This window comes from Streptomyces sp. NPDC024017 (genome assembly GCF_040638895.1).
In the GTDB taxonomy this organism is placed as follows: Bacteria; Actinomycetota; Actinomycetes; order Streptomycetales; family Streptomycetaceae; genus Streptomyces.
Genome location: NZ_JBEZYZ010000013.1, coordinates 115344 through 170498, shown reverse-complemented (window position 1 = coordinate 170498; position 55155 = coordinate 115344). Strand labels below are relative to the sequence as shown.

The window sequence follows — 55155 nt, the reverse complement described above, 5'->3', positions numbered from 1 at the left end:
CGCGAGGAAGGTGATGCGCCGTTTGAGGATCGCGGGCATCAGGAAATGGTCCGAGAACGACAGGTGGTTGCCGGCGACGATGGCCGCGCCCTCCGAGGGAACGTGCTCCAGGCCCTCGATGCGAGGCCGGAAGACCAGTCGCAGCAGCGGGCCCAGCAGTACGTATTTCAGCAGGTAGTAGAACAAAGCGGGCGCTCCTCGACTCTCGCGGTGGACTCAACCGCCGCGTTCCAGCAGGTCAACCGGCATGTCGTGGGGTGCCAGTGTAGGTGCAGGCGTGGCTACCGGGCACCTCGTGCGAGCGGACCGCACAGATCCTTCGCCATTTGACTGATGGTCAGTCAGGCGGGCGTATCCGGGGGTGCTCATGCGGCTGGGGAGGACCGCGTGACCAGCGTGCTGCGCCGCCCGGGTGACGGGCAAGCCGAACGGGTGGCCTGGCGGGATAGCGGGGGTGCGTGGCGGGCCGGTGGCTCTTGCAGGCGGACGGCTGCTGTGGGCCGGTGGCCCCGGCCGCCCCGCCGAGTAACCTGCCAGACATGCGGATCTCTGTTTCCTCGGACATGGACGAACCCGTCGCCCGCTCCCTCGTGGCCGCCCTGCGCGAGCGGGGGCACGAGGTGCGCCCGCACGGCGCACTGCGCCCGGATGACGACCCGCAGTGGGCGGTGTGCTCCGAGGCCGCGGCCCGCGAGGTCGCCGACGGGACGGCCGACCAGGCGGTGGTGTGCTGCTGGACCGGCACGGGCGCATCGATCGCCGCGAACAAGGTGCCCGGCGTGCGGGCCGCCCTGTGCACGGACGCCTACACGGCCGACGGCGCGCGCCGCTGGAACGACGCCAACGTGCTCGCGCTCAGCCTGCGGCTGACGTCGGAGCCGCTGCTGACGGAGATCCTCGACGCGTGGTTCGCCGGTGAGCCGAGCGCGGACGCCGAGGACCGGCAGAACGTCGACCGCGTCCGGCTGCTCGACCACGGCAAGTCCCGTCTGTAGGCCGTCACAGGCGCACGATGATCAGCGCGGTGTCGTCGGTGGCGCCGCCCGGCGGCAGCAACTCCAGCAGCACGGTGTCGGCGAGGGTCTCGAGGTCCTGGTCCCGATGCTCGCGCAGGGAGTGGGCGAGCCGGTCCAGACCCGTGTCGATGTCCTCACGCCGCCGTTCGATCAGGCCGTCGGTGTACAGCACGAGCGTGGCGCCCGGCGAGAACGTGGTCTCGGCCTGGGGTCTGGGGATCGGGTCCGGGCGGGCGTCGAGCGGCGTGTCCGTGGCCTGATCGAGAAACTCCGTGCGGCCGTCGGCGTGCACGAGCACGGGCGGGGGATGGCCGGCGCTGCTGTACGTGAGGACCTGGCGGTCGCAGTCGATGAAGGTCGTTACGGCGGTCGCCGACTCGGCCCCGTCGATCACGTGGGCGTAGCGCCCCAGCACGTCCAGGGCCTGGGCCGGCCCCGCGGCGACCCGGGAGGCCGCGCTGAGCGCACTGCGCAGCTGGCCCATCACACCGGCGGCCGCCAGTCCGTGCCCGACGACGTCGCCCACGGCCACGCCGATGCGGTCGCCGTCCACCAGATCGACCAGGTCGTACCAGTCCCCGCACACGTTGAGCGCGCCCACGGCGGGCCGGTACCGGACGGCCACCCGGTGGTGGCCGACCTGCCGGGGTGCGGGCAGCATCGCCTCCTGCAACGCCAGCGCCACCTCCCGCTCCCGGGAGTGCGCCTGGCGCAGCCGCTCGTTGAGCTCCTGCAGCTCACGGGCGCGGGTGTACAGCTCGGCCTCCAGCACCCGGGCCCGGCCGCCCCGGTTCCCCGGAGAGCTGCCCCGGGCCCGGATCAGCTCCGTGACCTCCTCCACGCGGTGCAGGATCAGCACGACCTTGCCGTCCGAGCCCAGCAGCGGTGCGTTCACCGGGCTCCAGTAGCGCTCCTGCCACTCGCCGGGCAGCTCCGGGTCCTCGATGTCGTAGCGCTGCAGGGCCATGGTGTCGCGCTCCCCGGTGGCCAGGACGCGGTACAGCGAGGCCTCCAGGTTGCGCATGCCGGTCGCGGCCGAGTCGTTCGGGTTGTCCGGGAAGACGTCGAACAGGTACTTGCCGACCAGCTGCTCGCGCGAGCGGCCGGAGACGCGGACGAACTCCTCGTTGACGTCCGCGTACACGAGCTCGGGCGTCAGGAGCGCCACCATGCCCGGCAGGGCCTGGAACACCGCACCGTAGTCGATCGCCGTCTCCGCCATGGCTGCCGCCTCACCGCTGCCGGGATCACACCAGTTTCCCACGGTATGGGGGAACTCAACCGGCCTTCATGCCGGGAGGTCCGTCAGGGCCTGCTCGGCCCAGATGACCTTCCCCTCGGGGACGAACCGGGTGCCCCAGCGCTGCGTGAGCTGGGAGACCAGCAGCAGACCGCGCCCGCCTTCGTCCGTCGTCCGCGGATGACGCAGATGGGGCGCGGTCGCGCCGCCGTCGAGGACCTCGCAGACCAGGGCACGCTCCCGGATCAGCCGGAGCCGGATGGACCCGGTGGCGTACCGGATGGCGTTGGTGACCAGCTCGCTCACCACCAGCTCGGTGGTGAAGGCCAGCTCGTCCAGGCCCCAGTGCGCCAGCTGCCGGGTGGCCGTGCGGCGGGCGTCGGCGACCACGGCCGGGTCCGAGGGCAGTTCCCAGGCCGCGACCTGCCCGGTGCCGAGACGTTTCGTCCGGGCCATCAGCAGGGCCACGTCGTCGTACGGGCGGGCCGGGACCAGCGCGTCGACCACGGCCCTGCAATGCGACTCGAGCGGACCCACCCGCTCCAGCGCCCGGCGCAGCCGCTCCCGGCCCGCGTCGACGGCCCAGGTCTCGCCCCGGGCCAGCAGCCCGTCGGTGTGCAGCGCGAGTGTGCTGCCCTCCGCCAGGGGCAGCTCGACCGCCTCGAAGGGCGGGCCGCCCACGCCGAGCGGCGGCCCCTGCGGCAGCTCGACGAACAGGACGGAGCCGTCGGGCCGCACCACGGCCGGGGCGGGATGCCCCGCCGCGGCCATCGCACACCCGCCGTCGACCGGGTCGTAGACGACGTACAGACACCCGGAGCCCACGCACTGCGTGCCCGCGGAGCCCACCGTGCCGGGTTCCGCACCCTCCTCCCGCGCCGACCGCGCCACCAGGTCGTCGAGGTGCGCGAGCACCTCCTCGGGCGGCAGATCCAGAGCCGCCAGGGTCCGTACGGCGGTCCGCAGCTGCCCCATGGCCGCGGCGGCGTCGATGCCGTGCCCGGGCACCTCGCCCACCACCAGCGCGACACGCGCCCCGGACAGCGGGATGAGGTCGTACCAGTCGCCGCCGAGACCGGTCAGCTCATCGGCCGGCCGGTAGCACGCGGCCACCTCGACGGCGTCCTGCTCGGGCAGCCGGTGGGGGAGCAGACTGCGCTGCAGGACGAGCGCGGCGTCCCGCTCGCGCGTGTAACGGCGGGCGTTGTCCACGCAGACGGCCGCGCGGGCGACGAGGTCCTCGGCCAGCCGCAGGTCCTCCTCGTCGAAGGACTCCCGGTGGTGGCGCCGGTAGAACGTCGTGATGCCCAGGGTCGTGCCGCGCGCGCTGATCGGCACGGTCATCACGCTGTGCAGGCCCAGCTCCCGGAACGTGGCCCGGCGGCCGCTCGGGGTGTCCGTGGTCCAGTCCCGGGTCAGCGGGTCGAGCCGCTCCTCCAGCCAGGAGCGTCCCGTGGCCAGACAGCGGAAGGGCGGCGTTCCGGCCCGGAAGGACACCACCTCGCCGATCTCGATGACGGCCTCCGCGAGGTCGTCCTCCGCGGACCGGTAGCCGGCGCGGCGCAGTTCCACCGGCTCCTCCGAGTCCGCGAGCGGCCCGGGAGCCGGCTCGGCGCCCCGCAGCACCGACTCCAGCAGGTCCACGGTGACGAAGTCGGCCAGCCCCGGCACGGCCACGTCCGCCAGCTCCTGCGCGGTGCGCGTGAGGTCCAGGCTGCGGCCGATGCTCTCGCCGGCCCGGTCGAGCAGCGCCAGCCGCTGCCGCGCCCGATGCCGCTCGGTCATGTCCACGACCGTGTAGTACACGCCGATGGGGTGGCCCCGGTCGTCCTCGAGCCGGGTGAACGACAGCATGTGCGCCGTCTCGCGCAACGGGGCCGAGCGCACATGGCCCACGTGCTCGTAGCCGACCACCGCCTCGCCGGTCTCCAGCACGTGCCGCATCTGGGCCTCGACCGCCTGGGCGTCCATGCCCGGCTGGACGTCCGCGAAGCGCAGCCCGAGCCGTCGCGCCGCCGGACCGCCGCCGAACTGCTCCAGGGCGGCGTTCGACCAGACGAAGCGCAGGTCCGTGTCCACGATCGCGATACCGATCGGGGCGCCCGCCGCCATCTGCTCCAGGACCGTGCGGCTCATGTCCCAGCCGGGGGCGTCGGCCAGCTCCGACAGGAGCATCAGCCAGCGCGAGCCGCCCTGCGCCTCCTCGGTCGAGGCGATCCGGGCCACGACCTTCACCGGCTGCCCGTCCCTGCGGCGGGCCGTCAGCAGTCCCGTCCAGCCGCCGTTCCTGCGGCACCGCTCGACCAGGTCCGGCACGCGCTGCGCGTCCTCGGCCACCAGCAGGTCGGCCAGTTTCCTGCCGACCGCCTCGGAAGCGGGGTACGCCAGCAGCCGCCGGGCATCGCTGGTCCAGCCCGTCACCACGCCCTGTGGATCGAGCAACAGGGGGGCCGCGTCGGCCACATCGAACCGCTGCCGGGCAACGCCGTACACCTCTTCTGCGCCCACGGCCGACCTCTCTGTCGCTGAGAGTGGTCTACCACCTCTTGCCCCAATCTTCACCCTTCCGGCAACGGGGGGCGGCTTGTGCAGGGCCGGTCGGGGCGGTTGGGCTGGGTGGGGTGGGTGCTGATTTGGGTGTGGGGCAGCAGGGGGGCGGCCGGCCTGCGGCGAGCACGCTGCCCCGGTTCCGCTCGCGTGGGAGAGAGCCGGTCCCGGGGCACGGGTAAACCGCGAGCGCCGGGCAGGCCGCCGCCGTTCCGCTTGCGCAGGGGCGGCCGGTGGGTCCGGGGTGAGCAGGTGCCCGGGGTTGGTCGCGCGGAGCGAGGCGGCCCGGGGTAGGCCGGGCAGCCGCCGCCGTTTCGCTGCGCGAGAAGGGGCCCGCTCGGTCCAGGCCGGGCAGGCCCCCCTGTCGCCGGCACGCCGAGGGGGAGCGGTCGGCCCGTGCCGAGCCTCGGCTCCCGCTCCCGGTGAGCTCAGCCCAGTGCCTTCTCCAGCGCCGCGAGCGCCCCCATCAGCTCCTCGCCCGTGATGGTGAGCGGCGGTGCCAGGCGGATCGTGGAGCCGTGGGTGTCCTTCGCCAGGACTCCCTCCCGCATGAGGCGCTCGCTGATCTCGCGGCCGGTGCCCAGCGCGGGGTCGACGTCGACGCCCGCCCACAGGCCCCGCGACCGGAAGCCGACCACGCCCTTGCCGACCAGCCCCGTCAGACCGTCGCGCAGGATCACGCCCAGCTCGGCCGCCCGGCGCTGGAACTCGCCCGTCTCCAGCAGCTCCACCACCGCCGTACCGACCGCCGCCGCCAGCGGATTGCCGCCGAAGGTGGAGCCGTGCTCGCCCGGGTGCAGCACCCCGAGCACCTCCCGGCGCCCCACCACCGCCGACACCGGCACGATGCCGCCGCCCAGCGCCTTGCCCAGCAGCAGCACGTCCGGTACCACCGGCTCGTGCTCGACCGCCAGCGTGCGGCCCGTGCGGCCGAGCCCGGACTGGATCTCGTCGGCGATGAACAGACAGCCCTTGCGGCGGGTCAGCTCCCGCACGCCGGCCAGATATCCGTCGTCGGGAATGATCACCCCCGCCTCACCCTGGATCGGCTCGATCAGCACCGCCGCCGTCGTCTCGTCGACCGCCGCCTCCATCGCGGCCAGGTCGTTGTACGGCACCACCCGGAAACCCGGCGTGAAGGGCCCGAAGCCCGCCCGGGCCGTCTCGTCCGTGGAGAAGCTGACGATCGTCGTCGTACGCCCGTGGAAGTTGTCCGCCGCGACCACGATCGTCGCCCGGTCGGCCGGCACGCCCTTGACGTCGTAGGCCCACTTGCGGGCCACCTTCACCCCGCTCTCCACCGCCTCCGCGCCGGTGTTCATGGGCAGCACCATGTCCATGCCGGTCAGCGCGGCCAGCCGCTCCGCGAACTCGGCGAGCCGGTCGTTGTGGAAGGCACGCGAGGTGAGGGTCAGCCGGTCGAGCTGACGATGGGCCGCCTCGATCAGCGCCGGGTGCCGGTGGCCGAAGTTGAGGGCCGAGTAGCCGGCCAGCATGTCGAGGTAACGCCGCCCCTCCACGTCCTCCAACCACGTGCCCTCGGCGCGGGCGACGACCACCGGCAGGGGGTGGTAGTTGTGCGCGAGGACCGGCTCCTCCGCGCGGATCAGCTCCTGCGAGCCGCGGGGCGGCTGCGAGCCCCGCGCCCCCTGCGAGTCCTCGGTGCGGACGGGTGCGGTCATGAGCGGATCTCCCGGATCTCCTGGGTGCAGCACTTGATGCCGCCACCGGCCTTCTGGAACTCGGACAGGTCGACGGGGACGGGGACGTAGCCGCGGCCGGCCAGCTGTTCGGCCAGGCTCGTCGCCCCCGGTGAGATGAACACGTGGCGCCCGTCGGAGACGGAATTGAGCCCGAACGCCATCGCGTCCTCGCGGGTCGCGAGCACCGCGTCCGGGTACAGCCGGGCCAGCACCTCCCGGCTGCCCGGCGAGAACGCCTCGGGGTAGTAGACGATGTTCCCGTCGTGCCCCTCGTCGAGGACGAACAGCGCCGTGTCCAGGTGGTAGAAGTACGGATCCACCAGCGTCAGGCTGATCACCGGCCTCCCGAAGTACTCCTGCACCTCGCTGTGGGCCTCCCGGGTCGTACGGAAACCCGTCCCGGCCAGGATCCAGCGGCCGGCCGGCACCAGGTCGCCCTCGCCCTCGCACACCGACTCGGGGTGGTACACCTCGTAGCCCGCCGCCTTGAACCACGCCTCGAAGGGCACGGATTCGGGACGGCGCTCGGGCGCGTGGAAGAGCGAGCCGAAGACGCGGCCGTCGACGACGACCGCCGCGTTCGCGGCGAAAACCATGTCGGGCAGGCCGGGAACGGGTTTCACACTGTCCACGGTATGGCCGTGGGCCCGGTAGGTGTCGACCAGCGCCTGCCACTGGTCCAGGGCGCGGATGACGTCGACGGGTTCGTCGGGATGCATCCACGGATTGATCGCGTACTGCACGGCGAAATGTCTGGGTTCGCAGACGAGGTAGCGCCGCCGGCGCGGCACACGGGAGTCGGGCACAGAGGGGTCCCTCCGCTTCCTCACGGTGTGTGACTGATGATGGACACAACGGTAGGAACTGACGGAGGTGGACGACAAGAAACAAAGGCTGCGTGTTCGCGCAGGAACGCTGCGTCTTCCGGCTGCTCAGCGCTCGTCTGCTGCGCCGCCCGGAGCACCCTCCGGGGCCGGCTGGCTCGCGCCCGCCTCCGGGCTCTCCGGCAGCAGATGGGACAGCACCATCACGCTGATCGTCTTCCGGATGAACGGCTCCTGCCGGATCCGCTCCAGCACCTCCTCGAAGTGGTCCACGTCCCGCGCCCGCACGTGCAGCAGCGCGTCGGCGCCGCCGGTCACGGTCATCGCCGCGGCGATCTCCGGGTAGTCGCGCACGACCTCGGCCAGCCGCCGCGGCGGGGCCGCGCCCTCGCAGTACACCTCGACGTAGGCCTCCGTGCGCCAGCCCAGCGCCGACGGCTTCACGGTCGCGGAGAACCCGGTGATCACGCCCGTCTCGCGCAAGCGGTCGACCCGCCGCTTGACCGCCGTGGCCGACAGCCCGATCGCCGTGCCGATCTCGGCGAACGACGTCCTGGCGTTCGCCATCAACGCGGTGATGATCTTCCGGTCGAGTTCGTCGAACGGCGTGGACCTGCTGTTCATGCGGGCACTGTATCCACCGGCACCCCGGCCCGCGCCCGGCCCGGCGCGGGCACCGTGTCCAGCGCGGACGTCCGCCCCGGCACATGTCCAGACGTACGGAACACCCCTACACTCCACGTTCATGCTGCGTGCCCTGGCTGTCGACGACGAACGCCCCTCCCTGGAGGAGCTGCTCTACCTCCTGCACGCCGACCCCCGCATCGGCAGCGCGGAGGGCGCCGGCGACGCGACCGAGGCGCTGCGCCGCATGAACCGCGCCCTGGAGTCCGGCCCGGGCGGGCCGGAGGCCATCGACGTCGTCTTCCTCGACATCCAGATGCCCGGCCTCGACGGCCTCGACCTGGCCCGGCTGCTCACCGGGTTCGCCCGGCCGCCGCTCGTCGTGTTCGTCACCGCCCACGAGGACTTCGCCGTGCAGGCCTTCGACCTCAAGGCCGTCGACTACGTCCTCAAACCCGTGCGCAAGGAGCGCCTCGCCGAGGCCGTCCGCCGGGCCGCCGAACTGCGCGGTGCGACGCCCCGCATACCCGTGAGCGAGCCCGACCCCGACCACATACCCGTCGAGCTCGGCGGCGTGACCCGCTTCGTCGCCGTCGACGACATCACCCACGTCGAGGCCCAGGGCGACTACGCCCGCCTGCACACCGACAAGGGCAGCCACCTGGTGCGCATCCCGCTGTCCACCCTGGAGGAACGCTGGCGCACCCGCGGCTTCGTCCGCATCCACCGCCGCCACCTCGTCGCCCTGCGCCACATCGGCGAACTCCGCCTCGACGCGGGCACCGTCAGCGTCCTCGTCGGCTCCGAGGAACTCCAGGTCAGCCGGCGCCACACGCGCGAACTGCGCGACCTGCTCATGAGGAGGCCGTGACCAGTGCCCCAGGACCACACCGAACGCCGCGTCGTCGTCACCGGCCCGCCCCGGCAGCCCCTCCCACACGCTCGGCTCCGCTCGCGCGGGCGGTACCCCCAGGCCTCCTCCGGCTACTACCGCCCGCGCACCGAGATCGACGAGCAGACCACCCTCGGCCACACCTACGTCCGCTCCCTGATGCGCACCCAACTGCGCGCCGCCCTCACCGTGTTCGCGATCCTCGGCCTGCTCGTCGGCCCGCTCCCGCTGCTCTTCGCGGCGATGCCGGACGCCCGCCGTCTGGAATGGGCCGTCCTCGGCTTCGGCCTCTACGCCCCCCTGGTCCTGCTCGCCCGCTGGTACGTCCGCCGGGCCGAGCGCAACGAACGCGACTTCGTACGCCTCGTCGAAGACCGCTGAAGCCCCACCGATGAACTCCAGCTACGCCGTCCCCGCCGTCGCCCTCGTCGTCGTCGCGACGGTCCTCGTCGGCGCCTTCGGCCTGCGCATCTCTCGCACCACCTCCGACTTCTACGTCGCCTCCCGCACCGTCGGACCCCGCCTCAACGCCGCCGCCATCAGCGGCGAGTACCTCTCCGCCGCCTCCTTCCTGGGCATAGCGGGACTCGTCCTGGTCCAGGGCCCCGACATGCTCTGGTACCCGGTCGGCTACACCGCCGGCTACCTGGTCCTGCTGCTCTTCGTCGCCGCCCCGCTGCGCCGCTCCGGCGCCTACACGCTCCCCGACTTCGCCGAGGCCCGCCTCGCCTCCCAGGCGGTGCGACGGCTGGCCGGCGCCTTCGTCGTCGGTGTCGGCTGGCTGTACCTGCTGCCCCAGCTCCAGGGCGCCGGACTGACCCTGACCGTGCTGACCGGGGCGCCCGACTGGCTCGGCGGAGTGATCGTCGCCGTCGTCGTGACCGCCATCGTCGCCGCCGGCGGCATGCGCAGCATCACCTTCGTCCAGGCCTTCCAGTACTGGCTGAAACTCACCGCCCTCCTCGTGCCCGCCCTGTTCCTGATCCTCACCTGGCAGAGTGACGGAGCACCCCGGCACGCCTTCGACGAACCGGCCACCTTCCGCGAGCAGCGCGTCGTCCGCGTCGACGACAGCATCGACCTCACCCTCGACCGGCCCCTGAGCGTCACGGTGACCGGTACCGTCGACGGCCGGACGCACACCGGCACCCGCCTGGAGCTCCCCGCCGGCACCCACCGCATCGACAGCGGCACCCGCCTCACCTTCGCCGCGGGCGCCCCCGTCCCCCGGGCCGAGCGCAGCGGCGGCGGCGACCTGTCCCCGTCGCAGGCCGAGAGCCGCGAGGAACGCCCGCTGTACGCCACCTACGGGCTGATCCTCGCCACGTTCCTCGGCACCATGGGCCTGCCGCACGTCGTGGTCCGCTTCTACACCAGCCCGCACGGAGTCGCCGCCCGCCGCACCACCGTCGCGGTCCTCGGCCTGATCGGCGCCTTCTACCTGCTGCCACCCGTCTACGGCGCCCTCGGCCGCCTCTACGCCCCCGAACTCACCCTCACCGGCGACCCGGACGCCGCCGTCCTCCTGCTGCCCGACCGCATGATCGGGGGAGTGGGCGGCGACCTGCTGGGCGCGCTGGTCGCCGGGGGAGCCTTCGCCGCGTTCCTGTCCACGGCCTCGGGCCTGACCATGGCGGTCGCGGGCGTCCTCACCCAGGACGTGCTCCCGTCCCGGGGCGTACGGCACTTCCGGCTCGGGACGGTCCTCGCCATGGCCGTGCCCCTCGTGGCGAGCGTCCTGGTCGGCGGGCTGCCGGTCGCCGACGCCGTGGGGCTCGCCTTCGCCGTCTCGGCGTCCTCGTTCTGCCCGCTGCTCGTCCTCGGCATCTGGTGGCGGCGGCTGACCCCGCCCGGCGCCGCGGCCGGGATGCTGGTCGGCGGCGGCTCCGCCCTGCTGGCCGTCGCCGCGACCATGGCGGGCTACCCGGGCGAGGGCGCCGACCTGCACGCCCTGCTCGCCTGGCCCGCCCTGTGGTCGGTGCCGCTGGGCTTCCTCACCATGATCCTGGTCTCCCTGGCCACCCCCGGCCGGGTCCCGCCCGGCACCGCGGCGGTCCTGGCCCGGTTCCACCTGCCCGAGGAACTGCGCACGGAGGTGACGGCATGAGCGGCTTCCTGGCGGGCCTGTGCGTCGCCGTGCTCCCGGTGCTCGCCCTGGGGGTCTGGCTCGGTCGGCGCACCGCACGGGCCAAGAGCCTCGCCGGCCTAGGCACCCCCGTCGAGCACGCCACCTTCGAGACCCTGCACACGGCGTCGCTCGCCGCGCCCCCGCTCCGGTCCGGCCTGACGGAGGAGACCGCCCGCAAGTCCGCCCGCAAGCTGCGCTCCCTGCTCGGCACGGACGCCCTCTGCCTCACCGACCGGGGGCAGGTCCTGGTCTGGGACGGCGACGGCGCCCACCACCGCTCCGAGATCATGGAACGCCTCGCGGGGCCCCTGGAGACGGGCCGCGGCGAGGCCTTCCGGCTCACCTGCGACAGCCTCGACTGCTCGGTGCGCTGGGCGGTCGTCGCCCCGCTCACCGTCGACGACCGGGTGCACGGCGCCCTGGTCGCTTGCGCGCCCCGCGAGTCGGCGGTGCTCGTCCGGGCCGCCGGCGAGGTCGCCCGCTGGGTCTCGGTCCAGCTGGAACTGGCCGATCTCGACCAGTCCCGCACCCGCCTCATCGAGGCCGAGATCAAGGCGCTGCGGGCCCAGATCTCCCCGCACTTCATCTTCAACTCGCTCGCGGTGATCGCCTCGTTCGTCCGCACCGACCCCGAGCGCGCCCGCGAACTGCTCCTCGAATTCGCCGACTTCACCCGCTACTCGTTCCGCCGGCACGGCGACTTCACGACCCTCGCCGAGGAACTGCACGCCATCGACCACTACCTGGCGCTCGTGCGGGCACGCTTCGGCGACCGCCTCTCCGTCACCCTCCAGATAGCCCCGGAGGTGCTGCCGGTGACCCTGCCGTTCCTCTGCCTGCAGCCGCTCGTGGAGAACGCCGTCAAGCACGGCCTGGAGGGCAAGGCCGTGCCCTCGGGCAAGTGCCACATCCAGATCACCGCCCAGGACGCGGGCGCCGAGGCCCTCGTCGTCATCGAGGACGACGGTGCCGGCATGGACCCCGGCCTGCTCCGCCGCATCCTGGCCCGCGAGGTCAGCCCCTCGGGCGGCATCGGCCTCTCCAACGTCGACGACCGGCTCCGCCAGGTCTACGGCGACGACTACGGCCTCGTCATCGAGACCGCCGTGGGCGCGGGCATGAAGATCACCGTGCGGCTCCCGAAGTACCAGCCGGGCGTGCACTCGGCGGGCCGGCTGCCCCGGGAGTGAGCCGTCAGGTGCCGCGCGTCGTGACCACCAGCCCCAGGGTGATCAAACCCAGGACGACCCAGCCGAACCACAGCCAGCCGTTGCTCCCGAGCGCCACCGTGTAGGCCGTCACCACGACCAGCCCGCCCAATGTGAGCGCTCCCATGGTCTTCGTCGAGTTGGAACCGCGCGTGGAACCGGGCATCGCAACACCCTCCTCATGGTTCGGTCCCTTTATGGTGCCCGGCGGACGCCCGGCGCGCACGGCCCGTACCGAAGAGGTCTTCAGCGCCCCTGTGTGTTCAGCGAGGCCAGATAGGCGTTGTACGCCTCCAGTTCCTTGTCCCCGTCGCGGTCGGCGGCCCGGTCGGTGCGCCTGGCCTGCCGCTGGTCAGAGGCGTACCACTGGAACAGCAGGGCCACCAGCACCAGCACCGAGGGGATCTCGCTGAACGCCCAGGCGATGCCGCCCGCCGCGTTCTGGTCGGAGAGCGCCTCGATGCCGAGCGAGGCGGGCGGGTTCTTGAACGTCTCGACCATCGGCTCGGACGCCATCATCAGCGCGATCCCGAAGAACGCGTGGAACGGCATGCCCGCGAACAGCTCCAGCATCCGCATCAGGTAGCCGGGGCGGTGCGGGCCCGGGTCCACGCCCATGATCGGCCAGAAGAACACCAGGCCGACGGCGAGGAAGTGCAGCATCATCGCGATGTGCCCCGCCTTGGAGCCCATCAGGGTGTCGAAGAGAGGCGTGAAGTACAGCCCGTAGAGGCTCGCGATGAACAGCGGGATCGTGAACGCCGGGTGCGTGATGATCCGCATGTACCGGCTGTGCAGGAACATGAGCAGCAGCTCACGCGGCCCCTTGCGGCCCCGCCCGGCGGTCGGCAGCGCCCGCAGCGCCAGCGTGATCGGTGCCCCGAGCAGGATGAGGATGGGCGACACCATGCTGATGACCATGTGCTGCACCATGTGCACGCTGAACATGACCATGCCGTAGTCGTTCAGCTGGGTGCACATCATGAGCATGATGCTCAGCACGCCCAGGACGTAGGCGACCGTCCGCCCCACGGGCCACTTGTCCCCGCGCCGGACGAGCCGCACGACACCCCACCCGTACAGGGCCAGCCCGGCCAGGCAGGCGACGAGGAAGAACGGGTCCGCCGACCACTCCAGACCTCGCCCCAGCGTGAACGGCGGCAGATCCATCGTCATGCCGTGCCCGCTGTGATCCATTCCGCCGGCTCCTGTTTCGTGGGGGTGTGCAGCAAGTTGTCCGCCCCAAGACTAGAACCGCCCCCGGCCGCACAAGCGACCGGGGGCGGTTCCAGGGGCGTGGGGGCTGTGCGCCTCAGAGAACGGTCTCCGCCTCGTCGTACCGGTCCTCCGGCACCGTCTTCAGCGTCTTCACGGCCTCGGCGAGCGGCACCATCACGATGTCGGTCCCCCGCAGCGCGGTCATCTGCCCGAACTCACCCCGGTGCACGGCCTCCACCGCATGCCACCCGAACCGCGTGGCCAGCACCCGGTCGTAGGCGGTCGGCGTACCGCCCCGCTGCACGTGCCCGAGGATCACCGGCCGGGCTTCCTTCCCCAGCCGTCCCTCCAGCTCCACGGACAGCTGCCGGGCGATCCCGGCGAACCGCTCGTGCCCGTAGATGTCCTTGCCGCCCTCGTCGAACTCCATGGTCCCGGCGCGGGGCTTCGCCCCCTCCGCCGCCACCACGATCGCGAAGCGCTTGCCCGCCTCGAACCGCTCGCCGACCCGCCTGGTCAGCTCCTCTATGTCGAAGGGCCGCTCGGGGACGACGATGGCGTGCGCGCCGGCCGCCATGCCGGAGTGCAGCGCGATCCAGCCGGTGTGCCGGCCCATGACCTCGACCACCAGGACCCGCTGGTGGGACTCGGCGGTGGTCTTCAGCCGGTCCAGGGCCTCGGTCGCCACCCCCACGGCCGTGTCGAAGCCGAACGTGACGTCCGTGACCGCGATGTCGTTGTCGATGGTCTTCGGCACACCCACGATGGGCAGACCGTTGTCCGACATCAGCCGCGCGGCCTTGAGCGTGCCCTCGCCGCCGATGGGGATGATCGCGTCGAGGCCGAGCTCCTGGACATGGCCCCTGGCCCGTTCCACACCGTCCCGCAGATGGGAGGGCTGGACCCGGGAGGACCCGAGAATCGTGCCGCCGCGGGCGAGGATGCCACCCACCGCGTCGAGGTCGAGCTTGAGGTAGTCGCACTCCAGGAGGCCCTTCCAGCCGTCCCGGAAGCCGATGACCTCGTCGCCGTGGTCGACGACGGCGCGGTGCACGACGGACCGGATGACGGCGTTCAGGCCGGGGCAGTCGCCGCCGGACGTGAGGACACCAATGCGCATAGCCCGAAATACCTTCTCAACGTGGGCCGGGTACCGGACCACGTTGTCCGGCTGGAATCCCCGCCACCCTAGCGGCATCGAGGGGCCGGACCGAAGCACGCGTCCGCCTGCTGGACGACACCGCTCACCTGTGCGGATGGGTCGTCATACGGGCTGTTGACCAGCAGGTTGACGCGTGCTTCGGGCGCGCTGCCCAGAGTGGCTAGGCGGGCTGCTGAGCTGCCGCGATGCGCTCGTTGCGGAGTGCCTCGTACCAGCGGTCGTCGGTCGGCGGCAGCGCGTTGACGTCGAGGGCCAGCTTCAGCAGCAGGTCCGCGATCAGCGGGTTGCGCGCGAGAACCGGCCCGTGCATGTACGTGCCGAAGACGGTGTCGTTGTACGCGCCCTCCGTGCCGTCGCCCGTGCCGTTGCCGTTGCCGAAGCGCACCCGGGCGAGCGGGCGGGCGGTGGGGCCGAGCTGGGTGACGCCCTGGTGGTTCTCGAAGCCGGTCAGCGGGGGCAGCCCGAGACGTGCGTCGACGTCGCCCAGCACGTCACCGACGCACCGCGCGCCCTCGCCGCGCACCGACACCACGTCCAGCAGCCCGAGGCCGGGCTCGCGCTGGCCGAGGTCGTTGATGAACTCGTGGCCGAGGATCTGGTAGCCGGCGCACACGGAGAACACGATGGCGCCGTTCTCCACGGCCCGCTGCAGTCCGCCGTCCCGGCGCAGCCGCTCGGCGGCGAGCCGCTGCGGCCGGTCCTCGCCGCCGCCGATCAGGTAGATGTCGCCGGAGGTCGGGATCGGCTGGTCGCTGCGCACGTCGAGCCGGGCCACGTCCAGGCCGCGCTGCTGGGCCCGGCGCTGCACGACGAGGACGTTGCCCTGGTCGCCGTAGGTGCTGAGCAGGTCGGGATAGATCCAGACGATGCGCAGTTGGTTGTCGCTCACAAAAGTCCCCTGACGTCTCGTGCTCAGTTGCCGACGCGGCGGCGGAGGTCCTGGAACGCCGTGTAGTTGGCGATGACCTCGATGCGCCCCGGCGGGCACGCCGCCACGGCCTGGTCGAGGTTCTCGTAGACCTGGAAGTGCTGGTCGGCGACCTCCAGGCGCACCGCCAGGTCCAGTCGCCGGTCGCCGACGACGCAGATCGGGTGGCCGGTCAGCCGCGTGTAGTCGACGTCCCACAGCCAGGAGGTGTCGGTGCCGTCGGCTCCGCGCGCGTTCACCGAGAGGATGACCGGCGTGGGCGGCGGGTCGATCAGGGAGAACGTCTCCAGCCAGCCGGCCGGGTTCTTCGCGAGCAGCAGTCGCAGGTCACGGCCCTGGAACTGGACGATGTCGTAGCGCCCGGCCACCGCCTGCACCTGGTACATGCGCTCCAGCGCGACCTGCGGCGGCACCCCGAACACGGCGGCGACGGCGGCCGAGGAGGCGGCGTTGGCCTTGTTGGCGCGGCCGGGCAGCTGGAGGTGGATCGGCCAGGCCGAGCCGTGCGGGTCGAGCACGTGGTCGCCGGAGAGCGCCCAGCTCGGCGTCGGACGGCGGAAGCCGCACTCGCCGCAGAACCAGTCGTCGCCCGGGCGCTGCATCACGCCACCGCACGACGGGCAGGACCAGGCGTCGTCCTTCCACATCTGCCCCGCTGCGACCCAGATCACATTGGGGGAGGACGACGCCGCCCACACCACCAGCGGGTCGTCGCAGTTGGCCACGACCACGGCCTTGGAACCCGCGAGTCCCTCCCGCCAGTTCTCGGCGAGCATGCGGGTCTCGGCGGCGCGGTCGAGCTGGTCGCGCGAGAGGTTGAGCAGGGCGATGCACTTCGGGGCGGTGTCCCGGGCGACGCCGGCCAGGTACTTCTCGTCGACCTCGATGACGCCGTAGCGGGCGTCCGAGCTGCCGGCGAGGGCCGAGGTGATGCCGGCCGGCATGTTGGCGCCGAGCGCGTTGGAGACGACGGGTCCCGCCGCGCGCAGGGCCTCGGCGATGAGCCGGGTGGTGGTGGTCTTGCCGTTCGTCGCGGAGACCAGGATCACGTCCAGGTTCTGGGCGAGCCGGGCGAGGAGGTCGGGGTCGAGTTTGAGCGCGACCCGGCCGCCGATCACCGAACCGCTGCCGCGCCCTGCGGCGCGCGATGCCGCCGCGACCGCCTTGCCCGCGGTCACGGCCAGCTTGGCCCGCGGCGAGAGCGGGTCCGAGTTGCCTGCCATCAGTTCTCGATCCTCCTTGCGTACGCGCCGCGCCTTGAAGCCTGACGGCCACGTGGTGTGGACCTCAGCCTATCGAGATCCATTCGCACTCCCGAACCGCGGCACTGTGGCGAACTCGTGTGGGAGGCGCGGACCGACAGGACCTTACTCTTGCCGCCATGCGACACAGCTCCATCCCCGGCGCCCACGGCCGCGTGAGACCCCTCACCCTGCACGGCGATCCGCTCCTGCACGCACCCTGCGCGGAGGTCACCGACTTCGGCCCCGAACTGGCCCGGCTCGTCGAGGACTTGTTCGCGACCATGTACGCCGCCCAGGGCGTCGGACTCGCCGCCAACCAGGTCGGCGAGCCCCTGCGGGTCTTCGTATACGACTGCCCGGACGACGAGGACGTCCGCCATGTGGGCCATGTGATCAATCCCCGGATGACCGAAAGGGACGGCGTGGTGATCCGGGGCCCGGAGGGCTGCCTGTCCCTGCCGGGGCTGGAAGCGGGCACCGAACGCCACGACCACGCGGTGGTGGAGGGCTTCACGGTGACCGGGGACCCGATCACCGTCCACGGCACGGGCTTCTTCGCCCGCTGCCTCCAGCACGAGTACGACCACCTGGAGGGCCGCGTCTACGCGGACCACCTGAGCGGCTGGCGCCACCGCAGGCTGATGCGCCAAGTGGCCAGGGCTCCTTGGAGTGCCTGAGCGTCATGGCCTCAGGGGCGCGGGGCTGTGTCGACATGCGGCTCCGCCGCGTGGGCGCGAACAACCCCCACGGGCGGTCAGCCGAACCACAACGGTCAGAACCCCGGACCCCCGACCCTGTCCCCGGCCGCAGCAAGACGCCCCCACAAAAGATCCGCCAGACTCCGCACCAACTCCGCACGGGAGCACGGCCGTTCCCCCAGCCACCAGTCCCCGGCGGCATGCATCATGCCGACGATCCCGTGCCCCCACACCCGTGCCAGCTGCTGTCCGCCCGGCCCGAGATCCAGCCGCTCCTCGATGACCTGGGCCAGCTCCTCGCCCATCCGCCGCAGCAACGGCGCACTGTGCTTGCCGACATCGAACCCCGGGTCCCCCGGCTGGCCCCCCTCCGCCGGGTGCATCAGGAACCGGTACACCTGGGGCCGCGCCTCGATCGCCGCGAGGTAGGTGTCCAACGTCGCCTCGACCCGCTCCCGTCGGTCCGCCGGCGCGTCCAGCGCGGCCCGCAGCGAGTCCAGCAGGGCGTCGGTGTGCCGCTTGGCAAGGGCCGCGTAAAGTCCGCCCTTGTCGCCGAAGTGCCGGTAGAGAATCGGCTTGGTGATGCCGGCTTCCGCCGCGATCGCGTTCATCGAGGCCTGCGGGCCGTCGCGCAGCACCACTCGGTCGGCGGCCTCCAGCAGCTCACGCCGACGGCGGTCGGCGGACCTTTGCTGATCGGTCCGCTGCGTGGTGTCCATGATCTCTCCCCACCCGTGCTGTTTCGATGACGCCTGCGCAAAGTAACACTGAAGCATGCCCAGGACGCCGGACGGGTGCCGACCGGTCGGTAGGAGTTGACTTCGACTACCCGCCGGTAACAGACTGGTGTTACCGCAAGTAACATGCACGTGTGCCGCTGGAGGGGACGACATGGCCGAGTTCACCATGGAGCTCAACGACGAACAGAAGGAGGTCCGGGACTGGTTGCACGGCTTCGCGGCCGATGTGATCCGCCCCGCGGCCGCCGAATGGGACGAGCGTGAGGAGACTCCCTGGCCGGTCATCCAGGAGGCCGCCAAGGTCGGCATCTACTCCCTGGACTTCTACGCCCAGCAGTACTTCGACCCCACCGGCCTCGGCATCCCCATGGCGATGGAGGAGCTGTTCTGGGGCGACGCGGGCATCGCCCTGTCCATCGTCGGCACCGGCCTCGCCGCCGTCGGCGTCCTCGCCAACGGCACCGAGGAACAGATCGGCACCTGGATCCCCCAGATGTACGGGGACGCCAACGATGTCAAGGTCGCCGCCTTCTGCTCCTCCGAGCCCGACGCCGGCTCCGACGTGGCCTCGATGCGCACCAGGGCCGTCTACGACGAGGCCAAGGACGAGTGGGTCCTCAACGGCACCAAGACCTGGGCGACCAACGGCGGCATCGCCAACGTCCATGTCGTGGTCGCGGTCGTCGACCCCGAGCTCGGCTCCAAGGGCCACGCCTCCTTCATCATCCCGCCGGGCACCGAGGGGCTGTCCCAGGGCCAGAAGTTCAAGAAGCACGGCATCCGCGCCTCGCACACCGCAGAGGTCGTCCTGGACAACGTGCGGGTGCCCGGATCCTGCCTGCTCGGCGGCAAGGAGAAGCTGGACGAGCGGCTGGCCCGCGCACGGGAGAAGGCCAGGCAGGGCGGGGAGCGGGTGAAGAACGCGGCGATGGCCACGTTCGAGGCCTCGCGCCCGGCCGTCGGCGCCATGGCCGTCGGAACCGCCCGGGCGGCGTACGAGGTCGCCCTCGACTACGCCACCACCCGGGAGCAGTTCGGGCGGCCGATCGTCGACAACCAGGGTGTGGCGTTCCAGCTCGCCGACATGCGCACGTCCATCGACGCGGCCCGGCTCCTCGTCTGGCGGGCCTCCTGGATGGCGGTCAACGGCAAGCCGTTCACCGCGGCCGAGGGCTCGATGTCCAAGCTGTTCGCGAGCGAGACCGCCAAGAAGGTCACGGCCCAGGCGATCCAGATCCTCGGCGGCAACGGCTACACCCGGGAGTACCCGGTAGAGCGCATGCACCGGGACGCGGCCATCTACACGATCTTCGAGGGCACGAGCGAGATCCAGCGCCTGGTCATCGCCCGGACCCTGGCCGGCGTACCGATCCGCTAGCGAGTGCGGACACGCGGCTCGAAGGCGAGGGCGTCCGGCTCGCCTTCGAGTGCGTGACACTCCGTATCGGGGACGCCGTGCCAGGCTCGTCCCGACACCTCGACGACGGAGGACGCGATGACGCACCCGGCCCGGGACCTGCTGAAGACGACCACCGCGGCCCTCGCCCCGGACCCGCACGCCAATTTGCTGATCCCCCGGATCGCCGCCGGCACGGCCCCCTTGACCACGCTCGCCGCGCTGGCTCTGGAACAGACCCGGGTGATCCCCGCCGACCGCCGGGCCTTCGAGCACCTGGCGGGACGCTCTCGCGCGACCGACCCGGAGTCCGAGCCGTTCTTCGCGGCCCTCGCACAGGGCGAGACACTCGCGGGTGAGCGACTCGGGGCCCTGGTGCGGGCGTGCGGTGTGGACGAGGCGGGGGAGGCGTACTACGCGCCGCTCCCCGGCTGCCAGGCATACCCCGCCTACGTGGCCTGGCTGGCCCTCAACGCCTCACCGGCGGACGTGGTTCTGGCCCTGACGGCCAACTTCTCGGCGTGGGGCGGCTATTGCGCCACGATCGCCGAGGCGCTGCGCGATCGCTACGGCTTCGCCGACGAGGCCTGCGCCTTCTTCGACTTCTTCGCGGAGCCGTCGCCCGAGCTGGACCGGCTGGCGACGGCTGCGGTGCAGGCGGGGCTGGACGCCGGTCGCCTCGACCAGGCACGCGCTCACGCACACGGCCGCCTGCTGCAGACCTACGAGGCGATGTTCTGGTCCACGCTGGGGGACATGCCGCGCTAGGGCGGGGGGAACCGCGCGACAGGCCACTACGCGCCCGCACCGCCGGCGCTACGTCGCAGTCCCACTGCTGTGCGCGATACAGGCCACATCGATGCGATCGGCCAGTTTCGCCAGCTCAATGGCCAACTCGGCAACCGTGTCCTCGTCCAGCCCCGACTCCCCGCCTTCCACGAGCCGCACCCACCTACCCCCCACCGTCCGCAAGAGCTTGCTGACATCCGCCGCAGCCACCTGCAGGGTCCCGCGGTCGTCGACGATCAGAGGCAGAGTCACTTCGCGGTTCACAGACGGGATCGTAGCCCCGCAACACTCACGCACCATGCCAAACAGTGGTGATGTTGCAGAACTCGCGGATTCCGTGCCCGGACAGCTCACGCCCGTACCCGGACCGCTTCACACCGCCGAACGGGAACGCCGGATGGGACGCCGTCATGCCGTTGAAGAACACCCCGCCGGCCTCCAGATCCCGTACGAACCGGTCGACCTCGCCCTCGTCCCGCGTCCAGACATTGGAACTCAGCCCGAACGGCGAGTCGTTCGCGATCAGCACGGCCTCGTCGAGGTCGGCCGCCCGGTACAGCGTGGCGACCGGTCCGAACGCCTCCTCCCGGTGGATCCGCATCTCGCGGGTGATACCGGCGAGGATCGTCGGCGTGTAGTACCAGCCGGGCCCGTCCGGCCGTTCGCCACCGCACAGCACCTGCGCTCCGCTGCGCACCGCGTCGTCGACCAGTTCCTCCAGATCACGCAGTCCCTGCTCGCTGGAGAGCGGTCCGACCTCGGTCTCGTCGGACAGGGGGTCGCCGACCTTCAGCGCCTCCATGCCCTCGGCGAACCGCTCGGCGAAGGCGTCGTAGACGTCCGTGTGCACGATGAACCGCTTCGCGGCGATGCAGGACTGCCCGGTGTTCTGCACGCGCGCCGTCACCGCGACCTTGGCGGCCCGGTCGATGTCGGCGGAGGGCATGACGACGAACGGGTCGCTGCCGCCCAGCTCCAGCACCGTCTTCTTGACCATCTCCCCGGCGGTGGAGGCGACCGCGCGGCCCGCCGGCTCGCTGCCGGTGAGCGTGGCCGCCTTGACCCGCTCGTCGCGCAGGATCTCGTCGACCGCGGCGGAGCCGATCAGCAGGGTCTGGAAGGTGCCCTCGGTGAAACCCGCCCGGTGGAAGAGATCCTCCAGGTAGAGGGCGGTCTGCGGGACGTTCGAGGCGTGCTTGAGCAGCCCCACGTTGCCCGCCATCAGCGCGGGCGCGGCGAAACGGACCACCTGCCACAGCGGGAAGTTCCACGGCATGACGGCCAGCACCGGCCCGAGCGGCCGGTAGCGCACCCGTACACGTGAGGCGCCGGAGTCCTTGACGTCGGCGTCGGCGGGTTCCTCGTCGGCGAGCAGTTCCTCGGCGTGGTCGGCGTACCAGCGCATCGCCTTGGCGCACTTCGCCGCCTCGGCCCGGGCCTGCTGGATCGGCTTGCCCATCTCGGTGGTCATCACGCGGGCGATGTCCTGCTGGTCCTCTTCGAGAAGGTCGGCGGCCCGGTGCAACAGCCGGGCCCGCTCGTCGAAGGTCGTCGTCCGGTATGTGCGGAACGTGGCCTCCGCGAGCTGGAGCCGGCGCTCGATCTCCTCCTCGCCCATGGCCTCGTACGTCTTGAGCGTCTCGCCGTTCGCCGGGTTCACCGTTGCGATGGGCATGGCTGACCTCCCTCGGAGCGGGCTGTGTCTCGACCTTCCCGCGCGGCGGAGGGGACCGCAACGCGGGAGCGTCTCCTCAGGGCGAGTGCTCCGCCAGCCGGTCGAGAAACGCCGCCTGCGCCCTGACGATCACCGCGCGGGCCCGGTCGAGGCCGAACCAGGCCACCCGGTCCAGTTCGGGGAACTCCTGGTGCCGCCCCGACCTCGGCGGCCACTCCATCCGGAACGTGCCGGGCGTGATCGTCGCCGGGTCGAGGTCCGCCCGGACCGCCCAGGCCGTGACGATCTTGCCGTTGGTCTGCCGGACCTCACCGAGGTCGATGGCCTCGCCGTCGGGCGGGGGCAGCCCCAGTTCCTCCTGGAACTCGCGGCGGGCGGCCGCCCAGGCGGGCTCGTCCGGCTCGTACTCGCCCTTGACGACGGTCCAGGCTCCGGCGTCGCGCCGGGCGAAGAACGGGCCGCCCATATGGCCGAGCAGCACCTCGAGGCCGTGGCCGGCGGGACGGAAGAGCAGCAGGCCGGCACTGCGCTTCACGGCCTCACCTCCGGGTGGGCGGCGAGCAGCGTCTCGACCGTGTCGGCGTCCTCGGGGCGCTTGTCCTCCCGGTAGCGGATCACCCGGGCGAAGCGGAGGGTGACGCCGGCCGGGTAGCGGGTGGAGCGCTGCAGTCCGTCGTAGGCGATCTCGACCACGAGCTCCGGGCGGACGGTCACGACATGGCCGTTGTCGTCGACGGCGAGCTGCCGGAGGCGTTCGGTCTGCCAGGTGAGCATCGCGTCGGTCATGCCCTTGAAGGTCTTGCCGAGCATGGCGAGGCCGCCGTCGGCGGTGCGGGCGCCCAGGTGGAGGTTGGAGAGCTTGCCGGTGCGGCGGCCGTGGCCCCACTCGGCGGCGAGGACGACCAGGTCGAGGGTGTGGACCGGCTTGACCTTCAGCCAGGACGCGCCGCGCCGCCCCGCGCTGTAGGAGGCGTCGAGCGCCTTGGCGACGACGCCCTCGTGGCCGCGCTTCAGCGTCTCGGCGAGGAACTCCTCCGCGGCGGGCGTGTCGTCCGGGCCGGACACCAGCGTGCGCCGCACCCGCATCGGCTCGGGCACCAGACGGGCCAGCTCGGCGTGCCGCTCGGCGAAGGACAGGTCGAGCAGGTCATGGCCGTCGACGGACAGCGCGTCGAAGAAGACGGGGGAGACCGGCACCGCGCGAGCGGCCGTCGTCACGTCCGTGCGGGAGCCGACGCGGCCGGCGGTCTCCTGGAACGAGCGGGGGCGCCCGCCCTCGTCGAAGGAGATCACCTCACCGTCCAGGATGAACCGCTCGCCCCGCAACTCCAGTGCGGCGGCCGTCACTTCGGGCAGACGGTCGGTGATGTCGTCGAGGGTGCGGGTGTAGAGCCGCACGGTGTCGCCGTCCCGGTGCACCTGGACGCGGATGCCGTCCAGCTTCTCCTCCACCGCGCAGGCGCCCAGCTTGTCCACCGCCTCGGCCACCGAGGAGGCGCTGTGCGCCAGCATCGGCAGTACCGGGCGGCCCACGGTGAGCCGGAAGCGGTCGAGGGCGGCGGGGCCGTCCGCGAGCAGCGCCTCGGCCACCGCCTGGAGGGAACCCGCGAGCATCACGGCCCGCCGCACGTCCGCGGACGGCACCCCGGTCGCCTGGGCCAGCCCCTCCACCGCCACCGCGTCCAGGGCGCCCTGCCGGACCTCGCCGGTGAGCAGCCCGAGCAGGAACCGCTGCTCGTCCTCGGTGGCCGCGCCCATCAACTCCCCGACCAGCCGGGACCGTTCCGCCTGGGAGCCGGGGCCGGACACCTTGGCGAGCTCCGCCAGCCGGGCGTCCACCTCCCGCACGGTCAGGCCCGGCTCGGCGGCCGGGTCGACCGGGCGGCTCAGCACCTTCCAGCCGACGCCGATGCGGCCTTGCGGCAGCCGTCCGGCCAGGTACGGGATGACGATCGGCACGTCCTCCGCCTCGGCGTCCCGGAAGAGCTCCGCGAGCAGGGCCGTCTTCCGGGACCGCGCCGAGGTGGCGGCGACCTCCTGGGACACTCGGGCCAGCCGGTGCAGCAGCATGCAGCCATGGTGCACCGGAGGCGAGGCCTCTACACCTGGGCGGCCGCGTCGAGGTCCGTCATCAGCAGGTCCCCGACGATCGCCGCCGCCGCCCGGTATCCGCCGCTCGCCGCGTGCACGACCTGCTCGGAGAAACCGATCGCGTTGCCCGCGGCCCACACCCCGGGCACGGTCGTCAGGCCGTTCGCGTCGACCACCGGATACGCGCCGAACGGCGTCTCGTGCAGCTCGGCACCCAGCTGCTCCAGCAGGCCGGTCCGCGGGGCGGCCCTTGGGGCGACGAACAGCACCGAGCGGGCGTGCGTCGTACCGTCCGCGAGCCGGATGCCGGTGAGAAGGTCGTCCTCGACCACGAGCTCCGCGACCTCCCCGGGCACCACGTCCACCCCGGCCGCGGCGAGCCGGCGCAGATCCTCGTCGGACAGGTCCTCCTCGGCGACCGTGTGCAGGAAGAACCGCACGTCCTTCGACCACTGGGACACCATCAGTGCCTGGTGCACTCCTGCCGGACTCGAGGCCAGCACCCCGAACGGCTGGTCGCGCACCTCCCAGCCGTGGCAGAACGGGCAGTGCAGCACGTCCCGGCCGAACCGCTCGGCGACCCCGGCGACCCCGGGCAGCTCGTCCTTCAGTCCCGTCGCGACGACCAGCCGCCGGGCCCGCACGGTCCGGCCGCCGGCCAGCACCACGGTGAAGTCCTCGCCCCTCTCCACCTCCACCACCCGGTCCCGCACGAGCTCCACGCCGTAGCGCGCGATCTCCTCCCGCCCGAGGGCCAGGAACTCGGCGGGCGGCATGCCGTCCCGGGACAGGTAGCCCTGCATGTGCGCCGCGGGGGCGTTGCGCGGCTCGCCCGCGTCGACCACCAGCGTGCGGTGCCGGGCCCGCCCCAGCACCAGTGCGGCGGACAGGCCCGCCGCACCCCCGCCGATGACGACCACCGCGTACTTCTCGGTCATGTGACCACCTCCGCTGGCGAGCGTCGCCCCGGCCCTGCGGGATTGACAAACAACTTTGCCGAATCTGCAATACGGTCATGACGACGGACGAGGTACTCGCGGGCGTGGGCCCCCGGCTGCGGCAGATGCGCAAGGACCGGGAGGTGACCCTGGCGGCGCTCTCCGAGACCACCGGCATCTCCGTCAGCACCCTCTCGCGGCTGGAGTCCGGCCTGCGTAAACCCAGTCTGGAACTGCTGCTGCCGATCGCGCGCGCCCACCAGGTGGCGCTGGACGAGCTGGTCGGCACCCCGACCGTCGGCGATCCGCGCGTGCGGTCGAAGCCGATCGTCATGGGCGGCCGCACCCACTGGCCCCTCACCCGCCAGCCCGGCGGCCTGCAGGCCTACAAGGTCCTGGAACCGAAGCGCAGACAGGAGCCGGAACCGCGCACGCACGAGGGCTATGAGTGGCTTTACGTGCTGTCCGGGAGGTTGCGCCTGGTGCTGGGCGAGCACGACGTGGTGCTCACGGCGGGGGAGGCGGCCGAGTTCGACACCCGGGTGCCGCACTGGTTCGGGTCGACGGGAGAGGGGCCCGTGGAGTTCCTCAGCCTGTTCGGGCCGCAGGGGGAGCGGATGCATGTGCGGGCCCGGCCGAAGGGCGCGTGACGTACGGGAAGGCCTCTGGGCGGGACTTTGCCCGGAGACTGTTCCCTGATGGGCAAGCGACCGCTTAGTATGCGAACCGACCCCGGTCAGACGAAGCAGTCCCCCGTGGAGGCCCCGCATGCAGGCATGGCAAGTGCACGAGAACGGCGAGCCGGGCGAGGTGATGCGGCTCGAGGACGTGGAGCCGCCCACGCCCGGTGACGGCCAGGTCCTGCTGAAGGTACGGGCGGCCAACATCAACTTTCCCGACGCCCTGCTGTGCCGCGGCCAGTACCAGGTCAGGCCGCCGCTGCCATTCACCCCGGGCGTGGAGATCTGCGGCGAGACCGAGGACGGCCGCCGGGTGATCGCCAACCCGGCGCTGCCCCACGGCGGCTTCGCCGAGTACGCCGTCGCCGACGCCGCGGCCCTCCTGCCCGCGCCGGACGCCCTCGACGACGCCGAGGCCGCCGCCCTGCACATCGGCTACCAGACCGGCTGGTTCGGTCTGCACCGCCGGGCCGGTCTGGAGGCCGGCGAGACCCTGCTCGTCCACGCTGCCGCAGGAGGGGTCGGCAGCGCGGCCGTGCAGCTCGGGAAGGCCGCCGGCGCCACCGTCATCGGTGTCGTCGGCGGCTCCCGGAAGGCGGCGGTCGCCCGCGAGCTGGGCTGCGACGTCGTGATCGACCGGCGCTCCGAGGACGTCGTCGCCGCCGTCAAGGAGGCCACCGGCGGCCGGGGCGCCGACGTGATCTACGACCCGGTCGGTGGCGAGGCCTACACCCAGTCCGCCAAGGCCGTCGCCTTCGAAGGGCGCATCGTGGTCGTCGGCTTCGCCAGCGGCACGATCCCCAGCCCGGGCCTGAACCACGCCCTGGTGAAGAACTACTCGATCCTCGGCCTGCACTGGGGCCTGTACAACACCAAGAACCCCAAGCTGGTCCAGCACTGCCACGAGCAGCTCACCGAGCTGGCCGCCCGGGGTGCGATCAAGCCGCTCGTGAGCGAGCGCGTACCGCTCGGCGGGGCGGCCGCCGCCGTGCAGAAGGTGGCGGACGGTCTGACCACCGGCCGGATCGCGGTCGTCGTGGAGGAGGCAGCATGACCGACGCCGAGGAACTGCGCAGCCGCACCCGCGAGTTGCTGGCCGCCCACCCGCCGGCCTCCACCGATCGCCTGGACTTCCTCCGGGCCCGCTTCGACGCCGGACTCGCCTGGGTGCACTACCCGGAGGGCCTCGGCGGACTCGGTGCCCCCCGCTCCCTGCAGGCCGTCGTGGACGCCGAGCTGGAGGCCGCCGGGGCGCCCGACAACGACCCGCGGCGCATCGGCATCGGCCTCGGCATGGCCGCGCCGACGATCCTTCAGTACGGCACCGAGGAGCAGAAGCGGCGCTTCCTCAGGCCCCTGTGGACCGGTGAGGAGGTTTGGTGCCAGCTGTTCAGCGAACCGGGCGCCGGGTCCGACCTCGCCGCGCTGGGCACCCGGGCCGTGCCCGAGGGCGACGACTGGGTCGTCAACGGGCAGAAGGTCTGGACGTCCAGCGCCCATGTCGCCCGCTGGGCCATCCTCATCGCCCGCACCGACCCGGACGTGCCCAAGCACCGGGGCATCACGTACTTCGTCTGCGACATGACCGACCCGGGCGTCGAGGTGCGGCCGCTGCGGCAGATCACCGGCGAGGCCGAGTTCAACGAGGTGTTCCTCACCGACGTCCGCATCCCGGACTCGCGCCGCCTCGGCGAGATCGGCGACGGCTGGAAGGTCGCGCAGACCACGCTGAACAACGAGCGCGTGGCCATCGGCGGCATGCGGCTGCCCCGCGAGGGCGGCATGATCGGCCCGATCTCGAAGACCTGGCGCGAGCGGCCCGGGCTGCGCACCCATGATCTGCACCAGCGGCTGCTGAAGCTCTGGGTGGAGTCCGAGGTCTCCCGCCTCACCGCGGAGCGGCTGCGCCAGTCGCTCGTCGCGGGCCAGCCCGGCCCCGAGGGCGCCGGCATGAAACTGGCCTTCGCCCGCCTCAACCAGGAGATCAGCGGCCTGGAGGTGGAACTCCTCGGCGAGGAGGGCCTGTTGTACGACGACTGGACCATGCGGCGCCCGGAGCTGGTCGACTTCACCGGCCGCGACGCCGGCTACCGCTACCTGCGCTCCAAGGGCAACAGCATCGAGGGCGGGACCACCGAGGTCCTGCTGAACATCGTCGCCGAGCGCGTCCTGGGCCTGCCCGCCGAGCCGCGCACCGACAAGGACGTCGCCTGGAAGGACCTGGCCCGATGAGCGCACAGCCCGATCTGCTGTACTCGGAGGAGGAAGAGGCGCTGCGCGCCGCCGTCCGCGACCTGCTCACCGACCACTGCGACGCAGCCGGTGTCATCGCCCGGTCGGAGTCGGACGCTCCGCACCACCTGGCCCTGTGGAAGGCCCTGACCGACGGCATGGGCCTCGCCGGCCTGCTGGTGCCCGAGGAACTCGACGGCCAGGGCGCCACCCACCGCGAAGCCGCCGTGGTGCTGGAGGAACTGGGACGCGCGGTCGCGCCCGTGCCGTACCTGACGAGCGCGGTCGTCGCCACCGAGGCCCTGCTGGCCTGCGGCACCGACGACCTGCTCCGCGACCTCGCGACCGGGACGAAGATCGGCGCCCTCGCGGTCGCCCTCGACGTCGCACCGGGCGCCGCCTACAAGACCGTTGGGCACGAGGACGGGCTGCTGCGCGGCGAACTGACCGGCATCGCGGACGCGGCCGTCGCGGACGTCCTGCTCGTGCCCGCCGACGACGGCGGCCTGTACGCCGTCGACGCCACCGCCGCCACCGTCACGCCCCGGGCCTCCCTGGACCTGACCCGGCCGCTCGCGACCGTCACCCTCGACGGAGTGCCGGGCCGGCTGCTGGGCGACGCCGAACCCGCCGTACGCCGAGCCCTGCGCGCCGGCGCCGGACTGCTCGCCTCCGAGCAGTTCGGGCTGGCCGAGTGGACCCTCACGGAGACCGTCCGCTACCTGAAGGAACGCAAGCAGTTCAACCGGCCCGTCGGCGGCTTCCAGGCGATCAAGCACCGGCTGGCCCAGCTGTGGCTGGAGGTCGTCAACACCCGTGCGGCCGCCCGCAACGCCGCCGACGCCCTGGCCAACGGCGAGGACGTGGACGTGGCCGTCACCGTCGCCCAGGCGTACGCGGCACCCGTGGCCGTGCACGCCGCCGAGGAGGCCGTGCAACTGCACGGCGGCATCGGCATGACGTGGGAGCACCCCGCGCATCTGTACCTCAAGCGCGCCAAGGCCGACTCGATCGCCTACGGCACGCCGGGCGCCCACCGGGAGGCACTGGCCGCACTGGTCGACCTCCAGGCCCCCTGACGTCCATCCGGCCAACGCCGGGAAACCCCCGGGGAAAGCCCGGAAAACCCCGTCCCACCAGGGGCGGGCCTTTCCGTGCGCCCCGGCCCGCTGAAGTGAACGCGTGACGGCGGTCCTGCCAACTCCGTGCGCGGGGCTGCTCCTTGAGGCTGCCGGAACCCCATACTCGCAGGGTTCCCGTACGGCATCTCCAGGGAGGCAGAGCATGGCCCTCACCACCCGTCGCAGAGCCCTCACCACCCTCGGCGCAGCCCTCGCGGGCTCGATCGCCGTCCCCGCCGTCCCCGCACCGGCCGGCGAACGCACGCACAGGCCCGGCCCGTTGTGGCGCGCCCACGCGCACAACGACTACGAGCACCCGCGCCCGCTGCTCGACGCCCTCGACCACCGCTTCGGCAGCGTCGAGGCCGACATCCACCTCGTGGGCGACCAGCTCCTCGTCGCCCACGACCCGGAGGACCTCGACCCCTCCCGCACCCTGGAGTCCCTCTACCTCGACCCGCTCGCCGCCCGCGTCCGCGCCAACCACGGCTGCGTGTACCGGGGGTACCGCGGCTCGCTGCAGCTGCTCATCGACATCAAGACCGAGGGCTCGTCGACGTACCTCGAACTCGACCGCCACCTCCGGCGCCACCGGCACCTGTTCACCACGTACGCCCGCGGCCGCGTCTTCCGCGGCCCGGTCACCGCCGTGATCTCCGGCGACCGCGCGGCCCGCCCGCCCATGGAGGCACAGACCGTCCGGCGCGCCTTCTACGACGGCCGCCTCTCCGACCTCGGCAGCCCGGCACCCGCCTCCTTCATCCCCCTGATCAGCGACAACTGGACGCTCAACTTCACCTGGCAGGGCGTGGGGGCGTTCCCGGAGGCCGAGCGGCAGAAGCTGCGGGGCCTCACCGGGGCCGCCCACAGGCGCGGGCAGAAGGTGCGGTTCTGGGCGACCCCGGACCTGGCCGGACCCGCCCGCGACGCGCTCTGGGGCGAACTGCTCGCCGCCGGCGTCGACTACCTCAACACGGACGACCTCGCCGGGCTGGAGGCGTTCCTGGACGCCCGGCGACCCTAGGGGACACCACTCGTTCGGCGGACAGGTCAGCCGCCCGGACGAACCCTCCGCTACGCCACACTTGCGGCCGAACGCCGTGAACCGGACATGGCGGCGTGGCGGAGGAGTTGACGATGGCCATTTCCATCTCTGTGGTGCTGCTGCTCGCGATCCTTGCGGTGATCTTCCTGCGCAACGGCGGGCTGAAGGTCTCCCATGCGCTGGTCTGCCTGCTGCTCGGCTTCTACCTGGCCAGCACCAGCATCGCCCCCACCATCCACAGCGGCCTCACGGCGACGGCGGACATCGTCAGCGGTCTGCGGCCCTGAGGTCACCCCGAGAAGACGCCGATGCCGTTCGGGACGAGGCGTTCGGCACCGCCGCTGGGGTGGTTGCGCACGGAGACCGCGCTCGCGCCCGCTTTCCGTGCGACCAGGGTCGACGATCCGCCGCCGTCCAGGCTGAAGGCGTCCTCCGCGCCCAGATTCCGCATGGTGCCGGCGACTTCGGCGATCGTCAGACCGCTGCGGTAGGCGGCGGCGCCGTCCAGCGCGAGCAGCAGCAGACGCCGCCCGCCGTCGGCGATCCCCACGGCCGTACGGACGGCCGACGTCGTGTTGTCCAGGCCCGGCAGCGGCTGCCCGCCCGTGAGCACCGGGTAGCCGCCGAGGGCGAGCCGGTAGGTGGAGCCGTCCGTGGCCGCCACGAGGCTGTGCTCGACCTCGACCGCCTCGCCGGTGGAGAACTTGCGCAACTGTTGCGCGCCCGCCTCCCGGCCGACCAGCACGGTGGTCCCCGCGGCGATGGGACCGCTGCCCGAGGTGTCGGCGGCCGAGACGACCTTGCCGTCGCGGACCGTCACCTCGTAGGTGTCCGTGCTGCACGGAGCGGCGCGGTCCGTGTCCGTGCCGCACGTGGCGCGCACCCGGGACACGCTGCCCCACTCGGAGGTGAACGCGCCGACGGAACCCACCGGCAGCGCGTACTGGTTGAGCCCGCCGAGAGGCAGCTGTGCCTCGGCCGTACCGACCGAACCGGCGAGCGTCAGCCGGTCCAGCCGCGCCCGCCCGTCGGTGCCGATCCCGAAGACGTCCTCGGTGGTCGTGCCGGGCGGCAGTGCCGGCCCGAAACGCTGGCCGTTCGGCACGGCCGCCTTGAGCGTCCGCCCGGCGGCGATCGCCGGACCGACACTCGCGCCGGTCGCCTCGACGCCCGGGTGCTGTGTCTCGGTGATGTTGAAGAAGTCGCCGTTGACACCGGCGACCGCGCCCTGGGTGTTCGCCATGGCCGAGACCTGCGCGCGAGCGGCCACGGCCCCCGGGTACAGCAGGTCGACCCGTACCTGCGGGTGTCCCAGGTCGACCCTCAGCACATGGGCGTGCGTCACCCCCTGCGCCGCCTTGATGTCGAACTCCTCGTACGTCACGCCCGGCGCGACGCGTCCGCCCTTCTGCACGGCACCGGCCGGAGCCGCCCCCGCCAGGGCCGCACCGGTCAGTGCGCAGAACGCCGTGAAGAACGCCAGTACCGCTCTGCCTGCTCGTCGCCTGTGACGACCTGCCACCGTGCCCCCTGATGCCTCGTCAACTGTCGGAGTCCTCAGGGGCAGTGCACCAGACAGCGGGAGCCGGCAGGGTGGCTGAGCGCGGACTACGCGGGAACGGCTGAAAAAACGCACCCCTCCGGGTGCTTCAGCTGTCGCCCGTTCCGGTGTCGTAGGGCGTGAAATGCGCGGGCGTGTGGTCGATCGGCAGGCCGGGACGCCAGGCGGTGAGGGCCTGTGCGCTGCACACGAACAACTGCTCCGGCAGCCGGTCCAGGGCGAACCAGCGCCAACGGCCCACCCTCTCCCCGGGCTGGTCCGACGGCTCGCCCCGCCAGGTGGTGACCCGGGCGGCCACGGTCATGCGGACGACACCGCCCGCGTCGTCCAGGAGCGTCCCGAGCAGCCGGACGTCCTCGGGCCGCGCCGCGAGCCCTGTTTCCTCGCCGAGCTCGCGCACCACCGCCTCCCGCAGCGACTCCCCGGGTTCCACCGTCCCGCCGGGCAGCTCCCACGTCCCGCGCCGGTGCCTGCCCAGAAGCAGCCCGCGCGGCCCGTACAGGAGGGCACCCACCCCGAGCGCGGCGTGCGCAAGCGGCGGCTTGTTAACGCGCGGCCGGGAGGACACCCGCACGGGCCGGGTCACGCGGAAGAGCCGGTAGGAGGCCCTGTTTCCGGCCTCCGGCGTGTCGAGGACGTCGATCCCCTCCACGCGCAGCCCGTACTCGGTGAGCAGCGCCGTCCAGAGCTCCGGGGTGAGCACCCACATGTGGACGGTGACCTCACCGCCGCCCGCCAGCCGCAGGATCTCCGGCCGGGCGGCGACCCGGTCCGACGGTCCGTCACCACGCGAGTTGGTGTCCAGCACCGTGAAGCAGAGCCTGCCACCCGGTCTGAGCGCCCCGGCGAGGGCGGGCAGCAGCCGGTGTGGATCGATGTACGGGACGCCGTTGACGGAGTACACGACGTCGTACGGCTCGGCCGAGCGCAGATGCTCCACCGCGTCGCCCAGGACCAGCCGCAGCCCGGGCAGCGAGCCGTAGCGGGCCCGGGCCCGCTCGTACTGCCCGGCCGAGGCGTCCACCGCGTCCACCAGCGCCCCGTGGGCCCGGACCAGATGGGCGGCGTGCCGGGCCGGACCGCATCCGAGGTCCAGCACCCGCCGGCCCGCCAGCTCCCCGAACACCTCGATCCCCGGTCCGCCGCCCTCGAACCCCCAATCGATCCGTGCCGCCTCGGGCAGCACCGTGCCCCGTCGCAGATGGTGCGCCCCGTACGCGTCCCAGGCCTCGGCGTTGACCGCCTCCGGTTCGTCCGTCAAGGCTCAGCCGCCCGCCACGGCGTCACGCGGCAGCACCGTGACCCGGTGGAAGTTGCACCCGGCGAACCGCGGCTCGCCGTCATCGGCGGGCGGGCTCTGGTGGGCCTTGAGGGCGATGCTCACCAGACTCAGCAACAGGTCGACGTCCGCATCACAGTCGAGGTGGACCGTCACCCAGCACGATCCGGGCAGCAGGTGGATCGCGCTCGAACCGGCGAGGTCGTAGCGGAAACGCCGGATGGCACCGCGGGTGAGGTGGAGATCCACGTCCCGTGCGGAGTGGAAATGGACGATCTCGTCACGGACGGAACGGAGCGCCCTTCCGGTACCGCAACTCGCCGGGCCCACCATCAGGTCGGGCCAGGCCTGCAGGCGCTCCATGGCGCGCTGGGCCAGAGTCATGGCCCCATCGTCGCCTGCTCACCGGCCCGCAACCAGAGGTTGAGCGTTTTGTAACCGGGACGTGAGGTGGGCCGCAGGGGCAGCGACCAGGTTTTCAGGCGGATTTGACGAGTCTGAGGTAGCGCTTCCAGTCCCAGTGCCGGCCCGGGTCGGTGTGGTCGCTGCCCGGTACCTCGTGGTGGCCGATGATGTGCGCGCGGTTCCTCGGGATGCCGTACCTCCCGCAGATCGCCGCGGTGAGCCGGGCCGACCGCTCGTACAGGGCGTCGGTGAAGTACCCGGGCCGGTCCACCCATCCTTCGTGCTCGATGCCGATGCTGCGGGTGTTGTAGTCCCAGTTCCCCGCGTGCCACGCGATGTCGGACTCGCGCACGCACTGCGCGACATGCCCGTCGGAGGAGCGGACCACGTAGTGCGCGGACACCTTCTTCGCGGGGTTCCGGAAGACGGAGAGGGTGCCGGAGTAGGTCGTCTGCGCCACGTGGATGATCACGTAGTGCAGCGGATGGGCGCGCGGGCGGTTCGACGGCGTGTAGTTGCCGCGGCTCGCCGGCTGCCACGCCGCTCCGGGGTGATCGACGGCCCGGGGCCGGGCGTCGGCCCGGGTGCCGCAGAGCAGGACGGACGGGGCAGCGGTGAGGGCGGCGCCCGCGAGGATGCCTCGCCTGCTGGGGAAGAGGGTGGTCCGTTCCATGGGTGTGTGCCTTCCGGGCTCGACGGGAGGGTGTCTCCTGCTCGACTGCGCGGAGCGGCGGCCGTTGCGGTCGCGGCCCGCGTCGATCAAGTTACGGCGCCTGCCGGTCGGTCGGGAGGACGCGGCGCGATTCAGTGGACGGGCCCGCTGATGTGGACAACTCCCTCACCCGGCCGGGTGATTCGGAACGGCGGAGACCCGCCGGTGACCGTGGGCGACGCCGGTTCTCAGGCCTGCCCGGCGACGGCCGCCGGATCGTCCAGCACCGCCCGCACCACCGAGTGCGCCGCTCCCAGCAGCGGCCCCTGAGGGCCCAACCGGGACACGGACACGGGGCAGGCCGGACCTGCCGTACGCCGCGCCAGTTCGTCCCGCAGCGAAGGCAGCAACCAGGGCGCCAGCCCGGACAGTTCCCCGCCCAGGACCACGCTCTCCGGGTCGAGCAGGTTGACCGCCCCGGTCAGAGCCACACCGAGCGCCGTTCCGGCGTCGCGCAGGGCACGGCGTACGTCCTCGTCGCCCTCCGCGGCGCGCCCCGCGAGCAGCCCGACCCGGTCCTCGTCGGGTTCCAGACCGGCCGCACGCAGCACGGCCTCCTCACCGGCGTACTGCTCCAGACAGCCCCGCCCGCCGCAGGCGCACTCCGGCCCGTCCGGCTGGACCGGCACGTGTCCCAACTCGCCCGCGAAACCGCGGGTTCCGCGCAGCAGCCCGCCGTCCACCACGACCGCCGCACCGATACCGATCTCCGCCGAGACGTGCAGGAAGTCGCGGGGCGTGTCGTCCCCCAGCCAGAGTTCGGCGAGGGCGCCGAAGTTGGCCTCGTTGTCCACGGTCAGCGGGAGGTCCGCCGGCAGCAGCGTGCCGAGGTCCGTGTCGTGCCAGCCGAGGTTCGGGGCGCGCACGACGGTCCGGGCGTCACGCGCCACCAGGCCCGGCACGGCGACGGCGAGTCCGGCCGGCCACAGGCCCTCGTGCTCCGCCTCGGCGACGACCTGCCGGATCAGCTCGGTGAGCTCCGCGAGCACGGGTTCCGGGGAGCGGCCGCGGTTCGCTCCCTGCCGTATCGCCCGCGACCGGGTCGTGCCGCGCAGGTCGACGGCGCAGACCGCGAGATGGTCGATGCCGACCTCCGCGCCGATCCCGGCCGGGCCGCGTCCGCTGACGGCGAGCGCGGAACCGGGCCGGCCCACCCGGCCGGGCCGCTCGGGCCCCAGTTCTTCGAGGAGCCCGGAGCGGATGAGCTCGTCGACGAGTGTCGAGACCGCCGCCCGGGTCAGGCCGATCCGTGAGGCGACGGCGGCCCGGGACAGCGGGCCCTCGGCGCGGACGGTGTGCAGGACGCGTGCGAGGTTGCGGCGGCGCATGCCCTGCTGGGTGTCGGGCAGTGCGCGTCCCTGCCCGGCGGTACGGGCCTCGTGCAGCGGTGCGGTCATGCCTGACGCCAGTCCTCAGTGGGTGTCCGTGGGCCGCTCCAGCAGCGGAGCCGCGTCGGAGAGTACCCCGGCGATCCTGGCCAGCGTCTCCTCGTCCCGCTCGACGGCGTCGAGCACCGGCCCGGCCGCCGTGTCCCAGCGTCGCGCGACCGCCGCCGGGTCCTCCCCGGTCAGCAACCCGGCCGCCTGCGCGGCGGCGCCGAGGGCGACCAGTTCCTTGGCCTCGGGCACCTGCACCGGACGCCCCGACAGCCGTCGCACGGTCTGCTGCCATGCGGTGCCCCGGGCGCCGCCGCCGATCAGCAGCAGGGGTTCCGAGGGGTCCGCGTCCTCGTCGAGGACCAGGTCGAGCGCCCCGAGCAGGGAGTGCACGGCACCGTCGTAGGCGGCCTGGAGCAGCTGGCCGGCGGTCGTGTCGTGGCGCAGGCCGTGCAGCAGGCCGGAGGCGTTCGGCAGGTTCGGCGTGCGTTCGCCGTCCAGGTAGGGCAGCAGCGTCACGGCCGTGCCGGGCTCCACGGCCTCGCGGTCCAGACCCAGCAGCGCCGCGACGCGGTCGACGGCGAGCGTGCAGTTCAGGGTGCAGGCCAGTGGCAGCCAGTCGCCGCGGGCGTCGGCGAAACCCGCCACCGTGCCGCTCGGGTCGGCGGGCCTGTGCCGCGACACGGCGTACACGGTGCCCGAGGTGCCGAGGCTCATCACCGGCACGCCCGGCCGCACCCCGAGGCCCAGCGCGGCGGCGGCGTTGTCGCCCGTGCCGGGCGCGACCAGGGTGCCCCTGGAGAACGGCAGGTCATGGCCGTCGCGCACCGTGCCCGCCACCTCGCCGGGCCGCACCACGCGGGGCAGCAGGGCCGGGTCGAGCCCCACGTGCGCCAGGATCTCCTCGTCGTAGCCTTCCGTCCCGGACGCCCACCAGCCCGTCCCGGAGACATCGCCGCGGTCGGTCGTGCCCTGCCCCGTGAGCCGCTCGGTGAGGTAGTCGTGGGGGAGACGCACGGCCTTCGTGGCACGCACCGCCTCCGGCTCGTGCTCGGCCAGCCAGGCCCACTTGGTGACCGTGAACGAGGCGGCGGGCACGCTTCCGGTGCGGTCGGCCCAGAACTTCGCCCCGCCCAGTTCCTCCGTCAGCCGGCGGGCCTGCGGCGCCGAGCGCACGTCGTTCCACAGCAGGGCGGGCCGCACCGGCTCGCCCCGGCCGTCGAGGGCGACGAGACCGTGCTGCTGCCCGCCCACCGACACCGCGGCGGCCTCGTGCGCCGCGTCACCGCACTGGCGCAGCGCCTCGCACAGCGCGTCCCACCACTGGCGCGGATCGGTCTCGCGCCCCGCCCCCGAGGAGACCGTGTGCGGGGCCTGGCCGCTCGCGACCACCCGGCCGGTGGACGCGTCGACGACCAGCGCCTTGGTGGACTGGGTGGACGAGTCCACACCGACGACGAGCGGACCCTCGGCTGCTGACATCGGGCTTCTCCCTACTGCGCGCGGCACGTGTCTCCGTTCGGAGGCACCTTGTCTCTTCCCAGAGAGGTGCTCGCATACTAATTTGTAAATCGGCATGACGAAATAGCCCCAGCGAGCAAGGAGCCGCGGCATGAGCTACCAGCCCACCCCCGAGGACAGGTTCACGTTCGGCCTGTGGACCGTCGGCTGGCAGGGACGGGATCCCTTCGGCGACGCCACGCGGCGTGCCCTCGACCCGGTCGAGACGGTGCAGCGCCTGGCCGAGCTGGGCGCCCACGGCGTGACCTTCCACGACGACGACCTGATTCCGTTCGGCTCGAACGACACCGAGCGCGAGGCGCACATCAAGCGCTTCCGGCAGGCGCTGGACGCCACGGGCATGAAGGTCCCGATGGCCACCACCAACCTCTTCACGCACCCGGTCTTCAAGGACGGCGCGTTCACCGCCAACGACCGCGACGTGCGCCGCTACGCCCTGCGCAAGACCATCCGCAACATCGACCTCGCCGTCGAGCTCGGCGCCCAGGTGTACGTGGCCTGGGGCGGCCGTGAGGGCGCCGAGTCCGGCGCCGCCAAGGACGTCCGCGCGGCCCTGGACCGGATGAAGGAGGCCTTCGACCTGCTCGGCGAGTACGTCACCTCCCAGGGCTACGACCTGCGCTTCGCGATCGAGCCCAAGCCGAACGAGCCGCGCGGCGACATTCTGCTGCCGACCGTCGGCCACGCCCTGGCGTTCATCGAGCGCCTGGAGCGGCCGGAGCTGTACGGCGTCAACCCCGAGGTCGGGCACGAGCAGATGGCCGGGCTGAACTTCCCGCACGGCATCGCGCAGGCGCTGTGGGCGGGCAAGCTGTTCCACATCGACCTCAACGGCCAGTCCGGCATCAAGTACGACCAGGACCTGCGCTTCGGCGCCGGTGACCTGCGTGCCGCGTTCTGGCTGGTCGACCTGCTGGAGTCGGCGGGCTACACCGGTCCGCGCCACTTCGACTTCAAGCCGCCGCGGACCGAGGACCTCGACGGCGTGTGGGCCTCGGCGGCCGGCTGCATGCGCAACTACCTCATCCTCAAGGAGCGCGCCGCCGCCTTCCGCGCCGACCCGGAGGTCCAGGAGGCCCTGCGGGCGGCCCGCCTCGACGAGCTGACCCAGCCCACTGCCGCGGACGGCCTCCAGGCGCTGCTCGCCGACCAGTCGGCGTTCGAGGCGTTCGATGTGGAGGCGGCCGCCGCGCGCGGCATGGCCTTCGAGCACCTGGACCAGCTGGCGATGGATCACCTGTTGGGGGCGCGTGGCTGAGTCCACGCACGCGTACGGGCCCGTCGGCCGGCCACTCCGGCCGGCCGACGGGCCTGTCATGCCGCGGAATCATGCGATCCACGCCATGAGTCCGTATCAGCTTCCGTGCGCCCCTCCCGGCCCGAGCGGCGGGCGGCGACTCTGGTCGGTATGGCCCTGCCGCCCGTACCGCCGCACCCGCCCGGACCTCCCCGGCGCCGGAATCCGCTGTTCATCCTGCTCGCCGTGTTCGTGGCCGTCGCCGCCGTGTCCCTCGTGGTGCTGATGGCGTCGGACCGGGGCGGCTCGTCGGACGAGGAGCCGTCCGGCGAGAGCACGAGCCGTACACCCGCGCCGTCCTTCGGTATCCCCACCGAACTGCCCACCAGACTGCCGAGCGACCTGCCGACCCGGCTGCCGTCGGGCTTCCCGACGCAGCTGCCGAGCGACCTGCCGAGCGATCTGCCGAGCGGCCTCGAATCGCTCCTCCCGTCCCTGGACCCGGCGAGCTAGTGCCCGGACGCCCGTGCCCCCGAGCCGGAGGCCTCGCCGGACGGCCGGCCCGGGGCGATGAACACCACCATGTCCGTCTCCTCACCCGGCACGGGTTCGGGCTCCCACCATCCGGCGCGGCGGTAGAAGGCCACTGCGTCCGGCGCACCGCTCCAGGTCATCAGCCAGGCCCGGCCGCCGGGTGCGCCGGAGCCGAGAGCGGACAGCAACCGCCGCCCCAGGCCCGTACCGCGGGCCCGGGAGCGTACGCCCAGTTCGTCGATCTCGAAGGAGCCCACGAGGAGCTCGTTCACCCGGTCCGCACCGAGCCGCCGGGTCACCTTCCCGTAGGCGCGGTCGGTGCGGAAGGGCGCTCGGGTGGTCCAGCCCGTGGCGAAACCGTCCACCCCGCCGTCCTCCGACAGCGCCAGCACCGCCCGGAAACCCGGCCGGCGCACGTCCGTCTCCAGCCGCTCACGGAACTCCACGCGGGTCTCCTCGGGGTCCCGGGGCTCCCAGGGCGGTGCCGTGAAGACCTCGGCGTACGCTTCGGTGAGTTCGTCGGCGACGGTGAGGACGTCCGGGCCGTACCGCTGGATCCTCACAGGGAGTTCCCCTCTCCGGGCGGGAGTTCCGCCGGAGCCTGGGCCGTCACCATGGCCAGGGCCGTCGCCGGATCCTGGGCGGCGCCTCCCGCGGGCTGCCAGCGACCGCGTTCCTTGCGGTAGGGCCACCAGCGGCCGTCCCGGCCGAGGCGCAGCTGGCCCGGTGCCCCGACGACCGTCCAGCGGTTGCCCCGCGCCCGCAGCTCCGGCCGTTCGCCGGTGTCCCAGGCCGCCTCCAGGGCGGCACGCGCGCGTGCCAGCGCTTCGCCCTCCACGCGCCACTCCTCGTCGAAGACGGACAGCGCGTCCGTACCGCCGTGACGCCAGGCGCGCACGGCCGTCGCCAGCCCCTCCCGGCCGCGTCCCGACCCGTCGGCGAGCCGGTCGGTCATCTCCTGGCCGGGCTCACCCGCGGCCAGCCGTACCGCGTCCTGCCCGGGCGTCAACTCCGCGCAGCAGGTGCCCCGGAGCGTCTCCTTGAGCAGGCGGTGGGCCCGTACAGCGGTCTGGGCGGCCAGGAACGTCAGCGCGGCCGGGTCGATGCCGGGCGCGGGCGGTGTCTCGGCGTCCAGGGACGGTGGAAGACCGGGCGCGTCGGGGAGTTCGGGCAGATCCGGGAGCGGCGGCAGGATGTCACCGGCGGCGTACGCCTCGGCCGCGTCCACGCCCTCCGGCCCGGAGGAGCCCGCCGCGGAAGCGCCGCTGCGCGCCTGGAGGTCCGCCAGCAGGGCGGCTTCGTCACGCCCCCGCATCAGCAGCAGCACGAACGGGTCCTGGTCCAGCAGCCGTGCCACCTGGTAGCAGAGCGCCGCCGTGTGCCCGCAGTGGTCCCAGGCCTCGCAGTCGCACTCCGGCTCCAGATCGCCCAGGCCCGGCAGCAGTTCGACGCCCGCGTCCGCCGCGTCCTCGACCAGGTGCGGCGGCATCTCCCGGTCCAGCAGGGCCGCCACATGACCGGCCCGCTCCACCGTCATGTCCAGGAAGCGGTCCCACTGTTCGGGCGAGAGCTCCTCCAGCAGGACGTCGGCCCGGTGCGCCGTACGGTCGCGGTCCTGGACGACGGCCGTGAGCCGCCCCGGGCGCACCGACACCGCGCCGACCGCACCCGCGCGGGCGAGCCGGCGGCCGGCTTTGAGCTGCTTCGAGTCCAGCGCCGTGCCCTCCAGGGCCGTCAGCCAGGCCTGGCCCCACCAGGTCTGCGCGAAGCCCCGCCCGTGGGCGGGCGGCAGCGCGGCGAAGGTGCGTTCCATGTCGCCATCGTGCCGAGTCATCGCAGGCCCCCTCGCAGTTCGACCAGATCCGCCAGTTCCGCGTCCGTCAGTTCCGTGAGCGCCGCCTCGCCGGCGCCCAGGACCGCGTCCGCCAGCTCCCGCTTGCGCAGCAGCAGTTCGGCGATGCGGTCCTCGATCGTTCCCTCCGCGATGATCCGGTGCACCTGCACGGGCCGCGTCTGGCCGATGCGGTAGGCGCGGTCGGTGGCCTGCGCCTCGACGGCCGGGTTCCACCAGCGGTCGTAGTGCACGACGTGCTCGGCCCGGGTGAGGTTCAGCCCGGTGCCCGCAGCCTTCAACGACAGCAGGAACACCGGCACTTCGCCGTCCTGGAAGCGCCGCACCATGGCTTCGCGTTCGGGGACGGGCGTCCCTCCGTGCAGGAACTGCGAGGGCGTGCCGCGGGCGGACAGGTGCCGTTCGAGGAGGCGGGCCATCTGCACGTACTGGGTGAAGACCAGCACGCCCGCGTCCTCGGCGAGGATCGTGTCGAGCAGCTCGTCCAGCAGCTCCAGCTTCCCGGAGCGCCCGGTGATCACGGGGCGCTCCTCCTTGAGGTACTGCGCCGGGTGGTTGCAGATCTGCTTGAGGCCGGTCAGCAGCTTCACGATCAGGCCCCTCCGGGCCATGCTGCCGGCGCCGGAGATCTCCGCGAGCGCCTCGCGCACCACGGCTTCGTACAGCGCCGCCTGCTCCTCGGTGAGCGACACGGCGTGATCGGTCTCCGTCTTCGGCGGCAGTTCGGGCGCGATCCCCGGGTCCGACTTGCGGCGGCGCAGCAGGAACGGCCGGACGAGCCGGGCCAGCCGGTCGGCCGCGGCCGGGTCCTGACCGCCCTCGACGGCCTCCGCGTAGCGCCGGCGGAAGGTGCCGAGCCGGCCCAGCAGACCTGGAGTCGTCCAGTCGAGGATCGCCCACAGCTCCGACAGGTTGTTCTCCACCGGGGTGCCCGTGAGCGCCACGCGCGCGCGTGCACCGATGGAACGCAGCTCCCGAGCGGTCGAGGAGTACGGGTTCTTCACGTGCTGGGCCTCGTCCGCCACGAGCATGCCCCACGGCACTCCGGCGAGCCGGGGCGCGTCCAGGCGCATCGTGCCGTACGTGGTGAGCACGAACTCTCCGTCGGCCAAGCCCTCCAGGCCGCGCCGTGCGCCGTGGAAGCGGCGCACCGGTGTGCCGGGCGCGAACCGCTCGATCTCCCGCTGCCAGTTGCCCATCAGGGAGGTCGGGCAGACCACCAGGGTGGGCCCGGCGGACCCGGCGTCGGACTGCCGGTGCAGGTGGAGGGCGATCAGCGTGATCGTCTTGCCGAGGCCCATGTCGTCGGCGAGGCAGCAGCCCAGTCCGAGCGACGTCATACTCGCGAGCCAGTTCAGGCCCCGGCGCTGGTAGTCCCGCAGAGTGGCGGCGAGGGCGGCCGGCTGCTCCACGGGCTGCTGCGCCTCGGGATTTTCGAGCCGCTCCCGCAGCGCCGCCAGCCACCCGGTGGGCCGCACCTCGACCCGGCGGCCCTCCACCTCCGCCCAGCCCGTCAGGGCCGCGCCCAGGGCGTCCACCGGCGTCACCTTGCGGTCCTGCCGGGAACGGGCCAGGCGCGCCTCCTGAGGGTCGATCAGGACCCACTGGTCGCGCAGCCGCACCACCGGGCGCTTGGCCTCGGCGAGACGGTTCAGCTCCTCACGGTCCAGTCGCCTGTCACCCAGGGCGAACGACCACGTGAAGGCGAGCAGCGCGTCGGCGGACAGGAACGACGGCATGGCCGTCAAGGCCTCGCCGGACTCCGGCTCGCCGTCGGAAGGCCCCACCTCCGCGTGCGTGCTGAGCTCACGGGACAGCCCCTTCGGCCAGTGCACGTCGACTCCGGCCGCACCGAGTGCGAGGGCGCCCGCCCCGAGAAGCTCGGCGACCTCCTCGTCGGCGAGTTCGGCCGCGTCCGGCACGGACGCCGACAGCAGGGGTGTGAGCGGGGCCCAGGCCCGGGCCGCCCGGCGCAGGGCGAGCAGTGCGTCCATCCGCGCGCGCGGACCGAAGGCCTCGCCCCCACTGCCGGCCCATACGTCCGCGGCGTCCGCGACGAGCGCCGGATCGCTGACGCTGTGCACCTGGAGCACGGCCCGGAACGTCACGTCCGTGCCGTCGTCCGCCGCGTCCGTCAGTCCGTCCGCCTCGATGCGCAGCGACAGCCGCACGCCCGCGTCGTGGCCCGCGGCGACGTCGGCGGCCCAGGCGCGCTGCTCGGGCAGCCGCACCGGTTCCGGCGCGGCGTAGGCGGGGCCGTTCGTCAACAGCGGTGCGGCGGGGGAGCGGGGCAGGGTGTCGGCGACCGCGTCGAGGAAGGCGCGCAGGAGTTGCTCCGGGTCGGGCAGCCGCAGCGGCGCGGTGCCGTCCAGGGGCACGGCGTGCGCCTCGGGCGGCATCGCGGCGGCGAGGCGGCGCAGGGCTTCGACGTCCTGGGCGCGCAGCGGGCCCGTGCGCCAGGCGTCGTGGTCGTCCGGGGACAGCCCCGGCAGCAGCAGTCCGCGCGCCACGAGGTGCAGGGCGTGCAGGGCCGCCGCGCCCCAGAACGCGGTGGACCGGTGCCCGTGCCCATCGGCACGCGCACGCGTGAGGAGCGGCAGGGCCGTGCGCACCGGCATCAGGACGGCGGGCACGCACGCTTCCTCGACCCCGCCCTCATGGGGCACGACGACGGTCAGGTCCGTGACGGACGCGGACGCCCCGGCCCGAGGGGCAGCGCCGTCGGGTCGCCAGAACGCGACGCTGCCGGTGCGTGCGGGGTCGCCGGGCAGGAACACGGAGTGGTAAAAGGCCAGTGCGGAGATGTCGGAGGAGGGTGCCGGGGGAGTCGAATGCTCGGCTATGGCGAATTCCTCAAATTTGACTAGTGGGAGCGGAGCCGCCGAGAGTACAGCACTTCCCGAACACATGGGTATGACTCGGCTGTGAGCTGGGTCACCATGGAGGTCTCAGGGGTGCGTCGAGGTCACACCTCAGGGATGTCTCAGGGTCGCGGTCCGGAACCGCCGTGAACGCGGGTCCGTTTTCGAGACAGAGAGCGGCAGTGGCCGCGAAGGAGGCGACAGTCATGTCGAAGAACGCCAAGATCGCCGCAGGCGGTGTGGCGGTCGGGCTCATCCTGCTGATCTGGCTGCCCTGGTGGGCATCGCTCCTGATCATCCTGGGAGTCCCGGCCGCCGCGTACCTCACATTGGACCCATCGCAGCGGCGCAGGCTGCGCCGCACCACCCGCAAGGAGCTCGGCCGCTGAGGCACTGAGCCGGTGCGGCCCGGACGCACCGGCTCAGTTCGGCCGTACGGCGATCTTGTCCAGCGCCTCGAGGAGACCCGGCAGCTCCGGCCCCCGGCCCACCGGCAGGACCTCGCCGGGTTCCTCGTCGAGCAGCACGAAGGCGATGTCGTCGGTCCTGGCGACGAGTGACCAGCCCGGACCGTCGGCGCGCAGGGTCCTGGCGTCACCCGGCGCGAAGGACGACCGGACCCGGCCCAGCGGCGGCGGCGAGTCGATGTAGGCGCGGGCCTCCGCGAGGACGCGCCGGATGCCGCTGTGGCCGGCCTTCGGCCCGTTCTCCGGGCGTCCGTCCGGACCGCCTGCCGCCCCGCCTCCGTCACCCGGTGTCCCCGAGGACCCCGGTGCCGGGAACTCCGCGTCGTCGAGCTGCGCCCGCCATGTCGCCCACTGCAGCGCGATCTCGTCCGCGCCCAGGCGCCGCTGGGCCGGGCCCCAGACGGTGGTGTCCGGCGGAGCCAGCGGGGGCCGGTCGTCGGCCTCCGGGCCCGGATCGTGCGGCGCGGGCACCCCGGGTGCCGCGACGGCGACCGCGAGGGGCCAGCCGGGCATGGCCGCGACGACCGTGCGCTCGTCGGGCGACAGCTCGTACTCCATGCCGCAGTCCCAGGACGCGATCGCGACGGCCACCAGGGAGACGTCGTCGATGGCCACCGTCCACCGGGCGCCCTCACCGTCCTGGCCGAGCACCAGCCCGTACCCGTCGGCGAGCGGCGCGAGACCGAGCGCCGCGCATGCCTCGGGGTAGTCGTCGCCCAGCACACTCGGGAACTTCGCCGGCGTCAGCAGCACCGCCGTGAGCACATAGAGCGCATCGTCCTCGGCGGCGACGGCTTCCTCGTCCGTCCCGGCCATCCCAGCCTCCCCATCGGTTCGTCCACCGGCGCGCACCCTAGTGCGCCGGGAAGCCCCTTGTCACGGCCTCGCAGGCGCTCGCGGAGCTGCAGTTTTCCGGCGGACGGGGCGAATCGGCCGTCCGGCCCGTGCGCATCATGCCGCCGGCAGCCCCAGCAAGTCGCGGGCCACGGTCTCCGGCGACTCGCCGCGTTCCCGGGCGAGCGCGATCACGGCCCGGCAGGCCAGCTCGTTCACGCCGAACGACAGCGCCTCCGGGGACACCCAGCCGGCCGCCTCGTCGGCCCGTTCCTGGTCGTCCTCCGCGCAGGCCGTGACATAGCTCGCCGCGGCCTCGAAAAGATTGTGCGGACGCTTGTCCCCATCGGCCCTCGGTTCCGTGCGCAAGACATCAGCGACCCTGCCCCCGGCTTTGCGGAACCTGCCCCACATGCTGACCACCTTCCCCCTGCGTGCCTGTCGTGCCTCATCGTTCATCTCCCGGGCACCAACGTAAAGTTGCAGAACCTGCGGCAGAAGGGGGACGGCACGGTGAAGCGCTTCTCGCGGCTCGAACAGATCCGGCGGATGGACCCGTACGAGGAGGCCACGGAGATCTACCGGCTCAGCGTGGCGTACGAGTTCCCCTGGGACTTCACACGCGCCCTGGAGCTGGCTCTGTACCGCACGTACGCCGTCCCCGGCATCGGCCGGCTGCTCGCGCGCACGGCGGAGCTCACGGACCGGCCGCAGAAGCGCTACGACGACACCTCGCTGCTCCTGGACACCGTCGTCGAGCACGGCTTCGGCAGTGACCAGGGCAGGACCGCGATCCGCCGCATCAACCAGATGCACCGCAGCTACGACATCAGCGACGACGACATGCGCTACGTGCTCTGCACGTTCGTCGTGATGCCCAAGCGGTGGATCGACGCCTACGGCTGGCGCAGGATGTCACGCCACGAGATCGTCGCCAGTGTCGTCCACTACCGCACACTGGGCCGGCACATGGGCATCAAGGACATCCCCGAGTCCTACGAGGAGTTCGAGACCTGCCTCGACTCCTACGAGGCCGCCCACTTCGCCTGGGACGAGGACGCCCGGCGCGTCTCGGACGCCACACTCGACCTGATGGCCTCCTGGTACCCCGGCCCGCTCGCACCCCTGCTGCGCACCACGACCCTCGCGCTGCTCGACGACTCGCTGCTGCGCGCCTTCCGCTACACCCCGCCGAGTGCCGCCACGCGCGCGTGGGTGCGTCGTGCCGTCCGGCTCCGGGGCCGTGCCGTCCGCCTGCTGCCGCCCCGGCGCGCCCCGCACTTCGCCCGCCAGAACCGGGAGATCAAGGGCTACCCGTACGGCTACCGGGTCGCCGACCTGGGCACCCGCCCGGTCCCGGGCCTGCGGGGCTGCCCCGTGCGGCACGCGGTGCCGGAGGCCGAGGCCGGGTGACGAGGCGGCTCAGTCCTCGCGTACGGCGAGCGCGAGGAAACGGGAGTCCTCGTCGACGTACGACGCCAGGCGCCATCCCGAACCGGCCAGCAGCGGACGGAGGTTGGGCTCGGCGCGCAGGTCGTCCGGGGTGAGCGGGCGGCCGTGGCGTGCTGCGAGAGCCGCCCTGCCGATCGGGTGGAACAGCGCCAGCACCCCACCGGGGCGCACCACGCGCGCCAGCTCCCGAAGGTCCTCGGCCGGGCTCCCGAGGTGCGAGATGAGGCCCGCCCCGAACACGGCGTCCAGCGACCGCGAGCGCAGGGGCAGCGAGGCGACGTCCGTGAGCAGCAACTGCCCGTCACGGTCCCGTCCGGCCCGTACGGCCTCCCGCAGCATGGCCGGCGTCAGGTCGGCCCCGAGGACCACGCCCGAGGCCCCCACGGCGGCTCGCAGCGGCGGCAGGGCCCGTCCGGTGCCGCACCCCGCGTCGAGCACCCGGTCGCCCGCCCGCAGTCCGAGCTCGGCGACCGCGGCCGCGTAGGCCGGACCGTCGTCGGGGAAGCGGCTGTCCCAGTCGGCGGCGCGGGCGGTGAAGAACTCCTGGACACGCGTCTGGTCGTCGCTCATGTACCGCATGATTCCTCACCGGCACGGATGACGCCTCTGTGCACACGTTCGAGCGTGACCCGATCATTCCGGTACATCCTTGGGTCATATTCCAACACCTTTCGAAATGCGCCCCCTTCACGCGCCCCTGCCGGGTCTAGCGTCCCGGGGCCATGGGACACCTGGACCACGCAGCCCTGGGGTGGCTGACCCCCGCACTGTCGTACGTGATGGCCTGCATAGGCGCCGCGCTCGGTCTGCGCTGCACCGTCCGCGCACTCGCCACCACCGGGCGCTCGCGCCGCAACTGGCTCGTCACCGCCGCCTCGGCGATCGGCACCGGCATCTGGACCATGCACTTCGTGGCCATGCTCGGTTTCGCCGTCACCGGTACCGACATCCGCTACGACGTGCCGCTCACCCTTCTGAGCCTGCTCGTCGCCATGGTCGTCGTCTGCGCCGGCGTCTTCGCCGTCGGCTACAGCAGGGACCGCGGCCGGGCCCTGCTCATCGGCGGCCTCACCACCGGCCTCGGCGTCGCGAGCATGCACTACCTGGGCATGGCGGCCGTCCGGCTGCACGGCGACGTGACGTACGACCCGCTGCTCGTCGGGCTCTCCGTCCTGATCGCCGTCGTCGCCGCGACGGCGGCCCTGTGGGCGGCCCTCAACATCAAGTCGCCGGTGGCGGTCACCATCGCGTCCCTGATCATGGGCGCGGCCGTCAGCAGCATGCACTACACCGGGATGTTCGCGGTGGGCGTGCGCGTGACGCCCTCCGGGGAGGCCCTGCCCGGGGCCGCGGCGATGCAGTTCATCTTCCCCCTCGCCGTCGGCCTCGGCTCCTATCTCTTCCTGACCTCGGCCTTCGTCGCGCTGTCGCCGACAGCGGGGGAGCGTGCGGCGTCCGCCTCGGCCCAGGCGCCGGTGCAGAGCGTCGCCCCCTAGCCGCGCAGGCGAGCGCCGGCCTTGGCAGAGCGGGCCCGGGCGGTGCAGGGCGCGGGCCTCGCGGACAGCGCGTCCGGCGGTCGGGAGGGCCGACGGTCAGGAGGGCCGGCCCAGCGGCCCGGGTGGCGCACCCGACGGCCTGAACGGCCCCCCCGGGGCATGGACGGGCCGCCCTCTCCCGGCCGGTGCGCTCCAAGCCCGACCGTGCGCTCCGAGCCACACAGTGTGCCCCGGGTCCGACACAGCGCCCCGAGCCCCATAGCGCGCTCGGACGACGGTGCGCCGCCCCAGCCGGGACGGCCGCCCGCACGCCCCGACCCACTCCCGAGCGAGGAGTCCATGCGAACACCCCGTAGGCCACCCACAGCCGGCGCCGAGGCGCCATCCTCACCCGTGCGCGGTCGCCGAGCGCACGCCGGGCCACCGGCCGACGAGGGCCCCGACACGCCCTCGGACACCGCGCCCGACGGGACGACCACGCGCGCGGATCGCTGGCACATACGCCCCCGCACCGTACGTGCCAAGATCGTCTGCCTCCTGATGGTGCCGGTCGTCTCCCTGCTGGCCCTGTGGGCCTACGCCACCGTCACCACCGCCCAGGACGTCTCCCGGCTGCGGCAGGTCCAGCGCGTGGACGCCACGGTCCGAGCCCCCGTCTCCACCGCCGTCGCCGCCCTCCAGGCCGAACGCGCGGCCGCCGTCCGCCACGCCACCGACCCGTCCGCCGTCCGCACCGACGAACTGGACGAGCTCGCCCGGCGCACCGACCGGGCCGTCGCCCGACTACGGCTCGGCAAGGACACCACCGTCGCCGACAGCGGGGAACTGCCCGCCGGAGTCGCCCAGCGGCTGAAGGCGTTCGTCTCCGGTGCCGAGCAACTGCGGCCGCTGCGCACCGCGGTGCAGGACCGCCGCGTGGGCTGGGCCGAGACGTACGACCGCTACACCCGGACCATCTCGGCCGCCTTCGGCGTCGGAGGTGCCCTCACCGGCATCCGGGACGCCGACCTCGGCTCCGACGCGCGCGTGCTGCTCGAATTCGCCCGCGCGGGCGAGGCACTGGCCCAGGAGGACGCGGTGCTCGCGAGTGCCCGCCTGGACGGCACCCTGACCGGGGAACGGCTCCGGCTCTTCACCGGCGCCGTCGACCGGCGCCGTACGCTCACCGAGTCGGCCGTCGCGGACCTGAGCGGCACCGAACGCTCCGCATGGGACGCCCTCGCCGACAGCAGCGCCTACACCGGCCTGGGCGACGCCGAGGACCGCGTTCTCGCCGGCCGGCCGGGCGCGAAGGCGGTCGAAGCGGCGCCCGACAGCACCTGGAACACGGCACACGCGCGCGTGCAGAACGGCATGCGCACCATCGAGGACGACGCGGCACGCGGGGTCGCGGAACGTGCCGATCCGTTCACCCGAGGACTGCTCACTCCGGCCGGCGCCGCCGTCCTGCTCGGCCTCGCCGCCGTCGCCGCCTCGCTCGTCATCTCCGTGCGCATCGGACGCGGCCTCGTGGTGGAACTGGTCAGCCTGCGCAACAGCGCCCTGGAGATCGCCCGGCGTAAACTCCCCGACGCCATGCGGAAACTGCGCGCCGGCGAGGAGATCGACATCGGTGCCGAGGCCCCGCCGGGAGCGCCCGCGGAGGACGAGACCGGGCAGGTCGCCGAGGCCCTCACCACCGTCCACCGCGCCGCGCTGCGGGCCGCCGTGGAACGCGCCGAACTCGCCAGCGGCATCTCCGGCGTCTTCGTCAACCTCGCCCGCCGCAGCCAGATCCTCGTCCACCGGCAACTGGCCCTCCTCGACAGCATGGAACGCCGCTCCGACGACCCGAACGAGCTGAGCGACCTCTTCCGCCTCGACCACCTCACCACCCGCATGCGGCGCCACGCGGAGAGCCTGATCATCCTCTCCGGAGCCGCCCCCGGCCGGGCCTGGCGCATGCCGGTCTCCCTGACGAACGTGGTCCGCGCAGCCGTCTCCGAAGTGGAGGACTACGCGCGCGTGGAGGTACGGCAACTCCCCGAGGCGGCCGTCGTCGGCGCGGCCGTCGCCGACCTCACGCACCTGCTGGCCGAGATCATCGAGAACGCCGCCCAGTTCTCCCCGCCCCACACGCGCGTGCGCGTCACCGGCGAACCCGTCGGCAACGGCTACGCCGTCGAGGTCGAGGACCGCGGCCTCGGCATGGGCAAGGAGACCCTCTCCGAAGCCAACCACCGCATCGCCCAGTCCGAGGCGCTCGACCTCTTCGACAGCGACCGGCTCGGCCTGTTCGTGGTCAGCAGGCTCGCCGCCCGGCACGACGTCAAGGTCCACCTGAGGACCTCCCCGTACGGCGGCACCACCGCGGTCGTCCTGCTGCCCACGGCCCTGCTCCACACAGGGGCGGCGGAACGATCCCCCGAAGCGGCGGAACCCGTGCGCCGGTCCGAGGAACGCGCCTACGCGCGCGTGCCCGACGACACCCTTCTCCAGGACGCCGTCCCCGCCCAGACCGACCGGCGCGCCCTCGTGGCTCCCGTACCGGCCGCCGCGGAGACCGAGACCCTGCGTCACGCGGGGATCTCGCGTCACGTGGACAGCCCGCGTCACCAGGAGACCCCGAGCCAGACCCCACCCCCAGGAGTCGCCACCTTGCGACTGCACCGCCCACCGCAGCAGCCCGAAGACTCCGACGACCTCCCGCGCCGCGTACGGCAGGCCAGCCTCGCTCCCCAACTGCGCGACAAGCGCCCCGAGGAACAGCCGCCGGAGCCCGCCCCCCGGGACGACGAGCGCACCCCCGAACTCGTACAGGACCGCATGGCTGCCTACCGCGACGGCTGGGCGCGCGGCGGCGGCAGGCACCCCGGCCGCGGCACCACTCCCGGCCCCGTCACGGGCAGCGACAGCAGCGAAGGAGACCCCGCATGATCCAGGACCCGAGCACACAGTCCGCCCGGCGCTCCGGCGAACTCGACTGGCTGCTGGACGATCTCGTGCTCCGCGCGGGCGACATCCGGCACGCCGTGGTGCTGTCCAACGACGGCCTCGCCGTGGGCGCCTCCACCGGCCTGCGCCGCGAGGACGCCGAGCACCTCGCCGCGGTCGCCTCGGGCTTCAACAGCCTCGCCAAGGGCGCGGGACGGCACTTCGGCGCCGGCGGGGTCCGCCAGACCATGGTGGAGATGGACGAGGGCTTCCTGTTCGTGGCAGCCGCGGGCGACGGCTCCTGCCTCGCCCTCCTCACCGCCGTCACCGCCGACATCGGCCTGGTGGCCTACGAGATGGCACGCCTGGTCAAACGCGTCGGCGAGCACCTCGGCACGGCGCCCCGCGTGGCCGCGCGGCCACCCGCCGCCGGATGAACCGGGAGAACGGTCCGCGCAGATGACCGAGGACATCACGGGCACCCCGCACGAGCTGGGCAGCCACTGGTACGACAACGAGGCCGGCCCGCTCGTCCGCCCCTACGCCATGACGGGCGGACGCACCCGGCCCGGCCCCACCGGCGTCCGGTTCGACCTGATCGCCCTGGTCACGCTGGACCCGGGCGCACCCGGCGTCGACGACGCCCCGCTGGGCCCGGAACACCGCAACCTCCTCGACCTGTGCCGCCCGGAGACCCAGTCGGTCGCCGAACTCGCCGCCGGCGCGGACCTGCCCGTCGGCGTGGTCAGGGTCCTCCTCGGCGACCTCCTGGAACTCGGCTGCGTCACCGTCAGCCGCCCCGTGCCACCGGCGCAGCTGCCCGACGAACGCATCCTGCGCGAGGTGATCGAGGGCCTGAGAGCGCTGTAGCCCCCCACGCACTGACCGAACCCCCACGCACCCACGACACCCGGCACTCCTGAGAGAAGTGATCAATGGTCTCCGAGCACTCCGACGCCCAGAGCGGCGAGACAGCCGCACTGGCGCTGAAGATTCTGGTCGCCGGCGGATTCGGCGTGGGCAAGACCACCCTGGTGGGCGCCGTCAGCGAGATCCGGCCGCTGCGAACCGAGGAACTCCTCAGCGAAGCAGGCCAGTCGGTGGACGACACCGACGGCGTGGACCACAAGACCACCACGACCGTCGCCATGGACTTCGGACGCATCACCATCCGGTCCGGCCTGTCCCTGTACCTGTTCGGCACGCCGGGCCAGGACCGGTTCTGGTTCCTGTGGGACGAGTTGTCCCAAGGGGCGCTCGGCGCGGTCGTCCTCGCCGACACCCGGCGCCTGGAGGACTGCTTTCCCGCGGTCGACTACTTCGAGCACCGGCGCATCCCGTTCGTCGTGGCGGTCAACTGCTTCGCGGGAGCCCGGCGGCACGGCGCACCGGACGTCTCGCGCGCCCTCGATCTCGACAGGGGCACGCCCGTGGTGCTGTGCGACGCCCGGGACCGCGACTCGGGCAAGGAGGTGCTGATCAGGCTCGTCGAGTACGCCGGGCGGATGCACACCGCCCGGCTGCTCGACTCGGTCGGCTGACCGGAGAACGGCCGCTCCCGCGCGGTCAGTTCGCGACGTCGCGCTCCGCCAGCACCCTGTCGACGGTGACGCGGACGAGGAGTTCGCCCGGGACGCCGTTGCGCGCGCCGAACTCCTCGGCGCGCTCCTCGCCCATGTACCGGGCCCCGATCCGGGTGGCCCAGTGCCGTACCTCGTCGAGGTCCTCCGAGACGCGGGCGCGGCCCCGCAGCACCACGAAGGAGTACGGCGGGCGGTCGTCGTCCACGCACAGGGCGATCCGGCCGTCCCGGACGATGTTGCGCCCCTTCACGCTGTCCTTGCCGGTGTTGAACACCACTTCGTCCCCGTCCAGCAGAAACCAGATCGGAGCCACGTGCGGGCTTCCGTCGGCCCGGACCGTGGAGAGCTTTGCGGTGCGGGTGCCGTGGGAGACGAACTCATGCCATTGCGCGTCGGTCATCTTCTCTGCCATGGCTCCCATCCTCCTTGCCCCGACCGCGGTCGTGGGGAACCCTGACATGGAGATCCTCCGGCCAGGAGGGGAATCGCACGGGGAGAAAACGGGGAGAAACGGAAGATGGTGCAGAACCAGGGACTCGACTGGCTGCTGGACGACCTGACCGAGCGCGTCCACGAAGTGCGGCACGCATTGGTCCTGTCCAACGACGGCCTGGTGACCGGCGCGAGCACCGGACTGCGCCGCGAGGACGCGGAGCACCTCGCGGCCGTGTCGTCCGGGCTGCACAGCCTGGCCAAGGGCTCCGGACGGCACTTCGGCGCGGGCAGCGTACGCCAGACGATGATCGAGTTCGACGACGCGGTGCTGTTCGTCACCGCGGCCGGAACGGGCAGTTGTCTGTGCGTCCTCAGCGGCGCGGAGGCCGACATCGGCCAGATCGCCTACGAGATGACACTGCTGGTCAACCGGGTCGGCGAGCACCTCGACGTGGATGCGCGCCAGCCCGAACCAAAACCGATCACAGACCTCTGACCTGCACGTTGGTCATCCCCCGTGGAGTTATCCACAGGCTCGCCACGAGATCCGCCGCAGCGGCTACGGTTTTTTCACGGCGACCGCACTCGGCGTGAGCCGCTGACTCCACGGGGGAGACCGACCATGTCACGCACCGGCACGACATCCGACCGCCTCACCTGCGCCCCGAGCCGGGCCGCCCGCGAACTGGAGCTCGAGCGGGGCGAGTTCCACCTCGCGGTGAACCTGGGGCTCATCCGGACCGTTCCCGACGAAGGAGGCGGGGGCGGGCGCGTGTCCCGGGCCGAGATCGACCGGCTGCGCTCCGGGGAGGGCTTCCCGGACGCCCTGCGTGAGCGCGTCGCGACGGTCGGCACCACAGAGGGCGCCAAGCTCATGGAGGTGGCGCCCACCAGGTTCACCGGCCTGGCGCGCTACGGCCTGCTGATCCCGGTGAAGTTCTACGTGAACCGCTATCGGACCGTCGTCTGGCTGTATCTGGCCGAGGAGCTACGGCAGTTCGCGGCCGAGGGGAGCAACGCCCGGCTGCTGACCGACCGCCGCACGCCCGCCGAGATCCGGGAAGGGCTGAAGGCCGGGATGGACCGGCGGCCCCGCAACTGGCGGGGCCGTCACGTCGGATTCCTGACGCGGCAGGCGGGGGACGACCCCTGGGCGCGCGCGGCAGCGGTCGCCTGCCTCCTCGACCCGGCCGACGTGGCGGACGTCGTCCGGGATCCCCACGAGCGTGCCCGCCTGGCCCGCTGCCGCCCCGGGCTTCCGGTGCACGGCGCCCCCGGCTCACCCACCGCCGAGCTGGCCGAGACGCTGATGACGGCGAGCGAGCCGGACGAAGTGGCCTGGTTCCGTGCGGACCTGACCCACACGATGGAGACCGCCCGACGGCACCACCCCGTGGCACAGGCGCTGACCTCAGCGCCCCCGACCGGGCCGGATCCGCTCGTGCCACCCCCGGCTCCGGCGGCGGGGCGACCCGCGCCCCTGGAGCCCACCCCTCCCCAGGGCCTGCTGGGCTGGTTCCGCCGCAGAGGCCGGCGCCCGGCCGGGTGACCTCGGCGGCACCGCATCACTGCCGGTCGGCCCACTGACCGATGAGTTTCCGGATGCGCCCGGGTCGGACCCTGAGGAGACTGAAACCGGGAGGCGATCATGTTCGGTACGACGAAGGCGTTCAGCGGGTTCTCGGTGAACGACATCGACGCGGCCAGGGCGTTCTACGCCGACACGCTCGGGCTCCGGGTGTCGGAGGAGAACGGGATGCTGTTCCTGCACATCGCGGGGGACCGGGACACCCTGGTCTACCCCAAGCCGGACCACACCCCGGCGTCGTTCACCATCCTCAATTTCCCGGTCGACGACATCGAGGCCGCGGTCGACGAGCTGAGCAGGAGAGGGGTGCGATTCGAGCGCTACGACCACCTCAAGACGGACGACAAGGGCATCTTCCGCGGCGGCGGCCCGCTGATCGCCTGGTTCACCGACCCGGCGGGCAACGTGCTGTCCGTCCTCCAGGAAACCTGACGCGCCGGCCGTGCCCGAGCTCCCCGACGTCGAGGGCTTCCGGCAGGTGCTCGAGGAGTGCGCGAAGGGACGCGTCATCCGGCGCGTCGACGTGCGGGACGCGGGCGTCCTGCACGGGGTGGACGCCCGGCGGCTGCGGGACGCGCTGGAGGGCCGGCGGTTCGGCACGCCGGAGCGGCACGGCAAGTGGCTGCTCGCCCGCACCGGCGGCCCCACCCTCGCACTGCACTTCGGCATGACCGGCCGGCTGGTCTGCGGGCATGCCGAGGATCCCGTCGAGGCGCATGACCGCGTCCTGTTCACCCTGGGCGGCGGCCGGCAGCTCCGCTTCCGTGACCAGCGCAAACTGCAGGGACTCTGGCTGGCCCACGACGAGTCCGACGTCGAGCGGCTGCTGCGGCGGCAGGGGCCCGACGCGCTGGCGGTGGACCGTGCCGAGTTCGAGGAGGTGCTCTCGTCGCGCCGAGGGCATCTCAAG

Annotated in this window: 57 protein-coding genes (2 of these 57 running past the window's edge); 27 read left to right on the top strand and 30 right to left on the bottom strand. The window is 72.8% G+C overall.

Going from position 1 to position 55155, the window contains the following annotated elements; genetic code table 11:
- Positions 1 to 186 carry the beginning of a lysophospholipid acyltransferase family protein gene (locus tag AB0G20_RS31500; RefSeq protein WP_361308245.1) on the bottom strand. 534 nt of this gene lie to the left of the window's left edge, so 186 of the gene's 720 nt are visible here — the first part of the coding sequence; the start codon lies at positions 184 to 186; its stop codon lies off the left edge, out of view.
- 353 nt (positions 187 to 539) lie between these two features.
- On the opposite strand from AB0G20_RS31500, the gene AB0G20_RS31495 reads away from it, so the two are divergent.
- On the top strand, positions 540 to 995 hold the full coding sequence (locus tag AB0G20_RS31495; RefSeq protein WP_361308243.1) for an RpiB/LacA/LacB family sugar-phosphate isomerase: 456 nt from the start codon (positions 540 to 542) through the stop codon (positions 993 to 995).
- A 4-nt stretch (positions 996 to 999) separates the two neighbouring features.
- On the opposite strand, the gene AB0G20_RS31490 is transcribed toward AB0G20_RS31495, so the two are convergent.
- The 5 genes from AB0G20_RS31490 to AB0G20_RS31470 all read right to left on the bottom strand — a co-directional run bounded on the left by AB0G20_RS31490 (position 1000) and on the right by AB0G20_RS31470 (position 7954).
- On the bottom strand, positions 1000 to 2238 hold the full coding sequence (locus AB0G20_RS31490; RefSeq protein WP_361308241.1) for a SpoIIE family protein phosphatase: 1239 nt from the start codon (positions 2236 to 2238) through the stop codon (positions 1000 to 1002).
- 66 nt (positions 2239 to 2304) lie between these two features.
- On the bottom strand, positions 2305 to 4764 hold the full coding sequence (locus tag AB0G20_RS31485; RefSeq protein ID WP_361308239.1) for a SpoIIE family protein phosphatase: 2460 nt from the start codon (positions 4762 to 4764) through the stop codon (positions 2305 to 2307).
- A 467-nt stretch (positions 4765 to 5231) separates the two neighbouring features.
- Positions 5232 to 6485 (bottom strand): ornithine--oxo-acid transaminase, encoded by a 1254-nt coding sequence (gene rocD, locus AB0G20_RS31480; RefSeq protein ID WP_361308237.1) that lies wholly within the window; start codon positions 6483 to 6485, stop codon positions 5232 to 5234.
- Entirely contained in the window at positions 6482 to 7312 is an 831-nt protein-coding gene (gene ddaH / locus AB0G20_RS31475; protein WP_361308235.1) for a dimethylargininase, read from the bottom strand. The genes rocD and ddaH overlap by 4 nt, the downstream gene beginning before the upstream one ends.
- A 126-nt stretch (positions 7313 to 7438) precedes the next feature.
- Positions 7439 to 7954, bottom strand: coding sequence for an Lrp/AsnC family transcriptional regulator (locus AB0G20_RS31470; RefSeq protein ID WP_361308233.1), 516 nt, complete (start codon positions 7952 to 7954; stop codon positions 7439 to 7441).
- A 121-nt stretch (positions 7955 to 8075) separates the two neighbouring features.
- On the opposite strand from AB0G20_RS31470, the gene AB0G20_RS31465 reads away from it, so the two are divergent.
- The 4 genes from AB0G20_RS31465 to AB0G20_RS31450 are packed head-to-tail and all read left to right on the top strand — an operon-like array spanning position 8076 to position 12164.
- The gene (locus AB0G20_RS31465) at positions 8076 to 8825 is read left to right on the top strand and encodes a LytTR family DNA-binding domain-containing protein (RefSeq protein WP_361308231.1); all 750 of its coding nucleotides are present in this window, start codon (positions 8076 to 8078) and stop codon (positions 8823 to 8825) included.
- 3 nt (positions 8826 to 8828) lie between these two features.
- Positions 8829 to 9227, top strand: coding sequence for a hypothetical protein (locus tag AB0G20_RS31460; RefSeq protein ID WP_361308229.1), 399 nt, complete (start codon positions 8829 to 8831; stop codon positions 9225 to 9227).
- A 10-nt stretch (positions 9228 to 9237) separates the two neighbouring features.
- Positions 9238 to 10953 carry a cation acetate symporter gene (locus AB0G20_RS31455; protein WP_361308227.1) on the top strand — a complete coding sequence of 572 codons (1716 nt, stop codon included), beginning with the start codon at positions 9238 to 9240 and terminating at the stop codon, positions 10951 to 10953.
- On the top strand, positions 10950 to 12164 hold the full coding sequence (locus AB0G20_RS31450; RefSeq protein ID WP_361308225.1) for a histidine kinase: 1215 nt from the start codon (positions 10950 to 10952) through the stop codon (positions 12162 to 12164). Before AB0G20_RS31455 ends, AB0G20_RS31450 begins: the two co-directional genes overlap by 4 nt.
- A gap of 4 nt (positions 12165 to 12168) precedes the next feature.
- On the opposite strand, the gene AB0G20_RS31445 is transcribed toward AB0G20_RS31450, so the two are convergent.
- The 5 genes from AB0G20_RS31445 to AB0G20_RS31425 all read right to left on the bottom strand — a co-directional run bounded on the left by AB0G20_RS31445 (position 12169) and on the right by AB0G20_RS31425 (position 16713).
- Positions 12169 to 12348, bottom strand: a complete 180-nt coding sequence (locus AB0G20_RS31445) for a hypothetical protein (protein WP_361308223.1) — start codon at positions 12346 to 12348, stop codon at positions 12169 to 12171.
- Positions 12349 to 12428: 80 nt separating this feature from the next.
- Positions 12429 to 13379: a cytochrome c oxidase assembly protein gene (locus AB0G20_RS31440; RefSeq protein ID WP_361308221.1), complete on the bottom strand. Its 951-nt coding sequence runs from the start codon at positions 13377 to 13379 to the stop codon at positions 12429 to 12431.
- Positions 13380 to 13494: 115 nt separating this feature from the next.
- The gene (locus tag AB0G20_RS31435) at positions 13495 to 14520 is read right to left on the bottom strand and encodes a 6-phosphofructokinase (RefSeq protein WP_361308219.1); all 1026 of its coding nucleotides are present in this window, start codon (positions 14518 to 14520) and stop codon (positions 13495 to 13497) included.
- A 202-nt stretch (positions 14521 to 14722) separates the two neighbouring features.
- Complete coding sequence (locus AB0G20_RS31430; protein WP_361308217.1) at positions 14723 to 15451, bottom strand: glutamine amidotransferase; 729 nt, start codon at positions 15449 to 15451, stop codon at positions 14723 to 14725.
- 23 nt (positions 15452 to 15474) lie between these two features.
- Positions 15475 to 16713: a MurT ligase domain-containing protein gene (locus AB0G20_RS31425; RefSeq protein WP_097215311.1), complete on the bottom strand. Its 1239-nt coding sequence runs from the start codon at positions 16711 to 16713 to the stop codon at positions 15475 to 15477.
- 158 nt (positions 16714 to 16871) lie between these two features.
- On the opposite strand from AB0G20_RS31425, the gene def reads away from it, so the two are divergent.
- A complete protein-coding gene (def, locus tag AB0G20_RS31420) occupies positions 16872 to 17411 on the top strand; it encodes a peptide deformylase (protein ID WP_361308214.1) in 540 nt (179 codons plus the stop codon).
- Between the two features lie 95 nt (positions 17412 to 17506).
- Here def and AB0G20_RS31415 read toward each other — a convergent pair whose 3' ends face one another.
- Complete coding sequence (locus AB0G20_RS31415; protein ID WP_309096359.1) at positions 17507 to 18151, bottom strand: TetR family transcriptional regulator; 645 nt, start codon at positions 18149 to 18151, stop codon at positions 17507 to 17509.
- A gap of 172 nt (positions 18152 to 18323) precedes the next feature.
- Here AB0G20_RS31415 and AB0G20_RS31410 point away from each other — a divergent pair, with 172 nt between their 5' ends.
- Positions 18324 to 19550, top strand: a complete 1227-nt coding sequence (locus AB0G20_RS31410) for an acyl-CoA dehydrogenase family protein (protein ID WP_033307227.1) — start codon at positions 18324 to 18326, stop codon at positions 19548 to 19550.
- Between the two features lie 117 nt (positions 19551 to 19667).
- Positions 19668 to 20336, top strand: a complete 669-nt coding sequence (locus AB0G20_RS31405; RefSeq protein WP_361308211.1) for a transcriptional regulator — start codon at positions 19668 to 19670, stop codon at positions 20334 to 20336.
- 48 nt (positions 20337 to 20384) lie between these two features.
- On the opposite strand, the gene AB0G20_RS31400 is transcribed toward AB0G20_RS31405, so the two are convergent.
- The 5 genes from AB0G20_RS31400 to AB0G20_RS31380 form a co-directional block, all read right to left on the bottom strand.
- Positions 20385 to 20621 (bottom strand): DUF6213 family protein, encoded by a 237-nt coding sequence (locus AB0G20_RS31400; RefSeq protein ID WP_033307522.1) that lies wholly within the window; start codon positions 20619 to 20621, stop codon positions 20385 to 20387.
- 25 nt (positions 20622 to 20646) lie between these two features.
- Positions 20647 to 22032, bottom strand: a complete 1386-nt coding sequence (locus tag AB0G20_RS31395) for an NADP-dependent succinic semialdehyde dehydrogenase (protein ID WP_361308209.1) — start codon at positions 22030 to 22032, stop codon at positions 20647 to 20649.
- Positions 22033 to 22108: 76 nt separating this feature from the next.
- Positions 22109 to 22567, bottom strand: coding sequence for an NUDIX domain-containing protein (locus AB0G20_RS31390; protein ID WP_361308207.1), 459 nt, complete (start codon positions 22565 to 22567; stop codon positions 22109 to 22111).
- A complete protein-coding gene (locus tag AB0G20_RS31385) occupies positions 22564 to 24102 on the bottom strand; it encodes an ATP-dependent DNA ligase (protein WP_361308205.1) in 1539 nt (512 codons plus the stop codon). Before AB0G20_RS31385 ends, AB0G20_RS31390 begins: the two co-directional genes overlap by 4 nt.
- Before the next feature lie 29 nt (positions 24103 to 24131).
- A complete protein-coding gene (locus AB0G20_RS31380; protein WP_361308203.1) occupies positions 24132 to 25061 on the bottom strand; it encodes an NAD(P)/FAD-dependent oxidoreductase in 930 nt (309 codons plus the stop codon).
- Positions 25062 to 25138: 77 nt separating this feature from the next.
- Here AB0G20_RS31380 and AB0G20_RS31375 point away from each other — a divergent pair, with 77 nt between their 5' ends.
- The 6 genes from AB0G20_RS31375 (at position 25139) to AB0G20_RS31350 (ending at position 30426) form a co-directional block, all read left to right on the top strand.
- Positions 25139 to 25711: an XRE family transcriptional regulator gene (locus AB0G20_RS31375; protein WP_361308201.1), complete on the top strand. Its 573-nt coding sequence runs from the start codon at positions 25139 to 25141 to the stop codon at positions 25709 to 25711.
- A gap of 118 nt (positions 25712 to 25829) precedes the next feature.
- Positions 25830 to 26795: an NADPH:quinone oxidoreductase family protein gene (locus tag AB0G20_RS31370; protein WP_361308199.1), complete on the top strand. Its 966-nt coding sequence runs from the start codon at positions 25830 to 25832 to the stop codon at positions 26793 to 26795.
- On the top strand, positions 26792 to 27973 hold the full coding sequence (locus tag AB0G20_RS31365) for an acyl-CoA dehydrogenase family protein (protein WP_361308197.1): 1182 nt from the start codon (positions 26792 to 26794) through the stop codon (positions 27971 to 27973). Before AB0G20_RS31370 ends, AB0G20_RS31365 begins: the two co-directional genes overlap by 4 nt.
- Complete coding sequence (locus AB0G20_RS31360) at positions 27970 to 29052, top strand: acyl-CoA dehydrogenase family protein (RefSeq protein ID WP_361308195.1); 1083 nt, start codon at positions 27970 to 27972, stop codon at positions 29050 to 29052. Before AB0G20_RS31365 ends, AB0G20_RS31360 begins: the two co-directional genes overlap by 4 nt.
- Before the next feature lie 205 nt (positions 29053 to 29257).
- Positions 29258 to 30118 (top strand): phosphatidylinositol-specific phospholipase C/glycerophosphodiester phosphodiesterase family protein, encoded by an 861-nt coding sequence (locus tag AB0G20_RS31355; protein WP_361308193.1) that lies wholly within the window; start codon positions 29258 to 29260, stop codon positions 30116 to 30118.
- A 113-nt stretch (positions 30119 to 30231) separates the two neighbouring features.
- Positions 30232 to 30426: a hypothetical protein gene (locus AB0G20_RS31350; protein ID WP_274814636.1), complete on the top strand. Its 195-nt coding sequence runs from the start codon at positions 30232 to 30234 to the stop codon at positions 30424 to 30426.
- 2 nt (positions 30427 to 30428) lie between these two features.
- Here AB0G20_RS31350 and AB0G20_RS31345 read toward each other — a convergent pair whose 3' ends face one another.
- The 6 genes from AB0G20_RS31345 to xylB form a co-directional block, all read right to left on the bottom strand.
- The gene (locus AB0G20_RS31345; protein WP_361308520.1) at positions 30429 to 31622 is read right to left on the bottom strand and encodes a phosphodiester glycosidase family protein; all 1194 of its coding nucleotides are present in this window, start codon (positions 31620 to 31622) and stop codon (positions 30429 to 30431) included.
- 166 nt (positions 31623 to 31788) lie between these two features.
- Positions 31789 to 32961 carry a bifunctional class I SAM-dependent methyltransferase/NUDIX hydrolase gene (locus AB0G20_RS31340; protein WP_361308191.1) on the bottom strand — a complete coding sequence of 391 codons (1173 nt, stop codon included), beginning with the start codon at positions 32959 to 32961 and terminating at the stop codon, positions 31789 to 31791.
- Between the two features lie 3 nt (positions 32962 to 32964).
- Complete coding sequence (locus AB0G20_RS31335; RefSeq protein WP_361308189.1) at positions 32965 to 33363, bottom strand: luciferase family protein; 399 nt, start codon at positions 33361 to 33363, stop codon at positions 32965 to 32967.
- Between the two features lie 94 nt (positions 33364 to 33457).
- Entirely contained in the window at positions 33458 to 34057 is a 600-nt protein-coding gene (locus AB0G20_RS31330) for an N-acetylmuramoyl-L-alanine amidase (protein ID WP_361308187.1), read from the bottom strand.
- A 227-nt stretch (positions 34058 to 34284) separates the two neighbouring features.
- Complete coding sequence (locus tag AB0G20_RS31325; protein WP_361308185.1) at positions 34285 to 35493, bottom strand: ROK family transcriptional regulator; 1209 nt, start codon at positions 35491 to 35493, stop codon at positions 34285 to 34287.
- A gap of 15 nt (positions 35494 to 35508) precedes the next feature.
- Positions 35509 to 36954 (bottom strand): xylulokinase, encoded by a 1446-nt coding sequence (xylB, locus tag AB0G20_RS31320; RefSeq protein ID WP_361308183.1) that lies wholly within the window; start codon positions 36952 to 36954, stop codon positions 35509 to 35511.
- Positions 36955 to 37084: 130 nt separating this feature from the next.
- Between xylB and xylA the strand changes: the two genes are divergently transcribed.
- Positions 37085 to 38251, top strand: coding sequence for a xylose isomerase (xylA, locus tag AB0G20_RS31315; protein ID WP_361308181.1), 1167 nt, complete (start codon positions 37085 to 37087; stop codon positions 38249 to 38251).
- A gap of 150 nt (positions 38252 to 38401) precedes the next feature.
- On the top strand, positions 38402 to 38743 hold the full coding sequence (locus AB0G20_RS31310) for a hypothetical protein (protein ID WP_361308179.1): 342 nt from the start codon (positions 38402 to 38404) through the stop codon (positions 38741 to 38743).
- Here the strand turns inward: AB0G20_RS31310 and AB0G20_RS31305 are convergent.
- From AB0G20_RS31305 to AB0G20_RS31295, 3 genes are read right to left on the bottom strand one after another with little or no spacing between them, the layout of a single operon-like run.
- Entirely contained in the window at positions 38740 to 39327 is a 588-nt protein-coding gene (locus AB0G20_RS31305; RefSeq protein ID WP_361308177.1) for a GNAT family N-acetyltransferase, read from the bottom strand. The two genes, AB0G20_RS31310 and AB0G20_RS31305, sit on opposite strands and share 4 nt — an antisense overlap.
- The gene (locus AB0G20_RS31300) at positions 39324 to 40598 is read right to left on the bottom strand and encodes an SWF or SNF family helicase (protein ID WP_361308175.1); all 1275 of its coding nucleotides are present in this window, start codon (positions 40596 to 40598) and stop codon (positions 39324 to 39326) included. Before AB0G20_RS31300 ends, AB0G20_RS31305 begins: the two co-directional genes overlap by 4 nt.
- Positions 40595 to 43525, bottom strand: a complete 2931-nt coding sequence (locus AB0G20_RS31295; protein ID WP_361308173.1) for a DEAD/DEAH box helicase — start codon at positions 43523 to 43525, stop codon at positions 40595 to 40597. The genes AB0G20_RS31300 and AB0G20_RS31295 overlap by 4 nt, the downstream gene beginning before the upstream one ends.
- 158 nt (positions 43526 to 43683) lie before the next feature.
- On the opposite strand from AB0G20_RS31295, the gene AB0G20_RS31290 reads away from it, so the two are divergent.
- Positions 43684 to 43866, top strand: a complete 183-nt coding sequence (locus AB0G20_RS31290) for a hypothetical protein (RefSeq protein ID WP_221758675.1) — start codon at positions 43684 to 43686, stop codon at positions 43864 to 43866.
- 33 nt (positions 43867 to 43899) lie between these two features.
- Here AB0G20_RS31290 and AB0G20_RS31285 read toward each other — a convergent pair whose 3' ends face one another.
- Both AB0G20_RS31285 and AB0G20_RS31280 read right to left on the bottom strand, forming a co-directional pair.
- Positions 43900 to 44760, bottom strand: a complete 861-nt coding sequence (locus AB0G20_RS31285; protein ID WP_361308171.1) for a hypothetical protein — start codon at positions 44758 to 44760, stop codon at positions 43900 to 43902.
- Between the two features lie 135 nt (positions 44761 to 44895).
- Positions 44896 to 45192, bottom strand: a complete 297-nt coding sequence (locus tag AB0G20_RS31280) for a hypothetical protein (protein ID WP_361308169.1) — start codon at positions 45190 to 45192, stop codon at positions 44896 to 44898.
- A gap of 99 nt (positions 45193 to 45291) precedes the next feature.
- Here AB0G20_RS31280 and AB0G20_RS31275 point away from each other — a divergent pair, with 99 nt between their 5' ends.
- The gene (locus AB0G20_RS31275; protein ID WP_361308518.1) at positions 45292 to 46191 is read left to right on the top strand and encodes an oxygenase MpaB family protein; all 900 of its coding nucleotides are present in this window, start codon (positions 45292 to 45294) and stop codon (positions 46189 to 46191) included.
- Between the two features lie 9 nt (positions 46192 to 46200).
- On the opposite strand, the gene AB0G20_RS31270 is transcribed toward AB0G20_RS31275, so the two are convergent.
- Complete coding sequence (locus AB0G20_RS31270; protein ID WP_361308167.1) at positions 46201 to 46800, bottom strand: class I SAM-dependent methyltransferase; 600 nt, start codon at positions 46798 to 46800, stop codon at positions 46201 to 46203.
- A 152-nt stretch (positions 46801 to 46952) separates the two neighbouring features.
- Between AB0G20_RS31270 and AB0G20_RS31265 the strand changes: the two genes are divergently transcribed.
- The 5 genes from AB0G20_RS31265 to AB0G20_RS31245 all read left to right on the top strand — a co-directional run bounded on the left by AB0G20_RS31265 (position 46953) and on the right by AB0G20_RS31245 (position 52180).
- Entirely contained in the window at positions 46953 to 47726 is a 774-nt protein-coding gene (locus AB0G20_RS31265; RefSeq protein ID WP_361308165.1) for an MHYT domain-containing protein, read from the top strand.
- Between the two features lie 339 nt (positions 47727 to 48065).
- Positions 48066 to 50642 carry a nitrate- and nitrite sensing domain-containing protein gene (locus AB0G20_RS31260; RefSeq protein WP_361308163.1) on the top strand — a complete coding sequence of 859 codons (2577 nt, stop codon included), beginning with the start codon at positions 48066 to 48068 and terminating at the stop codon, positions 50640 to 50642.
- Positions 50639 to 51076, top strand: a complete 438-nt coding sequence (locus tag AB0G20_RS31255; RefSeq protein WP_361308161.1) for a roadblock/LC7 domain-containing protein — start codon at positions 50639 to 50641, stop codon at positions 51074 to 51076. The genes AB0G20_RS31260 and AB0G20_RS31255 overlap by 4 nt, the downstream gene beginning before the upstream one ends.
- Positions 51077 to 51098: 22 nt before the next feature.
- Positions 51099 to 51509, top strand: a complete 411-nt coding sequence (locus tag AB0G20_RS31250) for a DUF742 domain-containing protein (protein ID WP_361308159.1) — start codon at positions 51099 to 51101, stop codon at positions 51507 to 51509.
- Positions 51510 to 51574: 65 nt separating this feature from the next.
- The gene (locus AB0G20_RS31245) at positions 51575 to 52180 is read left to right on the top strand and encodes an ATP/GTP-binding protein (protein ID WP_361308157.1); all 606 of its coding nucleotides are present in this window, start codon (positions 51575 to 51577) and stop codon (positions 52178 to 52180) included.
- A 25-nt stretch (positions 52181 to 52205) separates the two neighbouring features.
- Here the strand turns inward: AB0G20_RS31245 and AB0G20_RS31240 are convergent, their stop codons facing one another.
- Entirely contained in the window at positions 52206 to 52634 is a 429-nt protein-coding gene (locus AB0G20_RS31240) for a PPOX class F420-dependent oxidoreductase (protein ID WP_361308155.1), read from the bottom strand.
- A 105-nt stretch (positions 52635 to 52739) separates the two neighbouring features.
- Here AB0G20_RS31240 and AB0G20_RS31235 point away from each other — a divergent pair, with 105 nt between their 5' ends.
- From AB0G20_RS31235 to AB0G20_RS31220, 4 genes are all read left to right on the top strand, one after another.
- Entirely contained in the window at positions 52740 to 53153 is a 414-nt protein-coding gene (locus AB0G20_RS31235) for a roadblock/LC7 domain-containing protein (protein ID WP_142165302.1), read from the top strand.
- Between the two features lie 126 nt (positions 53154 to 53279).
- On the top strand, positions 53280 to 54206 hold the full coding sequence (locus AB0G20_RS31230; protein ID WP_361308153.1) for a DUF6397 family protein: 927 nt from the start codon (positions 53280 to 53282) through the stop codon (positions 54204 to 54206).
- A gap of 99 nt (positions 54207 to 54305) precedes the next feature.
- Positions 54306 to 54677, top strand: coding sequence for a VOC family protein (locus tag AB0G20_RS31225; RefSeq protein ID WP_248510805.1), 372 nt, complete (start codon positions 54306 to 54308; stop codon positions 54675 to 54677).
- Positions 54678 to 54687: 10 nt separating this feature from the next.
- Positions 54688 to 55155 carry the 5' portion of a DNA-formamidopyrimidine glycosylase family protein gene (locus tag AB0G20_RS31220; protein ID WP_361308151.1) on the top strand. 318 nt of this gene lie beyond the right edge of the window, so only the first 468 of its 786 coding nucleotides appear in the window; it begins with the start codon at positions 54688 to 54690; its stop codon lies beyond the right edge, outside the window.

Coding starts and splice junctions, on each gene's coding strand:
- AB0G20_RS31285 (WP_361308171.1), bottom strand. CDS start 44,760: ATGGCCGGGACGGACGAGGAAGCCGTCGCCGCCGAGGACGATGCGCTC.
- AB0G20_RS31380 (WP_361308203.1), bottom strand. CDS start 25,061: ATGACCGAGAAGTACGCGGTGGTCGTCATCGGCGGGGGTGCGGCGGGC.
- AB0G20_RS31265 (WP_361308165.1), top strand. CDS start 46,953: ATGGGACACCTGGACCACGCAGCCCTGGGGTGGCTGACCCCCGCACTG.
- AB0G20_RS31330 (WP_361308187.1), bottom strand. CDS start 34,057: ATGGAACGGACCACCCTCTTCCCCAGCAGGCGAGGCATCCTCGCGGGC.
- AB0G20_RS31310 (WP_361308179.1), top strand. CDS start 38,402: ATGGCCCTGCCGCCCGTACCGCCGCACCCGCCCGGACCTCCCCGGCGC.
- AB0G20_RS31415 (WP_309096359.1), bottom strand. CDS start 18,151: ATGGACACCACGCAGCGGACCGATCAGCAAAGGTCCGCCGACCGCCGT.
- AB0G20_RS31240 (WP_361308155.1), bottom strand. CDS start 52,634: ATGGCAGAGAAGATGACCGACGCGCAATGGCATGAGTTCGTCTCCCAC.
- AB0G20_RS31295 (WP_361308173.1), bottom strand. CDS start 43,525: ATGTGTTCGGGAAGTGCTGTACTCTCGGCGGCTCCGCTCCCACTAGTC.
- AB0G20_RS31300 (WP_361308175.1), bottom strand. CDS start 40,598: ATGACTCGGCACGATGGCGACATGGAACGCACCTTCGCCGCGCTGCCG.
- AB0G20_RS31245 (WP_361308157.1), top strand. CDS start 51,575: ATGGTCTCCGAGCACTCCGACGCCCAGAGCGGCGAGACAGCCGCACTG.
- AB0G20_RS31455 (WP_361308227.1), top strand. CDS start 9,238: ATGAACTCCAGCTACGCCGTCCCCGCCGTCGCCCTCGTCGTCGTCGCG.
- AB0G20_RS31225 (WP_248510805.1), top strand. CDS start 54,306: ATGTTCGGTACGACGAAGGCGTTCAGCGGGTTCTCGGTGAACGACATC.
- AB0G20_RS31370 (WP_361308199.1), top strand. CDS start 25,830: ATGCAGGCATGGCAAGTGCACGAGAACGGCGAGCCGGGCGAGGTGATG.
- AB0G20_RS31435 (WP_361308219.1), bottom strand. CDS start 14,520: ATGCGCATTGGTGTCCTCACGTCCGGCGGCGACTGCCCCGGCCTGAAC.
- AB0G20_RS31495 (WP_361308243.1), top strand. CDS start 540: ATGCGGATCTCTGTTTCCTCGGACATGGACGAACCCGTCGCCCGCTCC.
- AB0G20_RS31235 (WP_142165302.1), top strand. CDS start 52,740: ATGGTGCAGAACCAGGGACTCGACTGGCTGCTGGACGACCTGACCGAG.
- AB0G20_RS31255 (WP_361308161.1), top strand. CDS start 50,639: ATGATCCAGGACCCGAGCACACAGTCCGCCCGGCGCTCCGGCGAACTC.
- def (WP_361308214.1), top strand. CDS start 16,872: ATGCGACACAGCTCCATCCCCGGCGCCCACGGCCGCGTGAGACCCCTC.
- AB0G20_RS31290 (WP_221758675.1), top strand. CDS start 43,684: ATGTCGAAGAACGCCAAGATCGCCGCAGGCGGTGTGGCGGTCGGGCTC.
- AB0G20_RS31445 (WP_361308223.1), bottom strand. CDS start 12,348: ATGCCCGGTTCCACGCGCGGTTCCAACTCGACGAAGACCATGGGAGCG.
- AB0G20_RS31465 (WP_361308231.1), top strand. CDS start 8,076: ATGCTGCGTGCCCTGGCTGTCGACGACGAACGCCCCTCCCTGGAGGAG.
- AB0G20_RS31440 (WP_361308221.1), bottom strand. CDS start 13,379: ATGGATCACAGCGGGCACGGCATGACGATGGATCTGCCGCCGTTCACG.
- AB0G20_RS31350 (WP_274814636.1), top strand. CDS start 30,232: ATGGCCATTTCCATCTCTGTGGTGCTGCTGCTCGCGATCCTTGCGGTG.
- AB0G20_RS31470 (WP_361308233.1), bottom strand. CDS start 7,954: ATGAACAGCAGGTCCACGCCGTTCGACGAACTCGACCGGAAGATCATC.
- AB0G20_RS31335 (WP_361308189.1), bottom strand. CDS start 33,363: ATGACTCTGGCCCAGCGCGCCATGGAGCGCCTGCAGGCCTGGCCCGAC.
- AB0G20_RS31260 (WP_361308163.1), top strand. CDS start 48,066: ATGCGAACACCCCGTAGGCCACCCACAGCCGGCGCCGAGGCGCCATCC.
- AB0G20_RS31385 (WP_361308205.1), bottom strand. CDS start 24,102: ATGCTGCTGCACCGGCTGGCCCGAGTGTCCCAGGAGGTCGCCGCCACC.
- AB0G20_RS31405 (WP_361308211.1), top strand. CDS start 19,668: ATGACGCACCCGGCCCGGGACCTGCTGAAGACGACCACCGCGGCCCTC.
- AB0G20_RS31230 (WP_361308153.1), top strand. CDS start 53,280: ATGTCACGCACCGGCACGACATCCGACCGCCTCACCTGCGCCCCGAGC.
- AB0G20_RS31410 (WP_033307227.1), top strand. CDS start 18,324: ATGGCCGAGTTCACCATGGAGCTCAACGACGAACAGAAGGAGGTCCGG.
- AB0G20_RS31325 (WP_361308185.1), bottom strand. CDS start 35,493: ATGACCGCACCGCTGCACGAGGCCCGTACCGCCGGGCAGGGACGCGCA.
- AB0G20_RS31375 (WP_361308201.1), top strand. CDS start 25,139: ATGACGACGGACGAGGTACTCGCGGGCGTGGGCCCCCGGCTGCGGCAG.
- AB0G20_RS31365 (WP_361308197.1), top strand. CDS start 26,792: ATGACCGACGCCGAGGAACTGCGCAGCCGCACCCGCGAGTTGCTGGCC.
- AB0G20_RS31355 (WP_361308193.1), top strand. CDS start 29,258: ATGGCCCTCACCACCCGTCGCAGAGCCCTCACCACCCTCGGCGCAGCC.
- AB0G20_RS31425 (WP_097215311.1), bottom strand. CDS start 16,713: ATGGCAGGCAACTCGGACCCGCTCTCGCCGCGGGCCAAGCTGGCCGTG.
- AB0G20_RS31360 (WP_361308195.1), top strand. CDS start 27,970: ATGAGCGCACAGCCCGATCTGCTGTACTCGGAGGAGGAAGAGGCGCTG.
- rocD (WP_361308237.1), bottom strand. CDS start 6,485: ATGACCGCACCCGTCCGCACCGAGGACTCGCAGGGGGCGCGGGGCTCG.
- AB0G20_RS31395 (WP_361308209.1), bottom strand. CDS start 22,032: ATGCCCATCGCAACGGTGAACCCGGCGAACGGCGAGACGCTCAAGACG.
- AB0G20_RS31270 (WP_361308167.1), bottom strand. CDS start 46,800: ATGAGCGACGACCAGACGCGTGTCCAGGAGTTCTTCACCGCCCGCGCC.
- xylB (WP_361308183.1), bottom strand. CDS start 36,954: ATGTCAGCAGCCGAGGGTCCGCTCGTCGTCGGTGTGGACTCGTCCACC.
- AB0G20_RS31450 (WP_361308225.1), top strand. CDS start 10,950: ATGAGCGGCTTCCTGGCGGGCCTGTGCGTCGCCGTGCTCCCGGTGCTC.
- AB0G20_RS31250 (WP_361308159.1), top strand. CDS start 51,099: ATGACCGAGGACATCACGGGCACCCCGCACGAGCTGGGCAGCCACTGG.
- AB0G20_RS31490 (WP_361308241.1), bottom strand. CDS start 2,238: ATGGCGGAGACGGCGATCGACTACGGTGCGGTGTTCCAGGCCCTGCCG.
- AB0G20_RS31280 (WP_361308169.1), bottom strand. CDS start 45,192: ATGTGGGGCAGGTTCCGCAAAGCCGGGGGCAGGGTCGCTGATGTCTTG.
- xylA (WP_361308181.1), top strand. CDS start 37,085: ATGAGCTACCAGCCCACCCCCGAGGACAGGTTCACGTTCGGCCTGTGG.